Source organism: Vibrio phycocola (assembly GCF_054404255.1).
In genome coordinates, this window is the sequence record NZ_JBTAMQ010000009.1 from 115,344 (window position 1) to 173,014 (window position 57,671).

Annotated in this window: 53 protein-coding genes (2 of these 53 cut by a window edge); 22 read left to right on the forward strand and 31 right to left on the reverse strand. The window is 42.2% G+C overall.

The features are described 5' to 3' along the window. The 4 genes in view from pilQ to pilM are tightly spaced (each overlapping or abutting the next) and all read right to left on the reverse strand, a layout consistent with a single transcriptional unit that may run on beyond the window. On the reverse strand, nucleotides 1–123 hold the beginning of the coding sequence (gene pilQ / locus ACXJY6_RS13475) for a type IV pilus secretin PilQ (RefSeq protein ID WP_458768640.1). 1,074 nt of this gene lie to the left of the window's left edge; the window shows 123 of its 1,197 coding nt (coding positions 1–123); its start codon is at nucleotides 121–123; its stop codon lies beyond the left edge, outside the window. After that, complete coding sequence (gene pilO / locus ACXJY6_RS13480) at nucleotides 120–728, reverse strand: type 4a pilus biogenesis protein PilO (protein WP_458768641.1); 609 nt, start codon at nucleotides 726–728, stop codon at nucleotides 120–122. The genes pilQ and pilO overlap by 4 nt, the downstream gene beginning before the upstream one ends. After that, nucleotides 721–1,278: a PilN domain-containing protein gene (locus tag ACXJY6_RS13485; RefSeq protein WP_458768642.1), complete on the reverse strand. Its 558-nt coding sequence runs from the start codon at nucleotides 1,276–1,278 to the stop codon at nucleotides 721–723. The genes pilO and ACXJY6_RS13485 overlap by 8 nt, the downstream gene beginning before the upstream one ends. Then, nucleotides 1,268–2,179 carry a pilus assembly protein PilM gene (gene pilM / locus ACXJY6_RS13490; RefSeq protein WP_458768643.1) on the reverse strand — a complete coding sequence of 304 codons (912 nt, stop codon included), beginning with the start codon at nucleotides 2,177–2,179 and terminating at the stop codon, nucleotides 1,268–1,270. Before pilM ends, ACXJY6_RS13485 begins: the two co-directional genes overlap by 11 nt. A 133-nt stretch (nucleotides 2,180–2,312) precedes the next feature. On the opposite strand from pilM, the gene ACXJY6_RS13495 reads away from it, so the two are divergent. Continuing rightward, the gene (locus ACXJY6_RS13495) at nucleotides 2,313–4,763 is read left to right on the forward strand and encodes a penicillin-binding protein 1A (RefSeq protein ID WP_458768644.1); all 2,451 of its coding nucleotides are present in this window, start codon (nucleotides 2,313–2,315) and stop codon (nucleotides 4,761–4,763) included. Between the two features lie 132 nt (nucleotides 4,764–4,895). On the opposite strand, the gene oxyR is transcribed toward ACXJY6_RS13495, so the two are convergent. After that, the gene (gene oxyR / locus ACXJY6_RS13500) at nucleotides 4,896–5,792 is read right to left on the reverse strand and encodes a DNA-binding transcriptional regulator OxyR (protein WP_456051649.1); all 897 of its coding nucleotides are present in this window, start codon (nucleotides 5,790–5,792) and stop codon (nucleotides 4,896–4,898) included. A gap of 149 nt (nucleotides 5,793–5,941) precedes the next feature. Here oxyR and ACXJY6_RS13505 point away from each other — a divergent pair, with 149 nt between their 5' ends. Further along, nucleotides 5,942–6,670, forward strand: a complete 729-nt coding sequence (locus ACXJY6_RS13505; protein ID WP_458768645.1) for a glutathione peroxidase — start codon at nucleotides 5,942–5,944, stop codon at nucleotides 6,668–6,670. Nucleotides 6,671–6,810: 140 nt separating this feature from the next. After that, nucleotides 6,811–7,059, forward strand: a complete 249-nt coding sequence (locus ACXJY6_RS13510) for a DUF3624 domain-containing protein (protein ID WP_456051647.1) — start codon at nucleotides 6,811–6,813, stop codon at nucleotides 7,057–7,059. Nucleotides 7,060–7,281: 222 nt separating this feature from the next. Here ACXJY6_RS13510 and argH read toward each other — a convergent pair whose 3' ends face one another. The 3 genes from argH to argC form a co-directional block, all read right to left on the reverse strand. Then, complete coding sequence (gene argH, locus ACXJY6_RS13515) at nucleotides 7,282–9,156, reverse strand: argininosuccinate lyase (RefSeq protein WP_456051646.1); 1,875 nt, start codon at nucleotides 9,154–9,156, stop codon at nucleotides 7,282–7,284. A 174-nt stretch (nucleotides 9,157–9,330) separates the two neighbouring features. Continuing rightward, complete coding sequence (gene argB / locus ACXJY6_RS13520; RefSeq protein WP_456051645.1) at nucleotides 9,331–10,116, reverse strand: acetylglutamate kinase; 786 nt, start codon at nucleotides 10,114–10,116, stop codon at nucleotides 9,331–9,333. Between the two features lie 9 nt (nucleotides 10,117–10,125). Beyond that, nucleotides 10,126–11,130, reverse strand: a complete 1,005-nt coding sequence (gene argC, locus ACXJY6_RS13525; protein WP_458768646.1) for an N-acetyl-gamma-glutamyl-phosphate reductase — start codon at nucleotides 11,128–11,130, stop codon at nucleotides 10,126–10,128. Between the two features lie 156 nt (nucleotides 11,131–11,286). On the opposite strand from argC, the gene argE reads away from it, so the two are divergent. From argE to ACXJY6_RS13540, 3 genes are all read left to right on the forward strand, one after another. Beyond that, nucleotides 11,287–12,423 (forward strand): acetylornithine deacetylase, encoded by a 1,137-nt coding sequence (gene argE / locus ACXJY6_RS13530; RefSeq protein WP_456051643.1) that lies wholly within the window; start codon nucleotides 11,287–11,289, stop codon nucleotides 12,421–12,423. 197 nt (nucleotides 12,424–12,620) lie between these two features. Then, nucleotides 12,621–15,254: a phosphoenolpyruvate carboxylase gene (gene ppc, locus ACXJY6_RS13535; protein ID WP_458768647.1), complete on the forward strand. Its 2,634-nt coding sequence runs from the start codon at nucleotides 12,621–12,623 to the stop codon at nucleotides 15,252–15,254. Between the two features lie 351 nt (nucleotides 15,255–15,605). Beyond that, on the forward strand, nucleotides 15,606–16,145 hold the full coding sequence (locus tag ACXJY6_RS13540) for a PadR family transcriptional regulator (RefSeq protein ID WP_458768648.1): 540 nt from the start codon (nucleotides 15,606–15,608) through the stop codon (nucleotides 16,143–16,145). Nucleotides 16,146–16,248: 103 nt separating this feature from the next. On the opposite strand, the gene cysE is transcribed toward ACXJY6_RS13540, so the two are convergent. The 5 genes from cysE to epmA form a co-directional block, all read right to left on the reverse strand. Then, the gene (gene cysE, locus ACXJY6_RS13545; protein ID WP_456051640.1) at nucleotides 16,249–17,070 is read right to left on the reverse strand and encodes a serine O-acetyltransferase; all 822 of its coding nucleotides are present in this window, start codon (nucleotides 17,068–17,070) and stop codon (nucleotides 16,249–16,251) included. A gap of 35 nt (nucleotides 17,071–17,105) precedes the next feature. Beyond that, nucleotides 17,106–18,137: an NAD(P)H-dependent glycerol-3-phosphate dehydrogenase gene (gene gpsA, locus ACXJY6_RS13550; protein WP_458768649.1), complete on the reverse strand. Its 1,032-nt coding sequence runs from the start codon at nucleotides 18,135–18,137 to the stop codon at nucleotides 17,106–17,108. 105 nt (nucleotides 18,138–18,242) lie between these two features. Then, nucleotides 18,243–18,719: a protein-export chaperone SecB gene (gene secB, locus ACXJY6_RS13555; protein WP_458768650.1), complete on the reverse strand. Its 477-nt coding sequence runs from the start codon at nucleotides 18,717–18,719 to the stop codon at nucleotides 18,243–18,245. A 116-nt stretch (nucleotides 18,720–18,835) separates the two neighbouring features. Continuing rightward, nucleotides 18,836–19,270, reverse strand: coding sequence for a rhodanese-like domain-containing protein (locus ACXJY6_RS13560; RefSeq protein WP_456051637.1), 435 nt, complete (start codon nucleotides 19,268–19,270; stop codon nucleotides 18,836–18,838). A 149-nt stretch (nucleotides 19,271–19,419) separates the two neighbouring features. Beyond that, the gene (epmA, locus tag ACXJY6_RS13565) at nucleotides 19,420–20,394 is read right to left on the reverse strand and encodes an elongation factor P--(R)-beta-lysine ligase (protein ID WP_458768651.1); all 975 of its coding nucleotides are present in this window, start codon (nucleotides 20,392–20,394) and stop codon (nucleotides 19,420–19,422) included. Between the two features lie 273 nt (nucleotides 20,395–20,667). Here epmA and frdA point away from each other — a divergent pair, with 273 nt between their 5' ends. The 4 genes from frdA to frdD are packed head-to-tail and all read left to right on the forward strand — an operon-like array spanning nucleotide 20,668 to nucleotide 23,972. Beyond that, entirely contained in the window at nucleotides 20,668–22,473 is a 1,806-nt protein-coding gene (gene frdA, locus ACXJY6_RS13570; protein ID WP_458768652.1) for a fumarate reductase (quinol) flavoprotein subunit, read from the forward strand. Then, the gene (locus ACXJY6_RS13575) at nucleotides 22,473–23,219 is read left to right on the forward strand and encodes a succinate dehydrogenase/fumarate reductase iron-sulfur subunit (RefSeq protein WP_456051634.1); all 747 of its coding nucleotides are present in this window, start codon (nucleotides 22,473–22,475) and stop codon (nucleotides 23,217–23,219) included. The genes frdA and ACXJY6_RS13575 overlap by 1 nt, the downstream gene beginning before the upstream one ends. Then, nucleotides 23,216–23,599 (forward strand): fumarate reductase subunit FrdC, encoded by a 384-nt coding sequence (gene frdC, locus ACXJY6_RS13580; protein WP_458768653.1) that lies wholly within the window; start codon nucleotides 23,216–23,218, stop codon nucleotides 23,597–23,599. The genes ACXJY6_RS13575 and frdC overlap by 4 nt, the downstream gene beginning before the upstream one ends. A 10-nt stretch (nucleotides 23,600–23,609) precedes the next feature. Next, nucleotides 23,610–23,972 (forward strand): fumarate reductase subunit FrdD, encoded by a 363-nt coding sequence (gene frdD, locus ACXJY6_RS13585; protein ID WP_458768654.1) that lies wholly within the window; start codon nucleotides 23,610–23,612, stop codon nucleotides 23,970–23,972. A gap of 99 nt (nucleotides 23,973–24,071) precedes the next feature. Here frdD and ACXJY6_RS13590 read toward each other — a convergent pair whose 3' ends face one another. Both ACXJY6_RS13590 and efp read right to left on the reverse strand, forming a co-directional pair. Beyond that, nucleotides 24,072–25,955: a methyl-accepting chemotaxis protein gene (locus ACXJY6_RS13590; RefSeq protein ID WP_458768655.1), complete on the reverse strand. Its 1,884-nt coding sequence runs from the start codon at nucleotides 25,953–25,955 to the stop codon at nucleotides 24,072–24,074. Nucleotides 25,956–26,348: 393 nt separating this feature from the next. Further along, complete coding sequence (efp, locus tag ACXJY6_RS13595; RefSeq protein WP_456051630.1) at nucleotides 26,349–26,915, reverse strand: elongation factor P; 567 nt, start codon at nucleotides 26,913–26,915, stop codon at nucleotides 26,349–26,351. A gap of 33 nt (nucleotides 26,916–26,948) precedes the next feature. Here efp and epmB point away from each other — a divergent pair, with 33 nt between their 5' ends. Beyond that, nucleotides 26,949–27,971: an EF-P beta-lysylation protein EpmB gene (gene epmB, locus ACXJY6_RS13600; RefSeq protein WP_458768656.1), complete on the forward strand. Its 1,023-nt coding sequence runs from the start codon at nucleotides 26,949–26,951 to the stop codon at nucleotides 27,969–27,971. 3 nt (nucleotides 27,972–27,974) lie between these two features. On the opposite strand, the gene ACXJY6_RS13605 is transcribed toward epmB, so the two are convergent. From ACXJY6_RS13605 to ACXJY6_RS13620, 4 genes are all read right to left on the reverse strand, one after another. Next, on the reverse strand, nucleotides 27,975–29,420 hold the full coding sequence (locus ACXJY6_RS13605; RefSeq protein WP_456051628.1) for an ATP-binding cassette domain-containing protein: 1,446 nt from the start codon (nucleotides 29,418–29,420) through the stop codon (nucleotides 27,975–27,977). A 54-nt stretch (nucleotides 29,421–29,474) separates the two neighbouring features. Beyond that, entirely contained in the window at nucleotides 29,475–31,088 is a 1,614-nt protein-coding gene (locus ACXJY6_RS13610) for a sensor domain-containing diguanylate cyclase (protein WP_456051627.1), read from the reverse strand. Nucleotides 31,089–31,621: 533 nt separating this feature from the next. Then, nucleotides 31,622–33,271: a chaperonin GroEL gene (gene groL / locus ACXJY6_RS13615; protein WP_456051619.1), complete on the reverse strand. Its 1,650-nt coding sequence runs from the start codon at nucleotides 33,269–33,271 to the stop codon at nucleotides 31,622–31,624. Between the two features lie 60 nt (nucleotides 33,272–33,331). Further along, nucleotides 33,332–33,622: a co-chaperone GroES gene (locus tag ACXJY6_RS13620; protein WP_456051618.1), complete on the reverse strand. Its 291-nt coding sequence runs from the start codon at nucleotides 33,620–33,622 to the stop codon at nucleotides 33,332–33,334. 260 nt (nucleotides 33,623–33,882) lie between these two features. Between ACXJY6_RS13620 and ACXJY6_RS13625 the strand changes: the two genes are divergently transcribed. From ACXJY6_RS13625 to ACXJY6_RS13640, 4 genes are all read left to right on the forward strand, one after another. After that, a complete protein-coding gene (locus tag ACXJY6_RS13625; protein WP_458768657.1) occupies nucleotides 33,883–34,515 on the forward strand; it encodes a helix-turn-helix transcriptional regulator in 633 nt (210 codons plus the stop codon). A 106-nt stretch (nucleotides 34,516–34,621) separates the two neighbouring features. Continuing rightward, nucleotides 34,622–34,948, forward strand: a complete 327-nt coding sequence (locus tag ACXJY6_RS13630) for a DUF3135 domain-containing protein (RefSeq protein WP_456051616.1) — start codon at nucleotides 34,622–34,624, stop codon at nucleotides 34,946–34,948. Between the two features lie 296 nt (nucleotides 34,949–35,244). Continuing rightward, a complete protein-coding gene (gene tpiA, locus ACXJY6_RS13635) occupies nucleotides 35,245–36,015 on the forward strand; it encodes a triose-phosphate isomerase (RefSeq protein WP_456051615.1) in 771 nt (256 codons plus the stop codon). Between the two features lie 122 nt (nucleotides 36,016–36,137). Then, entirely contained in the window at nucleotides 36,138–37,478 is a 1,341-nt protein-coding gene (locus ACXJY6_RS13640; RefSeq protein ID WP_456051614.1) for an MATE family efflux transporter, read from the forward strand. Nucleotides 37,479–37,557: 79 nt separating this feature from the next. On the opposite strand, the gene rraA is transcribed toward ACXJY6_RS13640, so the two are convergent. The 7 genes from rraA to priA all read right to left on the reverse strand — a co-directional run bounded on the left by rraA (nucleotide 37,558) and on the right by priA (nucleotide 45,455). Further along, entirely contained in the window at nucleotides 37,558–38,088 is a 531-nt protein-coding gene (gene rraA, locus ACXJY6_RS13645) for a ribonuclease E activity regulator RraA (RefSeq protein WP_456051613.1), read from the reverse strand. Nucleotides 38,089–38,164: 76 nt separating this feature from the next. Beyond that, on the reverse strand, nucleotides 38,165–39,082 hold the full coding sequence (locus ACXJY6_RS13650) for a 1,4-dihydroxy-2-naphthoate polyprenyltransferase (RefSeq protein ID WP_458768658.1): 918 nt from the start codon (nucleotides 39,080–39,082) through the stop codon (nucleotides 38,165–38,167). A 156-nt stretch (nucleotides 39,083–39,238) separates the two neighbouring features. Then, nucleotides 39,239–40,561, reverse strand: coding sequence for an ATP-dependent protease ATPase subunit HslU (gene hslU / locus ACXJY6_RS13655; RefSeq protein WP_456051611.1), 1,323 nt, complete (start codon nucleotides 40,559–40,561; stop codon nucleotides 39,239–39,241). A 43-nt stretch (nucleotides 40,562–40,604) separates the two neighbouring features. Further along, a complete protein-coding gene (gene hslV, locus ACXJY6_RS13660) occupies nucleotides 40,605–41,141 on the reverse strand; it encodes an ATP-dependent protease subunit HslV (protein ID WP_456051610.1) in 537 nt (178 codons plus the stop codon). Between the two features lie 151 nt (nucleotides 41,142–41,292). Then, entirely contained in the window at nucleotides 41,293–41,853 is a 561-nt protein-coding gene (locus ACXJY6_RS13665) for an SPOR domain-containing protein (protein ID WP_456051609.1), read from the reverse strand. 101 nt (nucleotides 41,854–41,954) lie between these two features. Next, entirely contained in the window at nucleotides 41,955–42,962 is a 1,008-nt protein-coding gene (cytR, locus tag ACXJY6_RS13670; protein WP_458768659.1) for a DNA-binding transcriptional regulator CytR, read from the reverse strand. A gap of 291 nt (nucleotides 42,963–43,253) precedes the next feature. Continuing rightward, nucleotides 43,254–45,455, reverse strand: a complete 2,202-nt coding sequence (gene priA, locus ACXJY6_RS13675; RefSeq protein WP_458768660.1) for a primosomal protein N' — start codon at nucleotides 45,453–45,455, stop codon at nucleotides 43,254–43,256. Nucleotides 45,456–45,696: 241 nt separating this feature from the next. Here priA and rpmE point away from each other — a divergent pair, with 241 nt between their 5' ends. Next, entirely contained in the window at nucleotides 45,697–45,915 is a 219-nt protein-coding gene (gene rpmE / locus ACXJY6_RS13680; protein WP_456051606.1) for a 50S ribosomal protein L31, read from the forward strand. Between the two features lie 235 nt (nucleotides 45,916–46,150). Next, on the forward strand, nucleotides 46,151–47,428 hold the full coding sequence (locus tag ACXJY6_RS13685; protein WP_458768661.1) for a malic enzyme-like NAD(P)-binding protein: 1,278 nt from the start codon (nucleotides 46,151–46,153) through the stop codon (nucleotides 47,426–47,428). A gap of 58 nt (nucleotides 47,429–47,486) precedes the next feature. Here ACXJY6_RS13685 and rluF read toward each other — a convergent pair whose 3' ends face one another. Together rluF and ACXJY6_RS13695 are read right to left on the reverse strand one after the other, a co-directional pair. After that, on the reverse strand, nucleotides 47,487–48,446 hold the full coding sequence (gene rluF, locus ACXJY6_RS13690) for a 23S rRNA pseudouridine(2604) synthase RluF (RefSeq protein WP_458768662.1): 960 nt from the start codon (nucleotides 48,444–48,446) through the stop codon (nucleotides 47,487–47,489). A gap of 170 nt (nucleotides 48,447–48,616) precedes the next feature. Continuing rightward, on the reverse strand, nucleotides 48,617–49,066 hold the full coding sequence (locus ACXJY6_RS13695) for a DUF1499 domain-containing protein (RefSeq protein WP_458768663.1): 450 nt from the start codon (nucleotides 49,064–49,066) through the stop codon (nucleotides 48,617–48,619). A gap of 126 nt (nucleotides 49,067–49,192) precedes the next feature. On the opposite strand from ACXJY6_RS13695, the gene ACXJY6_RS13700 reads away from it, so the two are divergent. Beyond that, nucleotides 49,193–49,630, forward strand: a complete 438-nt coding sequence (locus ACXJY6_RS13700) for a MarR family winged helix-turn-helix transcriptional regulator (RefSeq protein WP_456051602.1) — start codon at nucleotides 49,193–49,195, stop codon at nucleotides 49,628–49,630. 84 nt (nucleotides 49,631–49,714) lie between these two features. On the opposite strand, the gene metJ is transcribed toward ACXJY6_RS13700, so the two are convergent. Then, on the reverse strand, nucleotides 49,715–50,038 hold the full coding sequence (metJ, locus tag ACXJY6_RS13705; protein WP_456051601.1) for a met regulon transcriptional regulator MetJ: 324 nt from the start codon (nucleotides 50,036–50,038) through the stop codon (nucleotides 49,715–49,717). A gap of 289 nt (nucleotides 50,039–50,327) precedes the next feature. Here metJ and ACXJY6_RS13710 point away from each other — a divergent pair, with 289 nt between their 5' ends. The 3 genes from ACXJY6_RS13710 (at nucleotide 50,328) to metF (ending at nucleotide 55,010) form a co-directional block, all read left to right on the forward strand. After that, a complete protein-coding gene (locus ACXJY6_RS13710) occupies nucleotides 50,328–51,494 on the forward strand; it encodes an O-succinylhomoserine (thiol)-lyase (RefSeq protein ID WP_456051600.1) in 1,167 nt (388 codons plus the stop codon). Further along, nucleotides 51,494–53,899, forward strand: coding sequence for a bifunctional aspartate kinase/homoserine dehydrogenase II (locus ACXJY6_RS13715; protein ID WP_458768664.1), 2,406 nt, complete (start codon nucleotides 51,494–51,496; stop codon nucleotides 53,897–53,899). Before ACXJY6_RS13710 ends, ACXJY6_RS13715 begins: the two co-directional genes overlap by 1 nt. 220 nt (nucleotides 53,900–54,119) lie before the next feature. Further along, nucleotides 54,120–55,010, forward strand: a complete 891-nt coding sequence (gene metF, locus ACXJY6_RS13720) for a methylenetetrahydrofolate reductase (RefSeq protein ID WP_456051598.1) — start codon at nucleotides 54,120–54,122, stop codon at nucleotides 55,008–55,010. Nucleotides 55,011–55,106: 96 nt separating this feature from the next. Here the strand turns inward: metF and zapB are convergent, their stop codons facing one another. Beyond that, nucleotides 55,107–55,349, reverse strand: a complete 243-nt coding sequence (gene zapB / locus ACXJY6_RS13725; RefSeq protein ID WP_456051597.1) for a cell division protein ZapB — start codon at nucleotides 55,347–55,349, stop codon at nucleotides 55,107–55,109. Between the two features lie 279 nt (nucleotides 55,350–55,628). On the opposite strand from zapB, the gene glpX reads away from it, so the two are divergent. Further along, entirely contained in the window at nucleotides 55,629–56,636 is a 1,008-nt protein-coding gene (glpX, locus tag ACXJY6_RS13730; RefSeq protein ID WP_458768665.1) for a class II fructose-bisphosphatase, read from the forward strand. Between the two features lie 90 nt (nucleotides 56,637–56,726). Here the strand turns inward: glpX and pfkA are convergent, their stop codons facing one another. Next, nucleotides 56,727–57,671, reverse strand: the 3' portion of a protein-coding gene (gene pfkA / locus ACXJY6_RS13735) for a 6-phosphofructokinase (RefSeq protein WP_458768666.1). 18 nt of this gene lie beyond the right edge of the window; only the last 945 of its 963 coding nucleotides appear in the window; the start codon falls outside the window, past its right edge; the stop codon is at nucleotides 56,727–56,729.

The window sequence follows — 57,671 nt, forward strand, 5'->3', positions numbered from 1 at the left end:
TTCCGATGCAAAAGACAGATTTGAAACCATAAGTAATATCGCAACACTCACCCAGAAGGTACTAGAAGTATATATTTGACGACGAGTTCGACCATTCACTTCCATTGAACTTTTTCCTATCATTTCATAGCCTCTATTTTGCGCTCAAGTTTGAAATAGCTCGCTTGAATATCAACATAAATATCGTCACTTTCTTCATTTATTCGTTGCCAATCTGCTCGCGAAATAACAATGATTGGTGGAGTAGAAAATGCCAAAAACAACTGTGTTAACGATGAGTATTGACCACGTACTTTTAATACAAATGGAAACTCTGAGTAACCAACAAATTGAACCTCTTCACGCCACTCTATTTGCTCAATATCGATACCTATTTTCTGGGCCAAATCAGAAATGATGCCCAACATATTTGTAGAATGGTCGACATCATCGAACTGGTTAAAATGAACCTCATATAAAATACGTTCTTGCTCCCATACTTCCATGAGCTCTTCTTGCTGTTTTACTTTCTGCTGGGCAGCACTACGCGTAAACTCAAGTTGTTGTCCTTTTTGAATAATGTGATCGATTTCGTTTTGTTTAGCGGGCCAAAGCATCAATTCAAGCAAAAAATAGAGTGCGAGAGTGATCAAAAAAGGCAGGGTAAGAGCAACAAGATATCGCATAGAAAACCCATAATGCCGATCACTAGAACGAACATTGTTGCGTGTTATCATCCAATTACTCATCGAGAATCCCATAAAACTCAACATTCATCTCAAAAGGATAAAAAGGGCGCTGCCAGCGCTGTAACACTGCGTCTACTTTCAAGCGATCAATACGAGCAGTTTCCATACGCCGTTCCAATGCTTTAGCAAATTGAGTAACGTTGCCGTCATGCTCAACCAAACCTGAAATAACTAATTTGTTCCCCGCCACCATTAATCGGTCGAGATAGGTATTGCTTGGCAATATTTCCTCAATCAATTTCATCACGTTATACGGATGCTTACTTTCTGATATCCAAGTATTTAATTTCTGATTCTCTTGACGAAGTTCTTCATACTCCAACTCTTGTTTTTGTAGTGCCTGATAGCGCTTACTCACCATATCCTGAGCAAAAACCCGCTGCTGATGCTGTTGTTGCGCGTGTGCTAATCCGACTTGATAGCCTTGGTATCGATGCCACTCAATGACTCCAAGGCCCAAAAAACACACGATACTCATTCCAATCCATAACTGATGAACTGCACGCCGCTTAGCTGTGCGCCAATCAAGAAAATTAATGTTATGAAGCATAACGTTGCTCCATTGAAGTAATTCCTCGAAGTGCAATACCACAGGCTTTTTCTGCAAACTCTAAGCTTTTGGATACCAGTGATCTTTTTTCTAAAAAATGTAAATCCAGTGGATAATACCCAAAATAACCATTTGATTTAGTGACTATATTAGTAATTAGATCATCATGTTCTTTTCCCTTAACAAACCATATTTCATTAAAAATCTTCGTCTCATTTTCAACACGTAACAGTTCCAGTTGTTGTTCTATTTGAGCACTTATTGAACAAGAACTGAGCTCTACTAAATCAAGAGGAATATGGCGATAGAAAATGGATTCGTTCGTTAATGCACCAAAAGTCAAAGATTGCTCTTTTAATTCAATGAGTACTGGACAGAGTTGAGGGTTGTTTGCTTTCGCAACCAGCAGAAGTTGCAAAAATACTTGTCGCTCGGTATCAATCAAAATTGGACGCATACCAATCTGCTTCGCAAGTTTTACTCTCTGCTGAACTGCGCGTTTTCTCGCAGCATAAACCTCTATTGCGTTAGGGTGTGGCACATAATCAAAGCAAAGTTCATCCCCTTTTATTGGTGAAGTGGATAAAAATTGATGCATAGCCGTTAACCTCTGTTGCTCCAAGGGTAATCGAGTATCTACTGTGATCATCTTATTCATCACCATGACATCTGGTATCGAAAACGCGACTCGATGTTGAAACAGAGGTTGCATATTTCGCACTTTCACTAGTTTCTTAACACTATCTTGATAAACTGAAGCCTTATTTTCAGCGAAAATATCACCACTAAGTTCAATGTGCTCTACTCCGAGTAATTTCGGTTTATGTAGACCCATTTCAACAATGGCTGCGGTTATATATTGGGTACCGATATCAATACCTGTCACGATTGTGTTTGCCATGTAAACTCCATTAAAAACGGATCTGTAAAAAGTTTCGTTTGGTAGTACAATAAACCACCTTTTAAGAGCTAGAGTTTTAGCGAAAAGCGGATGAGATTGCATCTGTGCAATCCGACGAAACAGGGATTATCCGGTGAAGTTCATAAAGTATTTGTTCATATTTACACTGATTTGCATTGTGCTGGGAGTCGCTACGATTTTTGGCTTTTATCGTCACGTAGAAGCGGATTTACCCGATGTAGCGGAATTGCAAGAAGTTCAATTACAAACACCAATGCAGGTACTTAGCCAAGATGGGAAGTTAATTGCACAATTTGGAGAGAAACGTCGTCTTCCGATGCGTCTCGATCAAATGCCCCCAATGTTGGTTAACGCGTTTATCGCCACCGAAGATTCTCGATTTTATAGTCACTTTGGGTTTGACCCTATAGGGATAACTCGAGCAGCTTATGCGGTATTCCAATCTGGGACCGCCAGTCAAGGGGCAAGTACGATAACCCAACAGTTAGCTCGAAATTTCTTCCTCTCTAATGAAAAGAAAATCATGCGCAAGATAAAAGAAATTTTTATCGCTGTTCATATTGAAATGCAATTAAGCAAAGAAGAAATTCTAGAACTTTATCTCAATAAAATTTATCTCGGTTATCGTTCGTATGGGGTTGGTGCTGCAGCTCGTTCGTATTTTGGTAAAGAGCTCGACCAACTCACGTTAAGTGAAATGGCAATGATCGCTGGCTTACCTAAGGCACCGTCCACACTTAACCCTATCTATTCGTTGGAAAGAGCTACACAACGCCGCAACATCGTATTAGCTCGTATGTTAGATGAAGGCTATATCTCTCAACAACAATACGATCAAGCTCGTAGTGAAACACTCATCGGGAAATACCATGGTGCAGAAATAGAGGTCAATGCACCTTATATTGCTGAAATTGCTCGCGCTTGGATGGTAGAACGCTACGGTGAGGAAGCTTATACATCTGGAATGCGAGTCATAACAACCATACGATCTGATCTACAAGAAGCCGCTGATAAAGCCGCTCTTAATAACTTGTTTAATTATGATGTTCGCCATGGTTACCGTGGAGCAGAACAAGTCGTTTGGCAATCAGGTGAAACTGCATTCTCATCCCAACAAATAGAAAAGCACCTTAAAAATCAACCGACTTATGGTGCTCTAATCCCCGCTATCGTTACCCAAGTAAATGCAAAAAGTGCTGATATTTGGTTAAAAGATATTGGCCAAAAAACCTTAGATTGGGATGGCATGAAGTGGGCTCGTCGTTATAACACCGATAGACATCAAGGTGCCGCTCCACGCAAAGCTGGAGATATTCTTGCCGCTGGTGAACAAGTCTGGGTACGATTAAAAGAATCAAATGACGCATCGAGTGACGCGAATAAAGAACATTGGATGTTGAGCCAAGTGCCTCTTGCTAACACTGCTTTTGTTGCAATGAACCCAGACCGTGGTGCCGTACTTTCTTTAATTGGCGGCTTTAACTTTACTCACAGTAAATTTAACCGTGCGACTCAATCGGTTCGCCAAGTTGGGTCTGGTATCAAACCATTTATTTACGCTGCGGCGCTAGATAAAGGACTGACTCTAGCCACTTTAGTGAATGATGCACCCATTAATCATTGGGACGAAAGTATCGGTACGGCTTGGAGACCGAAAAACTCCCCACCAACCTATTATGGTCCAACTCGACTTCGAATTGGATTGGCTCAATCGAAAAACGTTATGGCTGTTAGAGTATTGCGTGAGGTTGGAGTAGAAAATGCGAGAAACTACCTGTCTCGCTTTGGCTTTGATTTAAGCAAGCTACCAAGTTCTGAGACGTTAGCACTTGGAGCAGGAAGTTTAACTCCGGTGAAACTGGCTCAAGGTTATTCTGTTTTTGCTAACGGCGGTCATTACGTCGAACCTTACTATATTGAGCGAATTGAAGACCCATATGGAGAAGAAGTCTATAAAGCGACGCCAAAGATTGTTTGTCACTCACAATGTTCAGAAAGTGATAATGAATTAATCGCACCGCAAGTTATCACTCAACAAAATGCTTTTCTTGTACGAGAAATGCTTTATGCCAATGTTTGGGGCGGTCGTGGTTGGCGCGGAACCGGTTGGCGAGCTCAAAGCCTAAAACGCCACGATGTAGGAGGCAAAACAGGAACCACCAATGATTCTAAAGATGCATGGTACAACGGGTTTGGTCCAGGAATTGTTGCCACTTCTTGGGTAGGGTTTGATACTCACGATCGTGATTTAGGCCGTACGTCACGTAATGATAACTTAGGAAAAGATCAATCACCGGGTGGAGAATCTGGCGGTAAAACAGCACAACCAGCATGGGTTGAGTTTATGCATACCGCTCTAAAGAATACAAAAGAGCAGTCAATAAAAGCCCCGGCCGACATCGTTCAATTACGTATCGATCGGGAATCCGGCCTACTAACGGAAGAAAATGACTCTAGTACCATGCTTGAATATTTCCGCCAAGGCACAGAACCAACTACGTTCGTACCAACCGAAGCCGATAATATATACACCAGCACAGATGGCAGCGAAGAGCTTTTCTAGACTTATGACTTAATTTAATTCTAGTTAACTAAAAAGATACACAAATAAAAATGGGAAAGCTTCGTGCTTTCCCGTTTTCTATTCGGAGCTTATGATGTGAGTGACTCAAAAAACACGAGCAATAGTGAATAGTTATATGCTGTATTCTTTTAGTTTTTCAGCCATGGACGCTGCAAGTTTTTCAAAACGTTGTCGTAACGGCGAGCCTGGACGATAAGCTAATACCAACTGACGTGAAGGCACTGGATTAAATGCGGGCACGTAGCACACTCCATCTTTTTCGCGACAATCTGGTAATGAAAGCTGAGGTAACAAGGTAATCCCAGCACCCGCGGCAACCATGTTGCGTAATGTTTCTAAACTCGTCGCCTTAAAGCGTTCATCATCTTTTGCACCAGCGGCAAAACAATACCCTAAAGCTTGATCACGCAAACAATGTCCATCCCCCAAGGAAAGGACTGTTCGTCCATTCAATTGCTCTAAATCGACTTTATCCAGTTCACTCCATTCATGATCAATAGGAACGGCGATACTTAATGGTTCGTTGAATATCTCTATCTCTTTAAAAGGCTCTGTCTCTTCTACGGCCGCAAGCACTAAGCAATCAAGCTTGCCTTCTTCTAACTGATGAACCAATTGTGCCGTTTGAGCCTCATGCAAATAGAGCTCTAATTCCGGAAAATCTCGTTTCAGATTTGGTACGATTTTCGGCAGTAAATAAGGGCCAACTGTCGGAATAAAACCAATATGTATCGGCCCAGTCATCCCGCCACTTTGTCCACTCGCCATATCTTTAAAGGTCTTTACTTCTTTTAAGATTTTCTTCGCTTGGTCGACTAACTGTAACCCAGAATCCGTAAATAACACGCGCCGACTACTACGCTCTAGCAACACAGTTCCGAGTTCATCTTCAAGCTTACGAATCTGTCCACTTAACGTCGGCTGACTAACAAAACAGGCTTCCGCAGCTTTACGGAAATGGTTGTGCTCTGCCAATGCAATTAAATATTCAAAATCTCGGATATTCATTAAACCACCTAATAGATTAGAACTATCAAAACCATAGCATCAAACGATTAGATCTATCAAAATATTTTTTCAATAATAGTTACATCAAAGTGAGCCGATTAGCGGTAAGCTTTCCAAGCTTATATCTAATTAATTAAAGGAAAAAAGCTATGTTTACATCAAAAGAAGGACAAGCTGTACCTCAAGTCACATTCCCTACACGTCAAGGTGATCAGTGGGTTAACGTAACAACTGATGAGCTATTTAGTGGGAAGACTGTCATCGTATTTAGTTTACCAGGTGCATTCACTCCAACTTGTTCATCAAGTCACTTACCTCGCTATAACGAGCTCTACTCAGTATTTAAAGACAATGGCGTAGATTCTATCGTTTGTGTTTCTGTAAACGATACATTTGTAATGAATGCTTGGAAACAAGACCAAGAAGCAAACAACATCACATTTATCCCTGATGGCAATGGTGAGTTTACCGATGGCATGGGAATGCTGGTAGAGAAAAACGAAATTGGGTTTGGTAAACGCTCATGGCGCTACAGCATGCTAGTAAAAGATGGTGTAGTAGAAAAAATGTTTATAGAGCCAAACAAGCCTGGTGACCCGTTTGAAGTTTCTGATGCTGATACCATACTGAAATACCTAGCTCCAGGACATAAAGTACAAGAGTCAGTGACCGTTTTCTCTAAACCAGGGTGCCCTTTCTGCGTAAAAGCAAAACAGCTACTCATCGATAAAGGCTTGGATTATGAAGAAGTCGTACTAGGTAAAGATGCGACGACCGTCAGCTTACGTGCTATTACTGGTAGAACAACGGTTCCGCAAGTATTTATTGGCGGCAAACATATTGGCGGCAGCGAAGAATTAGAAACCTATTTAGGTTAAAGAGACTCCCCCGTCTCTGATTGATAATGTTCCATTGACCTGCCCAGTTCGAGTTTTTCGTTCTGGGTCTTTTTTTATTGATCCTCCCAATACACTAACGTAGGCTTGATGCACCCTTGTAATCAAAACTGCAGACGCTCATGGCATGTAACAGTTGCGACAAAAATTGGTTCTTCAAAAAAATAGGCCGCTGTAACCGCTGTATTAAACAACTTACTGTATTGTGCCTAATCACTTGGGTATTTTGGTTTGTGTGGGGAACTCACAATAGCCGACAGGTCGAAACCATCGCGGTGCTCATTTTTGGTCTAGGATTTCACCTATTACTCATTGCTCATCTAGGAATGAAGCTCTTGCTTCTAAATAGAAGTGATAAACATAGGCTGTAAGATTGGATAGTAAATCAAAAGAAATGGCGAAAACTTTAGTATAACTTTAATAAAGAAAAGCCCCGAGATCCAAATAGTGGTTTCGGGGCTTCTTAGAAGTATCTAAGAAAAAGCAGTGGTACAAATATAGACTCTGCCTTTTCTTTTTAGTTCCCAACAATTAATGATCTTTATGATCATTTGAATCAACATAGCTGGTAACTATTAATTTTCAATCAGTTGCTAAACCGCATCTGTCTTAAAAATTGCATCACCAGGAAGGTTAACCTCCAGAGCAACTTCATCACATGCATGGCGACGAGGGCATTGATCGCAATCTTTAAGTACTTTTTCAGGCAGCAAGGTTTTCGATGTTGGAATAAAGTCTAGCTTCATAAAGAACTCAGGCGTTCTCGTTAAAACAAACACTTTCTTAATCGCCATTTGACGCGCTTTTTTAACCAAATAGTTAACTATGGCTTTGCCTTGACCTTGGTTCTGCCAACCCGCTTCAACACCTAGAGAACGAATTTCAGCAAGCCCTGAGTCATACACATATAATGACGCACAACCGGTCACTTCACCATGATGTTCAACTACTGCAAACGAGCCGATATCACGGACTAACTCATTACGCGAACGAGGAAGGTTCTCCCCCATATTGGCCCAGTATGTCACCATACCTTCTAGCGCTTCGATATCCGTTAGACGAGCAGGGCGAACTTTAACTGCATTCAGATCGTGTTTACCCATACGAAGTTGTGCTTGCTCTACCGCATATGCGACTTGAACAGGTGAAACGCCTCCCAATGCGCTGCGCTTCTCTAAGCACGAATCAATGGTTAGAATTTTGTACACATCTTCTTCAATAATTTCTGAAAACTCTTTTAACTCCTCGATAGAGAGCTCTTCTAACGCGACACCTTTTGAGATAGCACCAACAACAGCAACCCCAACAATATGGTGAGCTTCACGGAAAGGAATACCTTTTGCAACCAAGTAGTCTGCAAGCTCAGTAGAGTTTGCATAACCCTGTTTTGCGGCTTCTAAAGTACGCTCACCGTTAACTTTTATTCCTTCGAAACAGAGTGCAGCCATTTCAAGACAATCGTTCCAAGTGTCATACGCATCAAACAAGCCTTCTTTGTCTTCTTGCATATCTTTGTTGTAAGCAAGAGGCAAAGCTTTTACCGTCATCATCATTGCTGTCAGGGAGCCATATACACGACCAGTCTTACCACGAATAAGCTCTAACGCATCTGGGTTTTTCTTTTGTGGCATCAAGGAGGAGCCCGACGTCACGGTATCAGCCAATTCGATAAAGTTCGATTCACCTGAGTTGTAGAAAATCATATCTTCAGCAAGACGAGAAAGGTGCAGCATAGATACTGTTGCCACTGACATAAGTTCCATCACATGATCGCGATCGGAAACAGAATCAAGAGAGTTACGAGTCGCACGACGGAAACCGAGATTATGTGCAAGCTTCTCTCGATCAATCGGGTACGCTGTTCCCGCTAGAGCACCAGATCCCAGTGGACAAGTATCCAAACGGGCAATTGCATCTTTCAAACGAGAATAGTCACGCTCAAACATTTCCACGTAAGCTAAACACCAATGGGCAAAGGTGACAGGTTGAGCACGTTGTAAGTGGGTATAACCAGGTAATACTGTTCCCTGATGTTCGCGAGCAACCGAGACCAATTGACGCTGGAGTAAATCAAGAGCAATAAGAAGTTGCTGACCTTGTTGGCGACACCACAATTTTAAATCCGTCGCAACTTGATCATTTCGAGAACGGCCAGTATGAAGCTTCTTACCCAAATCACCAACACGGTTGATCAACTGTTGCTCAACCCATGAGTGAATATCTTCAGCATCAGAACGTAAAATCTGCTCAGGATCTTCCATCACAGTTAGCTTTAATTCATTAAGTGCAAGCTCTAGTTTTTGCTGCTCTTCTTCACTCAATACATTGACTGATAGTAGTGCTTTCGACCAAGCGATTGAGCCCACAATATCTTGTTCAGCCAATCGGTAGTCAAAACGCAGAGAATCGTTAAAATCTTTAAAACGGGTATCTGCTGCTTGGGTAAATCTACCACCCCATAATGCCATTGCGTGTCTCCTGATACTGAAAAGGGACCTAGATTTCGCTTCTAGGTCCTCGCATTGCTTCTATGCTGGATTATATGTTAATTATTATTTATATGCAGCGTCTATCCACTGCTTACTGCCATGCTTTAACTCAAACACCTTAGTTCGACAGTTAAATGACTAAAGTAAGTTATCTTAAGCTTTGGGTAAAAAGCGCGTACCAATACTATTACCAGCAAAGACGTCTGACAATAGCTCAGGTTGACGCCAACCTGCAACTTCAATTGCTCGGCCCAAATCGTTTGCCGCTTCTAAAGCCGCTCTCACTTTTACAATCATACCATCGGTAATCACTTCATCTTTGATTAATTGCTCTGCACTCGCTTGATCTAATGAAGGAATCAGTTGTTTATCCGCATCAAGAACACCACTAACATCAGAAAGTAACACCAGCTCGGCATCCAAGGTTTTGGCAACCGCGACCGCTGCATCATCCGCATTTACATTCATCAATTGACCATTATTTGTCAGGCCAATAGAGCTGATGATTGGCACACCACCAGCAGTAAGAATCGCATTCACAACCGTTGCATCACCAGCACTAGCACGCCCTACAGCCCCAAGCTCAGGATCCAATTCCTCAACCTGACACAGCCCAGCATCACCCAAACATAACCCAATTGCATTTAAGCCGTTTTTTAGGGCTTCACCTTGAAGCAACTTATTCGCCGTTCCAGCTAATGCCCCTGTAATATAAGGAATTTGGTCATAAGGCGTCACTCGTAAGCCGTTCTTCTTAACTGTTTCAAATTGCAACTTGCTCATGAGTTCATCAACAAGAAAACCACCACCATGTACAATCACAATAGGGCGTTGGTTTTGATATTGTGCGACGGTCGCAAATAACGTAGACAAAACAGCTTCACTAGACAGAACTGCCCCACCCAGTTTAACGACAACAGGAGTTTGGTTGTTATTCATATTAATTCCTTACACCAACGCCGTTAATTCAGGGTAGCCATAATGGATGTTAAGGCATTGCATTGCTTGGCTTGATGCGCCTTTTAACAAGTTATCGATAGCGGATACCACGATGACATGCTGTCCCTTCACCTTCCAACCTATATCGCAAAACGGAGTAAACTCAACGTTTTGAATTCGAGGCAGTGTCGACTGATCCATTCGAACCGCAGGCTTATCTGTATACGCCTGTGCAAACGCTTGTGCTACTGCTTCTTCGGTAACACCTTCCGCTAATTTCATCGTAACGGTTGCTAATATTCCGCGCTTAAAATTACCTAGATGAGGAGTGAAAATAACATCACAGCCCAAGTGGTCTGCGATTTCAGGTTGGTGACGATGAGTAAAGACACCATACGGCTGCAAACTTACTTCACAAAAGCTATTGGTCATCGTCGCTTTACGACCCGCTCCGGTCACACCGCTTGTGGCATTAATAACAGGCCATTGGTTCAAATCAAGAAGTTTTGATTCAACTAAAGGTTTGATTGCCAATTGCGAAGCGGTCGGATAACAACCAGCAACCGCGACGAGCTGAGCTTGCTTAATTGCCTCGGCATTCCACTCTGCTAATCCATATGCGGCTTTTTCCAACCACTGAGAATGTTGATGCTCAAAACCATAGAACTCCGTATAGAAGTCACCATGATTAACACGATACGCTCCGGATAAATCGAAGACTTGGCAATCATTAGCCAGCAATGTTGGGGCTAAGTCATGACTGACTTCGTGAGCCGTACATAGAAACACGACATCACTCTCTTTAGCCACTAGCTCAAGATCGACCAAGGGCTGCACTAGCATATCAACCACACCAGAGAACTTACCGTGCAACTGCGCGAGTGGTTTTCCTGCGTCAACACTGTTGGCTGAAACATATAAACCTGATAGCGTTAACTCTGGATGTTTTTGCACCATAAGAGCTAACTCTGCGCCGGTATAACCTGTCGCGCCGATAATGGTTGTTTTTAACATGCTTTTGTACCCGAAATTCGTAATGAATGACAACGAATAAAACTAACTAATAATTTATTAAATTCGTTATAAATTGGTTTTTTATTCATTAAAAGTGATTTAATATGTGTTTTACCTTCTCTACATAACTCTGTCAATAGTAGGAACTAAGATTCTATGGATTTACCTAAATTCCGCGAGGTTTACAAAGACCTTATTTCTACCTCTTCAATCAGTTCCACCGATCTAAGTTGGGATCAAGGAAACGAGAAAGTTATCGCAAAGCTTTCTGATTGGTTTACGACTCTTGGCTTTGAGGTTGAAGTAGTACAGGTTGAACCAACTAAATATAACCTCATTGCGAAAAAAGGCAGTGGTGAAGGTGGTCTACTCTTATCTGGTCACAGCGACACGGTTCCTTTTGATGAGGGGCGCTGGAACTTTAACCCTCATGATTTAACGGAATCGAATAATCGTTTCTATGGTTTGGGCACTGCTGACATGAAGGGCTTTTTTGCCTTTATAATAGAAGCGATAAAAAAAGTAGATTGGTCGAAACAACAAAAGCCACTTTATGTTTTAGCAACGTGCGACGAAGAAACCACGATGTTAGGCGCTCGTCATTTCTCCGATAATACTCCGTTTAAACCTGATTACTGCATTATAGGTGAGCCCACAAGTTTAATTCCCGTTTACGCTCACAAAGGACACGTTGCAAATGCTATACGAGTTACCGGACAGTCAGGCCATTCTTCAAACCCAGCCTTAGGTGTCAACGCAATTGAAATTATGCACGAGATTTTGTTTGCGATGATGAAGCTCCGTGACAGGTTGATTAAACAATACCAACATCCAGGATTTGATTTACCGTCCCCAACTCTGAATCTCGGTCATATCCATGGCGGAGACAGCCCAAATAGAATCTGTGGATGTTGCGAATTGCATTACGATGTTCGTCCACTTCCGGGAATGAGTCTTGAAGGCTTAGACGATTTATTACGTGACACCTTAAAAGAAGTAGAGGCTAAATGGCCAGGTCGGATCGCGATCTCACCACTTCATGACGCCATTCCTGGTTATGAATGTTCGCATGAACATCATTTTGTTAAAGAAATGGCTGACCTTTGTGAGAAACCCGCAGAAACAGTGAGTTACTGTACCGAAGCGCCTTTTTTACAACAGGTATGCCCAACGTTAGTTATGGGGCCTGGTTCCATCGATCAGGCTCACCAGCCAGATGAATTTTTGGCATTCGAGTACATAGATCCAACCATCAATGTATTAACAAAAGCGATCCATCAATATTGTTTTTGATTGCTGCTTAGCCAAACCATCTGATTTTTGTAGGAAATTTTCAACATTACCGTTAAAAACCATTAATGTTAATACTATCAATACCAAATGGTAAAATTGAATATTGTTAAGCTTTAATTGACTTGACGGGATGTTCTTCGCTATTTTGTGTCCTCGATAAGGACATTGAATGTAATTTTATTTCAAGGCAGGAAACAATGAACGAAACATACGCTGCACTAAAAAGTAACGTGAGAATGCTAGGCAAAATGCTAGGTGATACTATCGAAAATGCCGATGGTAGCGTTATTTTAGAAAAAGTGGAGACGATACGACAACTCTCTAAATCGGCCCGTGACGGTAATCATGACGATCACCTCGCCTTAGTTGAAGAGATTAAAAACCTTCCTGATGATCAGTTAAAACCCGTCGCTCGTGCATTTAACCAGTTTTTAAACTTAACCAATATTGCCGAACAGCACCATACAATTTCTCGTCACTGTGATGAATACGTCTGTGAACCAGATGCAATCAATACGTTATTTACCAAGCTATCTCAAAATAAGATCAGTAAGCTTGAGACGGCGAAGGCGATTAACGAACTTAACATCGAATTGGTTCTTACGGCTCACCCGACGGAAATTACTCGTCGTACCATGATCAACAAATTGGTAGAAATCAACAAATCGTTATCTCAACTTGAGCAAACTGAACTTCCTGTTAAAGACCATCGAAAAGCAAGACGCCGTCTTGAACAATTGATTGCTCAGTTCTGGCATTCCGATGTAATGCGCAAACAGCGTCCTACACCAATGGATGAAGCAAAATGGGGCTTCGCCGTTGTTGAGAATTCTCTGTGGGAAGCCGTTCCAGAATTCATGCGCGATCTAAACGATAAAGTACAGGATTACATTGGCGAACCTCTGCCTATAGATGCAACACCAGTCAATATCTCTTCATGGATGGGTGGTGACCGCGACGGTAACCCGTTCGTTACCCATAAAATTACTCGAGAGGTATTACTCTTATCTCGCTGGAAAGCTTCGGATCTCTACCTGAATGACATTAACGAGCTGATCAGTGAACTGTCGATGACCAAGTGCAGCGACGAAGTAAGAGAACTAGCAGGTGAAGGTCAACACGAACCTTACCGTGCTATTTTAAAACAAATTCGTGCTCTTCTTACCGACAACATTGAAATTCTCGATGCTAAAATTCAAGGCCAAGAGATATCGGTTAAAGCGCCACTGCGCGATGTTAGTCAACTATGGGAACCGCTACACGCGTGTTATCGCTCGCTCCACGAATGTGGAATGGGCTCGATTGCTGAAGGCTCACTCCTAGATACATTGCGTCGGGTAAAAACGTTTGGTGTCCACCTTGTTCGTCTGGATATTCGTCAAGAGAGTACTCGTCATGCCGACGTACTTTCAGAACTGACTCGCTACTTAGGAATGGGTGATTATAACCAATGGACAGAGCAAGATAAGATTACGTTCTTAACCACTGAGTTAAACTCGAAACGACCGCTTTTCCCGAGAGATTGGCAACCTTCTGAGCAAGTCGATGAAGTAATCAAAACATGTCAAACCATCGCAAATCATCCAAAAGATGCATTTGGTGCCTATGTTATCTCAATGGCTCGAACGGCATCAGATGTCTTGGCCGTCCACCTGATCCTTCAAGAATCAGGTTGCCCATATCGTATGGATGTTTGTCCATTATTTGAAACCCTAGATGACTTGAATAATGCTGAGAGCGTTATCCGACAGTTAATGGATATCGATCTGTACCGCGGCTTTATTCAAAATCACCAAATGGTAATGATTGGTTACTCAGATTCGGCTAAAGATGCTGGTGTACTTTCTGCTGGTTGGGCGCAGTATCGTGCAATGGAAGCTCTCGTCAACGTAAGTGAAGAGACGGGTGTCGTGTTAACACTGTTTCATGGTCGTGGCGGCACGGTTGGACGTGGTGGTGCACCTGCGCATGCCGCACTACTATCTCAACCACCGAAAAGTTTAAAAGGTGGCCTGCGCGTTACCGAACAAGGTGAGATGATTCGATTTAAATTAGGATTATCTGAAGTGGCCGTAAACAGCTTCAATATGTATGCGAGTGCGATCTTAGAAGCGAACCTACTTCCACCTCCAGAACCGAAAAAGGAGTGGAGTGAGCTTATGGATGTGCTGTCTGAGGTTTCCTGTGAAGCTTATCGCGGCATTGTACGTGGAGAGCCTGACTTTGTACCGTACTTCCGTCAAGCAACGCCTGAGCTAGAGCTAGGGAAGCTTCCTCTAGGCTCACGCCCTTCTAAGCGCAACCCGAACGGTGGTGTAGAAAGCTTACGTGCCATCCCATGGATCTTCTCGTGGAGCCAAAATAGATTGGTTCTACCTGCATGGTTAGGTGCTGGTGAAGCGATTCAGTATTCAGTCGATAAAGGTCATCAAGCCTTATTGGAAGAGATGTGTCGTGAATGGCCTTTCTTCTCGACTCGTCTGGGTATGCTTGAAATGGTGTACAGCAAAACCAATATCGAAATAGCACGCTTGTATGATGAACGCTTGGTAGATGAACCCTTACGCCCATTAGGTGAACGCTTAAGATCTCAGCTACAAAAAGATATCAAATCTGTTTTAAACGTTGAAAATAATGAAAACTTAATGCAAAGCGATCCTTGGGGGCAAGAGTCCATCAAACTTCGCAATATCTATGTTGAGCCGTTAAATATGCTTCAAGCTGAGCTACTATACCGAACTCGTCAACATGAAAATGTATCTAGTGAATTGGAAGAAGCTCTGATGGTAACAATCGCGGGCATTGCAGCAGGTATGCGCAATACGGGCTAGAAAACCCAGAATAATATACTACTATAAAGACAAAAGGCCGCACTATGCGGCCTTTTTATTTTGATATTTTTGTTAATAAAGCATTTCATTAGATTTTTGACCCATTTTGTCCGGCTATTCTACTTTATGCTTATAATTTCGATATACTACCGCTCGTAACAGGCTTCCAATATTATTAATATCTGTTACTTAGGCTAAATGAAACGCAGTTATTTTAGGTGATAAAGGCTTTTGGGTGACGAACGTTCTCGATTTTGAGACGTATAGTTTAAGTTGAGCTAAGAGTTGAACCAAAGAAGTTCTCCGAAACTTAAACAGATTATAATTTTACTAACCATTTGGATGTTCAACATGTCATTACCACACGTTATCCTCACAGTTTTAAGTACACGTGACGCCACGGGTTACGATATAACTAAAGAGTTTTCCTCTAGCATTGGCTATTTTTGGAAAGCAAGTCATCAACAGGTTTACCGTGAGTTAAACAAAATGGGCCAAAACGCTCTAGTAACTTGCGTATTAGAACCTCAAGAAGGCAAACCAGACCGTAAAGTTTACTCTATTACAGACTCAGGTAGAGCAACATTAGCCGCTTGGTTTGACCAACCTACTCCTCATCCAACTGTAAGAGATGAGTTTAGTGCTAAGTTAATGGCATGTTCTGTACAAGATGCTACCGCTTACCGAGACCAACTTGTTGATTTAATTGCTGATTCGAAAAAGTTCATCGAATTATACAAAGAAATCGAAGCAAGTCACTATGCCGTTACCTCGACTTTAGATAAACATAAGCGTCTAGAGCGATTAACATTGCGCCGAAATATTCTAATTCGTTCAGCTTGGGTTGAATGGGCAGAAGAAGTATTAAGTGAGCTCAATGAAATAGCGTAATACGCTAAACTAGAGAGCCTGAACAATTAAAAAGGGATGACATGGTCATCCCTTTTTATCACTTATTAATTTGTCTCTCATGTATCAAGCATACATGAATAGCTTAAATACCATCACCACCAATAAACGTTTGTGAACGAGTATTAAATTGCTGATCCATATCCAGTGACGGTTGGTCACTTTGAGGTCGACCAACTATTTTGGCAGGAACCCCCGCAACAGTCGTATGAGCAGGCACATTCTGTAATACCACAGAACCTGAACCTATTTTTGCTCCTAACCCCACTTCAATGTTGCCAAGTATTTTTGCTCCGGCACCAATCATAACACCCGTTCTAATTTTCGGGTGACGATCGCCACACTCCTTCCCCGTACCGCCTAATGTTACATCCTGCAAAATAGACACATCATTTTCTACGACCGCTGTTTCACCAATCACGATACCTGTAGCATGATCCAGCATAATACCGTAGCCCACTTTTGCGGCAGGATGAATATCAACTTGGCAGGTTACTGATATCTGATTTTGTAAATAAGATGCTAGTGCCTCACGACCTTGCTTCCAGAGCCAGTTGGACACTCGATAACCTTGTAGTGCGTGATAACCTTTTAAATAAAGCAAGGGAATTGAATATTGTGCAACAGCGGGATCTCGAGTCACTGTTGCACATATATCCTTGGCGGCAGCGTCAATGATGGAATGATCTGAAGCAAATGCTTCTTCCACCACTTCACGAACAGCCATAGCTGGCATTGATGCAGTCATTAAATTATTAGCTAAAATATAGCTTAATGCTGCACCTAAGCTCTCGTGCTTAATTATTGTGGCATGATAGAAACTCGCAAGCATCGGTTCTTGTTCAGCCAGAACACGAGCCTCTTTAATGACGGCCTCCCAGACCAGTTGGTTGTTACAGCGCTTCATGGTATTCGATTTCTCCCTCTATCACGGCGACGTTATTATTCTGACTTTTTATCTCGAGCAAGAAGATCTTGAGCCGCTAACCTTGCATCTTTATCTTGATACAGTACTTGGTAAAGTTGGTCAACTATTGGCATTTCTACACCCATTCGCTTGGCGAGCAACCACACTTCTTTAGTATTACGATACCCTTCCACTACTTGACCAATCTCATCTTGTGCAACATCGACGTTTTTACCTTGGCCCAACGCCAACCCAAAGCGACGGTTTCTCGATTGATTATCGGTACAAGTTAAAACTAAATCACCTAAGCCTGCCATGCCCATAAAGGTTTCTGCTTGAGCACCCAGAGCTGCTCCTAAACGACACATTTCAGCTAGGCCTCGGGTAATTAGAGCGGTTCTTGCATTGGCACCATAGCCAATACCGTCGGACATACCTGCGCCAATTGCGATAACGTTCTTTACCGCACCACCAAGCTGAATGCCGACAAAATCATCGTTGGCATACACTCGAAACGTTCGGCTGCAGTGAATCTTTTCTTGCAGTTGAGCAACAAACTCTGAATGCGGAGAGGCCACAGCTATCGCCGTTGGCATCCCCATCGCTAATTCCTTCGCGAAGGTAGGGCCAGAAATGACGGCCAATGGATAACGATCTCCAATCACTTCATGAGCCACATCTTGCAGTAATCGACCGGTCTCGGGTTCAAGCCCTTTCGTTGCCCAACACACACGACTGTCGGCACGCAAATGAGGCTGAATCGTTTTTAATACCTCACCGAAAACATGACTCGGGACCACAATCAATAAATCTCGACTACCTTGAACGGCTCGTCGAATATCGCTCTCAATGATCAATGACTCAGGGAATGCTATGTCAGGTAAAAAAGCACGGTTCTCACGTTCAGCTTCAAGTCGCGCCATATGTTCAGGATCATGGCCCCAAAGCACCACATTCATACCATTGCGAGCAAGAGAAATGGCTAACGACGTCCCATAAGAACCAGCCCCGATAACCGTCATCCCGATGGAATTCGAATAAATAGAATCCGTTTGTGTCTCAGACATAGCTACACCTATTAAATAACCCGTAATTCAAAAAAAATGCACGTAGCATGAGTAGAAACCTCCAATGCTCGTGCATCTTTATTGTTTGCAAGAATGCTTAAAGAATTAAGCGTCTGCTGGTTGTTCGCCTTTTTCTTGAGCTTGCTGTTGTAGGTAATTCATAAATAATGCATCGAAGTTTACAGGTGCAAGATTCAATTGAGGGAAAGTACCTTTTACAACCAAGCTTGAGATAGTTTCACGAGCATATGGGAATAAAACATTCGGACAGAATGCGCCAAGACAATGAGCTAATTGACCTGCATCCATATTTTCAGCAGTAAAAATACCACCCTGTTGTACTTCACATAAGAATGCGGTCTCTTCTGCATTCGTCACGGTCACTGTAAGACGCAATACAACTTCATAAACCCCTTCACCCAGCTCGCGGCTTTGCGTATCAAGATCAAGGTTTACATTAGGCTGCCAATCTTTCTGGAACATAGTTGGTGAATTAGGCGCTTCAAACGATACATCTTTTAGAAAGATACGTTGAATAGTAAAGTTTTGTTGTGCTTCTTGCGCTGCTGCAGCTTCTGACATTCTTAATTCCTTAATAATCGTTCAAATTATATAACAGACCAAATTCTGTCGACCAAAGATAGATGAGAGTTCGTATTCATCGAACTAAGCCAGCTTCTATCTTTAGTATAAAGTGGTTACTTCTTGCCACGAATCAGAGGTAATTTGCCATCTTTCCATGCGCCAATACCAAGGTTAAGGACACTAACCTGTTCAAAGCCAGCACTCGCTAGCTGATTCGCACTTGCTGGTGAAATGTGACCATTTTGACATACGACAATAATTGGGTCTGCTTTATGATTTTCAAGGGTTCCCAAGTTGCCAGATGTGATCTCAGAAGGCAAAACGTTAATTGAATCGGTAATATGGCCTTTGGAAAATTCATCCTTGTTACGAATATCAACAACAATGCCATTTTCTTTATTCACTTTTTGAGTTAGCTCGTTCACATCAACATATTTAAACTTCGCTGTTGATGACTTGTAAACAGTAAAAATAACAGCGCCAAATATCGCGATCCACGCTACACATAGGATGGTATTTTGCTGAAAAAATTCGGTATATTCTTGCATGTCTTTGCTCTTATCTTTGCTATTGCAATGGGTGATCGTAAATAGAGGAAGAAGTATAGCGAGGTTAATTCCGTTACGCGAGTACTAACGTATCTCTTCCCTTCATTATCAATGGCAATCAATGACAATTCACATTTTAAATCTCAATTTTAAGCTCGAGAAAACGGAAATGAAATCACCTCATTAATGGATTCCTTACCTAGTGCCAACATAATCAAACGATCAATGCCAACCGCGACACCAGCACAAGGCGGCAATCCTGATGCTAACGCTTCAAGAAAATTCTCATCAATAGGTTGAATCGATAATCCCATAGCTTGACGTTTAAGGTTATCTTGTTCAAAACGACGGCGTTGTTCAGCAGAATCCTCTAATTCATGGAAACCATTGGCCAGTTCGATACCTTTAAAATAAACTTCAAACCGATCGGCAACGCGATTATCGTGTTGATTAATTTTTGCGAGCGCGGCTTGGGAAGCTGGGAAGTGATAAACAAAAGCAGGAACGTCACGACCAATACAAGGCTCTATCACCATGCTAAATAGAAGTTGTAATATCGTATCACGATCATCTTCATCTTTAGCAATCTCATCAAATCCGTGCAGAACAGCACACTGACGCAGCTCTTCGAGTGATGCCTCAAGCGGACACACACCTAAAACCTGTTGAAAGATTTGTTGGTACGTTAGACGTTCAGCTTTCTTACAATGTAAGATTTGCTGTAATAACTCATCCATTTCATTCATAAGATCATGATGATCGAACCCAATACGATACCATTCAAGCATGGAGAATTCGGGATTATGAAAACGCCCACTCTCTTCATTACGAAATGACTTAGTGATCTGAAATATCGAACCACTATCAGCAGCCAATAAACGTTTCATATGAAACTCAGGACTGGTCATCAAATAGACCTCTTGCCCAGAAGCATAATTCGGCCCAATAAAATCACTTTTAAATGTTTGCAAGTGAATGTCGGTAACCGCTGCTTGGCTCATTATTGGCGTTTCGACTTCTAAAACCTGCCTTTCTAGAAAGAAAAATCGAATTAAATCGATTAGCTCCGCGCGCTGTTTTAGAGAATCGATACTCGCACTAGGTTGCCACTTTAAAAGAGTCATTATTTTATCTTCGCTATAATCCAGTCGTTATCATTTTACCCGTCAAAATAGCAAAACCAAGCGCTTATAGTGATATCGCTCACAAGCAAGTGATTATTATGACGAACAACTCTGACTCCGAAGAAAAAGCCTGATCAAATCAATTTTTTAATATAGGAGCTACCTTACACTAAAATTTGCCCATTTATTTATGGGCAACCCTACAAAAAATGCTCATCAAGAAGCTAACGAATCTAACGCGGATAGAATCCGTTCATAAACTGGAGGGTAACTGTGAAAATACTAACCACAGATATCGCAATCATTGGTGCTGGCGGCGCCGGGCTTAGAACAGCCATCGCTGCAGCAGAAGATAACCCAAATATAAAAGTCGCACTTATATCAAAAGTATACCCTATGCGTTCTCACTCAGTCGCTGCCGAAGGAGGCTCAGCTGCAGTGATCAAAGAAGAAGATTCATTGGATAATCACTTTAACGATACAGTTGGCGGTGGAGACTGGCTTTGCGAGCAAAACGTTGTTGAATATTTCGTTAAAAATTCGACACGCGAAATGATCCAAATGGAACAATGGGGCTGCCCTTGGAGCCGCAAAGAAAATGGCGAAGTCAATGTTCGTCGGTTTGGTGGAATGAAAGTCGAGCGCACATGGTTTGCGGCGGATAAGACTGGCTTCCACATGCTTCACACTCTTTTTCAAACCTCTATGAAGTATCCACAAATCGAACGTTTTGATGAGTATTTTGTTGTCGACTTAATCGTTCATGAAGGTCAAGTTCAGGGATTAATCGCAATCCATATGGCTGAAGGTGAATTAGTCGCAATCAAAGCCAAATCCGTCGTATTAGCAACTGGCGGCGCTGGTCGCGTTTATCACTGTAATACTAACGGTGGAATCGTAACCGGTGATGGAATGGCAATGGCTTACCGTCATGGAGTTCCGCTACGTGATATGGAATTTGTTCAATATCACCCAACCGGTCTACCTGGTACCGGTATTTTAATGACTGAAGGTTGTCGTGGAGAAGGTGGAATCATTACCAATAAAGATGGTTATCGTTACCTTCAAGACTATGGCATGGGGCCAGAAACTCCTGTTGGCCAGCCAAAGAACAAATATATGGAGCTAGGTCCAAGAGACAAAGTATCTCAAGCGTTCTGGCATGAGCAGCAAAAAGGCAACACCATCAAACATGCTCTAGGCGATGTTGTTTTGCTCGATTTACGCCATCTTGGCGAAGAATATATTAACGAGCGTTTACCGTTTATCTGCGAGTTATCCAAAGCCTACGTCAATGTCGATCCGGTCAAAGAACCGATTCCAATTCGTCCTACCGTTCACTACACCATGGGTGGAATCGAAACCGATGCTAAATGTGAAACTCGAATTAAAGGGTTATTTGCAGTGGGTGAATGTGCGTCTGTCGGTCTTCATGGAGCAAACCGTTTAGGGTCTAACTCTTTGGCGGAATTTGTCGTATTTGGTCGAGTTGCCGGTGAAACAGCAGTACAAAGAGCTGAAGAATTTGCTGGTTGGGATCAACAAGCAATTGAAGCTCAAATGGCTCAAGTAGAAACGCGTATCAATAACCTACTTGCTCAAGAAGGTGATGAAAACTGGGCAGAGATTCGTACTGAAATGGGGCATTCCATGGAAGCGGGTTGTGGGATCTATCGTCAAGAAGATCTGATGCAACAGACCATCGACAAGATAACGGAATTAAAACAACGTTATAAAAACATCAGTATCAAAGATAAAGGCAAAGTGTTTAATACCGACCTATTTTATGCCATTGAAGTCGGTTACGGACTAGAGGTCGCTGAAGCGATGGCTCGTTCGGCAATATTGCGAAAAGAATCCCGAGGTGCTCACCAACGACTCGATGAAGGGTGTACAGAACGTGATGATGTTAATTTCTTAAAACACTCTCTGGCTTTCTATCAAGAAGATAGCGCTCCGATCATCGACTACAGCGATGTCACTATCACTAAGTCGCAACCCAAAGCTCGTCTTTACGGTGAAGCCGCTGATAAAGCTGCTGCCGCAGAAAATACAAGCCAAGCAGAGGAGAATAAATAATGTCATCACAACGTATGCAAAAAGTTGATATTCTCCGCTATGACCCAGAAAAGGATTCACAGCCTTATCTGCAATCTTTTGAAGTTCCGTTTGACGATACCATGTCGCTTCTTGATGCGATTAGCTACATCAAAGATTATCTCGATAAAGACCTCTCTTATCGTTGGTCTTGTCGTATGGCGATTTGTGGCTCCTGCGGCATGATGGTCAATGGTGTCCCTAAACTCGCGTGTAAGACTTTTCTCCGAGATTACCCTGATGGCGTAAAAGTAGAGCCACTAGCAAATTTCCCGATAGAAAAGGATCTTATCGTCGATATGACACCTTTTATCGAGCGTCTTGAAGCGATCAAACCCTATATTTTAGGAAATGATAGAACTCCAGAAGACGGTCCCAATAATCAAACTCCAGCTCAGCTAGAAAAATACAAACAGTTTGCTGGATGTATTAATTGTGGACTCTGTTATGCCGCCTGCCCTCAATTTGGTTTAAACCCTGAATTTATTGGACCAGCGGCACTAACCCTAGCTCGTCGCTACAACCTCGATAGCCGTGATAACGGCAAAGCCGAACGTATGGCTCTAATCAATGGTGAAAATGGCGTTTGGGGTTGTACTTTTGTTGGATACTGCTCTGAAGTATGCCCGAAAAACGTGGATCCAGCAGGCGCGGTGAACCAAGGAAAAATAGAGTCATCGACCGACTTTATTATTGCGATGTTTAAACAAGGGGAGGCAGAACAATGAGTAATCGCAAACCCTATGTAAGAGAAATGAAACGAACCTGGTGGCAAGCCCATCCCTTTTATCGTTTTTATATGTTACGCGAAGCCACAGTTTTGCCGTTGATCCTATTTACGATATTCCTAACCTTTGGTTTAGGTTGCTTAGTCAAGGGGCCAGAAGCTTGGCAAAGTTGGTTGGGCTTTATGGCAAATCCAATTGTGATTGCGATTAACATCGTTGCCCTATTGGGAAGTTTGCTTCATGCCCATACATTTTTTGGAATGATGCCACAAGTCGTCCCAATGAAATTAAAAGGCAAGTTACTCGATAAGAAAGTGATCGTCGCAGCTCAATGGGCTGCTGTCGCCTTTATTTCTCTCATCATCCTAATCATTGTATAAGGAGCCTATTGTGATTAATACCAATCCTAAAAGATCCGATGAACCAGTATGGTGGGGACTCTTTGGCGCTGGTGGTACTTGGTTCGCCATGATCTCACCCATCACTATTCTAATTATTGGCGTTTTAGTTCCTCTCGGCATGATTGATGCTGAGGCGCTCAGCTATGAACGTGTTGCTAACTTTGCAACCAGCTTTATTGGTGCATTATTTGTCATTGCTACACTGGCTTTACCAATGTGGCATGCAATGCACCGTGTTCATCATGCCATGCACGATCTAAAATTCCACACTGGTGTTGTCGGTAAAATAGCCTGCTACGCAATCGCGGGGTTTATTAGTGCACTTTCCGTTGTGTTTGTTTTTATGGTGTAAATCAACACTGATTTAAAGCATAAAAAAATCCCCCAGACTTTGGGGGATTTTTATTGCGTGCCATATTTAGTATTCAGAACTCAATACTAGTTCGACATACTATGCTGTTTTAAACACATCCAACTCGCGTTTTTGTGTTTCAGCTAATTCAGATAACTCCGAAGATGCTTGTAAGGTATCATCGATTCCCGATACATTTTGATGCACTAAATCGTATGTTTCAGTTGTGACTTGAGAAATCTCTTCTGTCACATGAAATTGCTCTTGAGAAGAAGTCGCTACCAAACTGTTGATTTCTGAAATAGATTCAACCGCAGATTGAATATCTTCAAAAGACGCCTTCACGTTGTCAACTAATTGAACAGACTGATCAATTAAGTCAACATTATGCATCATATTGTCCTGAGCTTTTTTCGATTGCGTCTGCAGCTTTTCAATGATGTCTTGAATATCCACTGTCGATTTTTGAGTTTTTGAAGCCAAGTTTCGCACTTCGTCTGCTACAACCGCAAAACCTCGCCCTTGTTCACCGGCTCGTGCTGCTTCAATTGCTGCGTTGAGCGCCAACAGGTTTGTTTGCTCTGAAATCGTCTGAATAACTTCGGTAACGGAGCCAATCTCAAGAGCAAATTCACGAAGTTCGTTAACAATATCTGCACTCTCACTTACAGAGACATTAATATTGTCAGTTAAGCAGATGTTTTTCTCCAACGTTTGCTTACCTTCATCCACACTTTTCGTCGCAGATTTTGCTTCTTGCTCGGCTCTTATTGCCTTATCACTCACTTCCTGAGAAGTCGATGATAGTTCATTAATCGCGGTCGAAATTTGCTCCATATGAGCGAGCTCTTGTTGCGCATTTCCTTTCGTCGTGTTCATCACAACATTAAGTTCAGTTGATGCTGCTGCCACACTTGAAGAAATGCCGTGAGAGTTTTTAATCAATTGCGTTAGCTCACCCGACAACTTAACTAAAGAGCGATATATACCCGAATCTTTATCAGTAGACTCAAGTGCTTGCGTAAAGTCTCCTGATGCCATTTTCTCCATTAACTCTGCGATATCATCCGGTGTACCACCAACGGGTTTTAGTACCATTTTTTCTAAAGTAATAAACAAAATACCAATTGCAAGGAGCAAACAAAATGCACCAACTAATGCAGACGTTACAAGCTGATTATGCGCTGCCTCTCCAATCTCATCATCGTTGACAAAGGAAACAAATTGCCATCCTGCAACGTCTAGATGTGTCCAAAATGCAGTAAAGTCTGTCGCAGTTCCTCTCACATCAGCGGTATAATGCAGCTCTGGATTAGAATCACTAAAGCCTTTGTATAGTGGTCGCTCAGCATTAATGTCTTTCCCAACCAATTCAGCATAAGGCGCGACAATAATTGTTCCGTTTTCGGTATACATAAAGATATCTTTACGCTCGCCTAAACTTTCAAGTAATGAATCGAGATACACAGACGTGATAACAGCAACAGAGCTATCTAATTTATAAGCCATCACCACAATTTCTTTTTTTGTTACCGCAGACACAAAGGGATCTGAAAAGAAGAACGTTTTACCGTCTCTGAAAACCGCATTGTAATAATTACGGCTCAACTCTTTCACATTAAAGCCCAGTTTTTCGCCTTTTACGTTGTAAATGCCACCCGCGACATCAATCAGGTAGGCACCTTCAATAAATTGCGACTGTGTACGGTAAACCATCTCCAACTGAATCTTGGCTTTATCAGATAAGCCACTCTCACTAATATCACTCGAATTCGCTTCTACCGCAGCAAGTACGCTTTTATAACCATTCACTTTTTGCGTTAGCTCGGACTCTATTGTTGCATTTTTTTCTACGAGAACGGTCTTATTAAGATGAACACTCTCATTTTGAAAAGAAATATAGCCAATCGTCATTAAAACTACGACGATAGCGGCAATTATCGATCCTATCGTTGTCGCAATTTTTACTTTAAATGTATTCATGTTCCTAACAGCTCCACGGAAGAAATAGGCAAATCATAGATGAATGAGATCCATTACATTGGATAACTACTCACTTAGCCAAGGTAACTAAACGATGATATAAGCGTAGTCTAATTTAATAAATTTTGTCCTCGTTATCTTAAGAAATGAGGAAATTCTTTAGCTGTTATTTGACTTAAAACAATAAAAATCAGAAGCAGATCGCAAAAACACCAAAGATAAATACCCAACATACCGTGACCAGCCTCACGTATAAGAAGACAATAATAATTCATTGGCTTCTATGATTGATATTTATATTAAATTTTGATAATGCGAATGATGTGTATTAAATACAAAAAAGACGAGCACTTAAGGCTCGTCTGATCATATAGAAATCGGATAAATGTTTATTTATTTTACTCGGCTGACATATTCTCCTGAGCGAGTATCTACTTTAACCACTTCACCAATCTGAATAAATAGAGGAACTCGAACCACTGCACCAGTAGTTAAAGTTGCAGGTTTTCCACCCGTACCTTGAGTATCACCCTTCAAACCTGGATCAGTTTCAGTCACTTCAAGTTCTACAAAATTTGGTGGCGTTACTGTAATTGGACTGCCATTCCATAAAGTAATCGTACAAGTGTTATTCTCTACCAACCATTTTACATTATCACCAACCGCATTGACTTCTGCGGCAATCTGTTCAAATGTTTCGTTGTTCATAAAGTGATAAAACTCACCATCGTTGTAAAGATAATCGAGATCGATATCAACAACATCCGCCACTTCAAAAGATTCGCCCGATTTAAATGTTTTTTCCAACACTTTGCCTGAGAGAAGCTTACGGATCTTCACGCGGTTAAACGCCTGACCTTTACCTGGTTTCACATACTCGTTTTCGAGAATGACACAAGGCTCATTATCAAGCATAATCTTAAGACCGCCTTTGAATTCATTCGTGCTAACAGTAGCCATTTTTTCCTCTTACCATTCTTCGAGTTCACATTAATGTCGACTATAATACCCCGAAAAACCGATTCTGTTGAGCAAAACTGGCTCAAACAACTAACGAATGCGATCTCAGATCCGCAAAAGTTGCTCAATTACTTGAATATCGATTCAACCTCCTTCGAAAAAGGGAATGCAGCACGTTCATTATTTGCTCAGCGAGTCCCGATGAGTTTTGTTGATCGTATGGAAAAAGGGAACCCAAATGACCCATTGCTGCGTCAAGTATTACCATTAGAAGAGGAATTTGAACAACACCCAGGTTATACCCATGATCCATTAGAAGAGCAAAATAATGCTCAACCTGGGCTATTACACAAATATAAAAATCGAGTACTGCTAATAGTAAAAGGGGGCTGTGCCATTAACTGTCGCTATTGCTTCCGCAGACATTTTCCTTATCAAGACAACCAAGGCGGTAAAGTCGTTTGGCAAGAAAACCTCGATTACATTGCACTGCATCCTGAAATCAATGAAGTCATCTTGTCTGGTGGCGATCCATTAATGGCCAAAGATCATGAATTGGAGTGGCTCATTAATGAAATAGAAAAATTATCACACATTAAAACGCTTCGAGTTCATACCCGTTTACCGGTTGTTATACCTGACCGTATAACAAGCCACTTGTGTGACATACTTGCTCACACAACCTTAAATGTCGTACTTATCACTCACATAAATCACCCGAATGAGATCGATACTACATTAGCACAAGCAATGGCAAAACTCAGGCAAGTGAATGTGACCTTACTGAACCAAGGAGTACTGCTAAAAGGGATAAATGATTCGGCTGATGTGCTAGTAAAGCTCAGTGAGCGACTTTTTAGTATCGGGGTTTTGCCCTATTACCTACACCTATTAGATAAAGTACAAGGCGCAGCACACTTTTATGTACCCGACGACGTGGCACGCGATCTCATGCGACAAATCATCCCACAGTTGTCAGGTTACTTGGTTCCAAGGCTCACGAGAGAAGTAAGTGGGCGCTCCAGTAAAACGCCCATCGATTTACACTTAGAGTAAATCTTATCCGTTGTGGGAAGCGACAGCTTGGAAGCCTCCTTCTTCCAACGGATAAAAATCGACATAATTATTAATCGCCTCAATGGCATCTTCTTGATAATGAGTGACATAAAGCAACTGTGTAATATTAAGTTCAGCGATACGTTCAAGGGTGTGAAAAACCAGTTTACGATTTAAATAATCTAAGCCTTGATATGGCTCATCTAGAATCAGTAATGCGGGTTGTTTAATCAGTGCTCTAGCAATAAGTAACAAGCGCTGCTGACCATAATCCAAGGACTTAAAACTGACCTTAGCATACTGGCTCATTTCAAACGCTTGTAGCCACATCTGAGCCAATTGAATTTCTTTAGTTGACGGTTGAGAGTAAAGACCAATTGAGTCATAAAAGCCGGAAAGCAGAACATCAAGCGCTTGGCAATTGACGCGATATTGTAAATGAAGCGATGAAGAAACAATGCCAATATGTTTTTTTATATCCCAAATGGTTTCACCGGAACCACGTTTCATACCAAGAACGCTAATATCATTGCAATAGCATTGAGGATGATCGCCCAAAATTAAACCAAGTAATGTACTTTTTCCACAGCCATTTGGACCTCGTACTTGCCAGTGCTGCCCAGCTTCAATACGCCAATCTAAATCTTTAAAAATGAGTCCATCTGTATATTCAACTTTAACCTGATTCATCTCAACCCTAGGGTCAGGGTAATTATTGGCATGTTGGTGTTGTTGAATCAAATCAACGAGCTGATCACTTTTACTCTCAGATAATGCTGCCAATTGTTGAATCACCGGATGCTGATTCCACTCTGAGATCGTCATAGTATTGGTCAATTTATTCTCGTCAAATAAAGCCACGTGAGTAATGAAACTTGGTAACTCATCTTCACGAGAAGTAATCACTATCAGTTGAAGTGTACGAGATAGTTCTTCTAACAAGTCAGTTAGCCATAATCGATGCTCAGTATCCATACCCACATATGGATCATCCAAAATTAACATTTCAGGGTTCATTGCCAGTGCTCTGGCTAACATTAACCGTCGGGTTTCTCCCGTGGATAATTGGCGAAACCCTCGTTGAGCAAGCGAAAACAGGTCCATCTTCAACATAAGGTCTTCAGACTGCTGCTTCGAGGCACACAACGCTTCGAGCAATTCAGAAACGGTTGACCCGTAGTCAATTCGATCTAAAAAATCAGTATCATCGTTTGCAAGTTCATCTTCCAATAGTGCTTGCTGTAGATGCAATGATACCACCGCTACTGATGGAGGTAATTCAAGCTTATCACCGGGATTTTTAATGCTATCAACAAAGAGCTGAGAGAGAGATTGAGCAGTTTCTGAGCGAGTAACAAAAACACCCCAATGCTGGGTAGGTTCAAGGTTCCATTCAGATATTTGTAACCCAGATCCTTGATATGAGAAATTCCATTGCAGAGCAGACACTAGATTTCCTTTTAGTGTAATAAACCAAAATTGATATAAGAAACAGACGAAAGTTTAAGGAAGATGAACAACATTATCTAACTTGTCAGCTTCGTGGATTTGATAGTTCACGTTACCGTTACGCTTCACTTCATACATAATATCATCAGCGGATTCAAGTAACGCTCTAAGATCATACCCTTTAGTAACTGACGTGCTCACCCCAATACTTGCTCCGACACGAGCAGTAATCGTTGAACTGATTTCGATCTCTAATGCAAACGACGCATGAATTTCTTCAAGAATAAAATTCACGCGCTCTAAATTATCTAAAATCATAGAGATAACGAATTCATCTCCGCCCCAACGAACCACGAGATCATCAGCTCGTAGAACACTCCGTAATCGAGAAGCAATTTCTTTGAGTACGATATCCCCAGCTTCATGACCATGTTTATCATTGACCAGCTTGAAGTCATTGAGATCCAGAAGAAGCATGACAAAGGCGCTATTACTCTCCTTGGCATATTCCAACTGTTTCGCAAATTTAAGCTCTCCGCCACGGCGATTAAGTAAGCCAGTAAGAGAATCATGCGTCGCGTTATACTCGAAATGACGTTCGATTTTGGCACGATCGGATATATCGTACACCACCATTTCCACAAATTTACCAGACTCGCTACTTTTATCTTCAATCAAAGAAAAAATCGCACGAACCCACACATCTTCATGCCCTTTTACTCTAAAGTCTCTGAATATATTCGTTTCTTGATCTCGAACACTTTGAATAACTTCTTCCATCTCAGCCTTTTCATCAATGAGATCAGAAGCGTAATAGTAACTTTGAGATAACTTTTCCGAGTTATGTTTAAAAACAGCTTCAAAAGCGGGATTGGAAAGGAGAACTTTGTTCTGCGCATTAATTAGCGCAATCCCTGCGTGGGAGTACTCAAAAATCATCCTAAATTGTTTTTCTAAATGAGCAATTTTGGCATTTTTTTCTGAATCTAAAGAAAATGAATCCTGAACTTTTTTCAGCATCACATTCATATTTTCAGCGAGAAAACCGATTTCATCATTCGACGTCACCTCGACGGGTTTTACTTCTCCCGACTCAATCTCAACTTCTGCAAGTTGCGCAACCAAACGATGGATGGGCCGTGAAACCACCATTCTAAATAACACCATAAAGCAAATTGAGACCGTAACAATTAGAATAATTTGCCATTGAACCAAAAACAGCCCTTTCTCTTTTGCTTGGCTGTTGATGAATTCTTGGTTAATGAAAATATCTAAAGAACCCACCTCTTTAGGCGTTTCAAAGGTCGTCCGAAGCTTAACGTGTATATCCGATCCGCTGTTATATCGAACATCCCCGTTAGTTAACTTTACGCCAGACGAAAGCGTAAAAATGACGCCATTAATTTCTGAAATCGTTCCAAGTCCATTTACGATTTCCGTCGCTAAAGAAAAATCACTCATATAGGCTGCTACCGAAGCATTACTTTCGATAACAGATAAAAATTGTGTCACCCGAAAATGCGCATCTTCTTGAGCTGTTTGAAAGGCGTGACGATAAGCAATAGTACTTGCTACTGGGATAAAGATAACTGAAACAATGATGATCGACACCAGTATTTTTAATTCAAGATGTCTCGCTATCCACGAAAATGGTCCTGATTTTCGCATTTTTATCTCCCTCACTGAAAAAACCTAATTCATTGAGATTTAGAGTTACAATTAAGCTTGTTTAGGTACAACTGTCATTATGATCATGTGATTAAATTGCCAATTACTATCAATTCAAACTAGAGGTAACCATAAGATTTTATTATATATTTATATACAGCCATTTCTAGCCACACTCTAGCTGAGTAATCTCACAATAATAGATAACAAACATAGGTTGCTTGATTATAGGTCATAATCGGCAAGCGTAGTCGCTAACATATTCTTATTAATAATTTACTAAATTGACTTACTGCTGTCACAAAAAGGTACCATATTGAGCCACTTGGAGCTTACCTTGACCACTTATATCGCCGAAATTTAGGGAAACTTAAATAAAATCTTTTAAAAATCAGATATGTGCCACAAATTTACATTAGATGAGTCTAATCTAGAGTAAGAATTGGGTTTAACGGTGGGAATAAAAAACGAGGCTAAATATAAGCCTCGTTTTTATTAAGATAGGTTTGGTAAAAAGGAAAGTAATTCCGGAATTACATCATTCCGCCCATACCACCCATTCCACCCATTCCGCCCATATCAGGCATTGCTGGAGCGTTATCAGATTGAGGAATATCAGTGATCATTGCTTCAGTAGTAATCATAAGACCAGCAACAGATGCTGCAAACTGAAGCGCACTACGTGTTACTTTAGTTGGATCCAAGATTCCCATATCAATCATATTGCCGTATTCGCCAGTCGCAGCGTTATAGCCGTAGCTACCTTCACCCGCTTTAACGTTATTTGCAACAACAGACTCTTCATCACCTGAGTTAGACACGATTTGACGTAAAGGTGCTTCCATAGCACGAAGGGCAACGCGAATACCAACATTCTGCTCTTCATTTGCGCCTTTAAGACCAGCAACTTTAGAGGCAGCTCGAACTAGAGCAACACCACCACCGGCAACCACACCTTCTTCTACCGCAGCGCGAGTCGCGTGTAGCGCATCTTCTACGCGATCTTTCTTCTCTTTCATTTCAACTTCAGTCGCCGCGCCAACTTTAATTACCGCTACACCGCCAGCAAGTTTAGCTACGCGCTCTTGAAGTTTCTCTTTATCGTAATCAGATGTCGCTTCTTCTATTTGTTGACGAATTTGTACAACACGCCCTTGAATAGAAGCCTCTTCACCTGAACCATCGATAATGGTTGTATTTTCTTTGGTGATTGACACGCGTTTAGCTTGACCAAGATCTTCTAGAGCAGCTTTTTCAAGTTCTAGCCCGATCTCTTCAGAAATAACAGTACCGCCAGTCAGGATAGCGATATCTTGTAGCATCGCTTTACGACGGTCACCGAAACCAGGCGCTTTAACAGCAGCAACTTTCACAATACCCCGCATGTTGTTTACAACAAGTGTCGCGAGTGCTTCACCTTCAACATCTTCAGCAATAATCAATAGAGGACGAGAAGCTTTTGCAACGGCTTCTAGACAGCCAAGAAGTTCACGAATGTTTGATACTTTCTTATCAACCAACAAGATAAATGGATTATCTAAATCTACAGAACCCGCTTCTTGGTTATTAATGAAATATGGTGACAAATAACCACGGTCGAACTGCATACCTTCAACAACAGCTAACTCGTCTTGTAATGCTTGACCTTCTTCAACGGTAATAACACCATCACGGCCAACTTTTTCCATTGCTTCAGCAATGATGTTACCAACACTGCTATCTGAGTTCGCAGAAATAGTACCAACTTGAGCAATAGCTTTGGTATCAGCACAAGGGACAGATAGTGTTTTCAATTCTTCAACAGCAGCAATAATTGCTTGATCGATACCGCGCTTAAGATCCATTGGGTTCATGCCAGCTGCAACCGCTTTAAGACCTTCAGTAATAATAGATTGAGCTAAAACAGTCGCTGTTGTCGTACCATCACCTGCCGCATCATTTGCTTGAGACGCAACTTCTTTAACCATTTGAGCGCCCATGTTTTGGAATTTATCTTCCAATTCAATTTCACGGGCAACAGAAACACCATCTTTAGTAATAGAAGGTGAGCCAAATGATTTATCAAGAACAACATTACGTCCTTTTGGTCCCAAAGTAACTTTTACAGCGTTCGCTAATACGTTCACGCCTTCTAGCATTTTCACACGTGCATCGTTGCCAAATTTTACATCTTTAGCTGCCATCGTTATTTCCTTTTCTCAATTCGGTTATCATGTTTTAGTTGTTGAAGTAAGAGCAAAAAATTAATCGACAATTGCCAATATATCGCTCTCAGAAAGAATCAGGACTTCTTTGCCATCGATTTTTTCTGATTTAGTACCATAGCCTTCGGCAAAGATCACCGAATCGCCAATTTTAACGTCTAGAGGTAGAATACTACCGTTTTCTAAAATACGTCCTTTACCAACTGCGATAATCTTACCGCGAGTCGATTTTTCTGCCGCTGAACCTGTTAAAACAATACCACCAGCCGACTTAGACTCAGCTTCTTGGCGCTCAACAATAACTCTGTCATGTAATGGACGAATATTCATCGGTCGTCTCTCCTGATTAATTTTCAGTTTTAGTTAGATAAAAAACTACAAAGTAGCTCGTGCTTCATATGTTGGGGAGAAAAGTGAATATACCAAGGGGGAAAACTCAAAAAATGTGATCATTTTGATGAAATTTTTCTTTTTGGGATAAATTGCTTACCTGAATAAAATTGGAAGAATTAAAAGCACACGAAAATAGTCAACTATTTACTTTATTAATCAGAGTTACGATAATGAAAACTCAGTTAATAAGGGATGACATGAAAACTGCTGAAAAAATTCTACATACCATCAAGCGCGACGGTGCTGTCTCTGCAAAACAGATTGCTGAGCAATTTGGGATGACAACCATGGGTGCTCGTCAGCATCTCCAAAGCTTAGAGAAAGATGGGATTCTAGAAACGTTCGATATAAAGGTAAAAGTAGGTCGTCCATCACGTAACTGGGCACTTACCGACAAAGGTAACGAACAATTTAGTGATCGTCATGGTGAGCTATCGATTCAAATGATTGAAGCTGTTGGTAACCTATTTGGTCAAGATGGGTTACAAAAAGTCGTCCAACAACGTGAAACTCAAACATTAAAAAACTACCAGAAAGCGCTCGTCAATACAGATTCTCTTGAAGAAAAACTATCTGTCCTTGCAAAACTGCGAGAAAACGAAGGTTACATGGTTGAAATAGAAACGACAGAGTTTGGTTATCGATTTATTGAAAATCACTGCCCTATTTGTCGTGCTGCAACGCATTGTCAATCTTTTTGCCAATCAGAATTGAGTGTTTTCAAACTGTTACTTAAAGACGATGCCAGCATCGAACGAGAAGAGCATATTATTTCGGGTCAACGTCGGTGTAGCTACATTGTTACACCCCATGAGAAACCGTCTCAATAACAAGAATGCAATTAATCCCTCTTCGATTTGCTTTTTTTTTCACCGCCTCTAGTTTAGTGTTCTAGGTAACAGCTTAGATGTAACTGATGTGATGATGAGGTGAACAATGAGTAATACTGCACATGTACAACCACTTCCCCCTTTCGATGAATTGGTCGAATTGGCGCAAGGAAATCCACAAGCATTTACAATCTTAAAACAAGAAATCTGTGAAGAAACGATTCTTGCCTCTTCTGAGGATATGCAAGATCGCTTATGGGCACTGCAAAGCCATATCGATAGAATCATTGAGACAAGTAGCAATCCAAACCATGCTAATGTTCGCTTAATGAAAGAACTCACTAAACAAGTTGTTCGTTTCCAAGATTCACTTGAATGCTCAATTAATCAAGAAGAGCTACCAACAGCAAAAATTCTTCAATTCTCTCGCTAATTTCATAGTACGTCCCTCTCTCACTCATCCGTATTATTAATATTTAATACGGATGAATTCAAATTCCCTTCTATATTTCCACTGCTCTTTTATATCGACAAATATAAAACGATGGTTTAATAATTCATAACCAAAGTATCAATTATTTTATGTGATTCGATTTATTTTTACCTTTGAAAAAATTTGTAAGATTCCAGTAAACACGTGTCCAGAATCATGAATTACGCCTTTTTATCTGCTATATTCTGTCACAGATTTAATTCTTTTTTATAAACTTAAATTTTGGAGATTTTCCTATGCGTCGTCCTGTAGTTATGGGTAACTGGAAACTAAATGGTAGCAAATCAATGGTAACCGACCTTCTAAACGGCTTAAACACTGAGCTTGAAGGTGTTTCTGGTGTTGATGTTGCTGTTGCGCCCCCAGCTCTTTATGTTGACCTAGCTGAACGTTTAATCAGCGAAGGCGGAAACAAAATCATTCTTGGCGCACAAAATACTGACCTTAAAAACAGTGGCGCATTCACTGGTGACGTATCTCCAGAAATGCTAAAAGACTTCGGTGCGACTCACATCATTATCGGTCATTCGGAGCGCCGTGAATATCACGCAGAGTCAGACCAGTTTGTCGCGAAGAAATTCGCATTCTTAAAAGAAAATGGTTTGGTGCCTGTTTTCTGTATCGGTGAATCTGATGCTCAAAATGAAGCAGGTGAAACTGAAGCTGTATGTGCTCGTCAAATTAATGCTGTTATCGACGAGTGTGGTGTTGAAGCTTTTAATGGCGCTATCATTGCTTACGAACCAATTTGGGCAATTGGTACAGGTAAAGCGGCAACAGCAGAAGACGCACAGCGCATTCATGCTTCTATCCGTGCTCTTATCGCGGCAAAAGATCCAGCGGTTGCTGAGCAACTAATCATTCAATACGGTGGTTCTGTTAAGCCAGAAAACGCTGATTCTTACTTCGCACAACCAGACATCGATGGTGCTCTAGTTGGCGGTGCAGCTCTGGATGCAAAAGGGTTTGCAGCCATTGCTAAAGCAGCAGCTAAAGCGAAAGCTTAAGTTACTACATACAATGTTAAAGGTCAGCTTCGGCTGGCCTTTTTTATATCTGGCGTTTAAGCCTCTAGGAGATTACTCAACTATCCAGTATTCTATTTACAAATTCTTAACTCATGCCTTCTATGCAAGATAAACACGGACTGCTATCCAGTCCTATCCATCTCGTACTTCGACAAATGACCATTCCGATGGTGTTTGGCCTTGTAGCGATACTATTATTTAATCTTGTTGATACCTTCTTCATTTCTCTGCTGGGCACTGAAGCGCTTGCAGCAATGAGTTATACCTTTCCGGTAACCTTTGCTGTCAACTGCATCACCATGGGAATCGGAACCGGTTTGTCTGCATTGATTGGAAGATTACTAGGACAAGGGGAAACAAGCAGTGCCACCATGTTAACATCGCACGGACTTCTCCTTGCCGTGACTCTCGTTGTTTTAACCTCTTTCCTCGGCTTATCAACTATCGAACCTTTATTTCGTTTGCTGGGTGCAAATGATGAGTTACTTCCTCTTATTCATCAATATATGTCGATATGGTATTGTGCGATTCCACTTCTGGTTATTCCGATGGCAGGAAATAGCGCTATTCGAGCCACTGGCGATACCAAAACGCCGGCGATCATAATGATCATATCTGGCGTCATCAATGGCATTCTCGATCCATTATTGATTTTTGGTTATGGCCCTTTTCCTGAACTTGGAATGCAAGGTGCTGCAATTGCCAGTGGCGTGAGTTGGTGTGGTGCGCTTATCAGCTCTTTTTATATTTTAATTATTAGAGACAAACTGATCAGTAAACCCAAATGGAGATATTTACTGCAAGATTGGAAAAACATCTTAGCTATTGGAACGCCAGCGGCATTTTCAATTGCAATGAATCCTCTGTGTGGCGCAATTCTCATGGTGCTACTATCGAAACATGGCACAGCAGCTGTAGCAGCCTATGGTGCAGCACAGAGAGTTGAATCTCTACTTATGATTGTCTTAATGTCACTCACCTCTGCTTTAACCCCTTTTATGGCTCAAAACTTAGGGGCGCAACAGACTCAGCGTAGCTTTGATGCTCTATTTCTCAGCATACGATTTTCAGTGTTATTTCAATTGCTAATATTTATCATGATGGTGCCACTCAGCGTGCCATTGTCTCATTTATTTTCTCAAGACCCACAGGTACGCGAATTACTTTGGTACTACTTACTCATCGTGCCAATAAGCTACGGTTTTCAAGGTATTGTCATGATGCTGGTGTCAGCACTAAACGCAATGCGCCAGCCAGTTAAAGCCTTTGGGTGGAACTTTATTCGTTTGTTTTTCTTTACTCTTCCTGGGGCTTGGATTGGGTCTTGGTTATATGGCATTAAAGGGGTATTCATAGGAATGGCGATAAGCACAACATTAAGTGGTGCTATGAGTTACTTCTATGCGCGAAAGCTACACAGAAGTGTTATGGCTTCAAGTTAAACAATCCCGAGTAAGCTGAAACATAAAAGCCGATAAACTGATTTATCGGCTTTTTCGAATACGCATATTGATAAGAGAATTATTCTTCTGATTCAACTATCTCGTCATCAAAGTCATCTTCATATCCATCTGGACTTAATGCTTCTGGAGAAATAATAATTCCGGTGCTATCTGCATAGAGATAATCATCAGGTAAAAATGTCACTCCACCGAAGTTAACTGGGATATCACCTTCACCAATACCTTGGCTCGATGCACCCACTGGAATTGGAGCCATGGCTTGAATGCCGAGTCCTACTTCTTCTAAATCATCAATTTCGCGTACACTTCCATATACGACGATACCTTCCCATTCATTATCTTCAGCAAGCGTTGCAATCTCAGCGTCAATCAAGGCACGGCGTAATGAACCACCACCATCGATTAATAATACTCGGCCTTCACCATCTTGTTCTAGAACCTCTCGAATCAAGCCATTATCTTCAAAACACTTAATCGTCGTGATTTGGCCTGCGAACGAAGTGCGTCCACCAAAATTACTGAACATGGGTTCAACCACATCAACTTGATCAATGTACATGTCACAAAGTGCAGACGTATTATATTCCATAGCAACGGTTCCCATAACGAAGGTAATCTCATTTGAGTATAAAGACTGAATAAGTCATTGCAATCACAAAATTCAATTAACTGATAAGAGTTTGAGCTACTACCACCACAACGAACAAAAGATTTGTTACCACAGAGCATCTAACAATTACAGGTAACATAGGAGCAATCTGAATTGGGTGGCTTGCTCGTTTGATCGCAATGACGTGTTTGGTGACAATAACAAGGCTCAACGCAAACGGAAAGCTAATCCACAAAGAAGCGTTTTGCAGCAACAGATAACTACTAAATGCGATTAACGCACTAACCAGCAAGACTACATGGTATTGCTTCGCAAGTTTAGACCCTAATCGTACCGCCACAGTACGTTTGCCACATTGCTGATCATTCTCTATATCGCGCATGTTATTCACATTAAGTACCGCAACCGCAAATAATCCACATCCAATAGAAGGAAGCAATAAGCGCATATCGACCGACCCAGTATGGAGGAAATAGGTACCATAGACACCCAATAACCCAAAGAAAATGAAAACTGAAAGGTCGCCTAATCCAACATAGCCATAAGGTTTGCTGCCCATGGTATAAGCAACCGCCGCTACCATAGCTAATACACCAAAGCTCATGAAGATGAAAATACTCTCCCAAGAATCAAGAGCGTAAAGAATAAGGACTAATCCAGATAGCATCGTCAGCAACACATTGATGACAATGGCTTTACGCATTGCCTCAAGACTGACAGCTCCTGACTGTAATGCACGCATTGGCCCTAGCCGTTCATCATTATCTGTTCCCTTAACACAATCACCGTAGTCATTGGCCAAGTTGGACAGTATTTGCAATAGGATGGCGGTCACTAATGCAAGTAATGTTACCCAAATAGAAAATTGGCCGAATGAGAATGCCAGTGTGCTTCCCGTTAAAATCGAGACTAACGCCAAAGGTAAGGTTTTTGGCCGAGCGGCATCTAACCAGATCGAAATTGATTGATTCATGGTACAAACAGTGAGTGCGACAAAGAGAGTTATTATACGCTGAAATGGTGACCATGATAAAGCCCGTCGATGACGGGCTTGATTTTATATATCAAACGGTAGCGTTTATAAGAAACAAAGTATCAATGGTCAACAATACTGTTCGTTTAGAAAACACTATAAAATAAAGCGAGTTAGGTCTTCATCCTCTACCAATTCACCTAAACACGTTTTGACATAAGCTTCATCGATAGTAAAAGTTGACCCTGACTTTTCAGTCGCATCAAATGAAATCTCATCCATTAAGCGCTCTAACACTGTATGCAGACGACGAGCACCGATATTTTCGGTGGTTTCATTTACACGCCAAGCCGCGTTTGCAATCTGGCTAATTCCGTCATCAGTGAAATCTAACGTCACTTCTTCTGTATTCATCAGCGCAATGTACTGCTCGGTTAATGATGCTTTTGGCTCGGTAAGTATGCGCTTGAAGTCATCACTGGTTAAAGCTTCAAGTTCAACTCGAATCGGTAGACGACCTTGCAGTTCAGGAATCAAATCTGATGGCTTTGCTACTTGGAATGCACCTGATGCAATAAACAAGATATGATCCGTTTTAACCATCCCATGCTTAGTCGACACACTACTTCCTTCAATCAAGGGAAGTAGATCTCGCTGAACTCCTTCACGAGAAACGTCTGGGCCTGATGATTCACCACGTTTACAAATCTTATCAAATTCATCGATAAAAACGATGCCATTATTCTCAACATTAAAAATGGCTTGCTCTTTAAGCTCTTCTTGATTAACTAATTTAGCGGCTTCTTCCTCAACCATCGCTTTCTGCGCGTCTTTCACTTTCATTTTGCGCTTTTTCTTGGTGTCACCGGCGAGGTTTTGGAACATACCCTGAAGCTGATTCGTCATCTCTTCCATGCCGGGAGGAGCCATAATTTCAACGCCCATTTGTGGCGCAGCAATATCGATTTCGATTTCTTTATCATCGAGATCTCCTTCACGTAATTTTTTACGGAAGATTTGGCGTGTTTTTGAGTTATCTTCGCCGTCTTCCCAGCCATCACGTGGAGGAGGAAGTAAGGCATCTAAAATTCGCTCTTCCGCCATCTCTTCGGCACGGAATGTAACTTTCTCCATCGCTTGCTGATGCGTCATTTTTACAGCAACTTCTGTAAGATCGCGAATAATCGATTCAACTTCCTTACCAACATAGCCTACTTCAGTAAACTTAGTCGCTTCTACTTTGATAAATGGAGCATTAGCTAATTTTGCAAGGCGACGAGCAATCTCGGTTTTACCAACACCTGTTGGGCCGATCATCAGAATATTCTTTGGTGACACTTCTGCTCGTAAAGCATCATCAAGTTGCATTCGACGCCAGCGATTACGTAGTGCGATGGCAACCGAGCGTTTTGCTTTGTCTTGACCAATAATGTGGCGATTGAGTTCGTGAACAATTTCACGTGGGGTCATTTCAGACATACTTAATATCCTTAATCTTGATGTAACACACTATCGGCATGAGTTATTTTTCTTCGGGAATGTCGAGTTCTTCAATAGTATGGTTATGATTGGTAAACACACAAATATCACCAGCAATCAGTAGCGCTTTCTCTGCAATCGTTCGTGCATCTAATTCTGTATTTTCCAGCAATGCGGTGGCCGCTGCTTGTGCGAAATTACCACCAGAGCCTATCGCTATCAGATCATTTTCTGGCTCAACCACATCACCATTGCCCGTAATGATTAACGAGGCCGTTTCATCGGCAACGGCTAAAATGGCTTCTAACCGTCGAAGCGCGCGATCACTACGCCAATCTTTGGCAAGTTCAACGGCTGCTTTGGTTAAGTGACCTTGGTGCATTTGCAATTTGCTTTCAAATCGCTCAAACAAAGTAAAGGCATCGGCAGTACCGCCAGCAAAACCAGCCAGCACTTGATTATTGTAGAGACGACGTACTTTACGTGCGTTGCCTTTCATCACCGTATTGCCAAGGGAAACTTGCCCATCACCAGCAATCACGACTTTGTTATTTCGTCGTACAGATACAATGGTAGTCACGAGATGCCTCTTATTTCATTTAAAAGTTAATTAAAATGTATATGAGGATCGTTCGAGGGAAATTCAAGTATTCAGTGGGATTTGCTAAGGGAGTTAGACGTTGTTTGGTGATAAACAACGTCTAATATGATTAGGAGCATCGGCAAGTTGATTAATTCTGTGCTTCTTTCCAAATAGCACAAGGTTCAATTTTAGCTCGTTGCAGCTTATGTTTGTCACGCTCAGCATCTCGTTTAAACTTGTAAGGACCAAGCACTACTCGAAACCAACTGCTGCCTTCTTTCTGGCGCACTGTACTTTGAATACCTTGAAAGGCGATATTCGCTTTTCGCTCCTGAGCGTGGGCAGCAGTTTTATACGCACCACACTGCATGATGTAGGGTATTTCAGACACCTGTAACTCTCTTGCTGTCACCTCAATTTCATTACTTGGCAATAATTGCTCATATTCCCAAGTTTGAGTCGGTGGCGGAGGTAGGTTCTCTTCTTTTGGTTTCGGCTTTGGTTTCACCACAGGAGCTGGTGCTATTTTCACTGTAGGTTGAGGGTCAGGAGACTGGCTAAGGAAAGTTAAACCATAACCAAACAAACAGACAACCACAATAGCCGTTAAACCACTTCGGATAGGTAGGCCTTTGGATTTAGGCTTCTTTTTAGTCGCAGACTGCTTTGAGCGTCCACCACCTCGTTTTACATAATCTTTATTGGCCACGATCGATTGATTTTTAACTAAATAATAATGAAGTATCTTTACAGGGTAGCCTAACTTCTTCGTTATATCTATGCGTGATCAACAATCTTGACGCAATGTGATTAGGGAACTCTCGGCGGCGCGACACTTTCACGAATGATCAATTCTGTTTCCAATAATCGAGACCCAGCTCTTACATCATTTCCACGTAATACTTCCAACATCATCAGCATGGCCTGGCGTCCAATTTCGTATTTAGGCTGCGCGACCGTGGTTAACGGAGGATCACAATACTGTGCAAACTTAATATCATCGAAACCCACGACAGATAGATCCTGAGGGATTTTCAACCCCATACGCTTGGCTTCTTGTATGACGCCAATAGCCATCATATCGTTGTGGCAAAAAATCGCAGTTGGAGGCACAGGTAGGTTTAGCAATTGCTTTGCTGCTACCACTCCACCTTCAAATGAAAAATCACTGAATAAATGATAGGAAGGGTTCATAGTGACATTGGCACGACGTAAGGCTTGGAGGTAGCCCTGATGCCTAAACTGACACAATGCGGCGGTTTCTGGCCCTGATAACTCAGCTATTTTCTTGTGTCCCATTTGTCCTAGGTAATTAACCACTTCAAAGGCTGAGGTTAAATTATCAATATGCACAGTAGGAAGCTCGAGCTCTGGAGCATATTCACAGGCCATCACCATCGGCGGCAGGTTTTTTTGTTCAGATTTACTCACATCAAAAGGAAGATCGGTCCCTAGCAACAACATGCCATCCGCTTGTTTGGTAAAAACTAAATTGACAAAAGAGCTCTCTCGTCGTTTTTGCTGACAGCTATCTCCCAACAATACCAAATACCCATTCTCGATAGCAGCGTCCTCTATCCCTCGAATAATTTCAGAGAAATAAGGGTCACAAATGTCCGGGACAATAGCCACAATGGTTTTGGATTCATTTCGACGTAGGCTTCTCGCTAAAGAGTTTGGCGAGTAACCCGACTCTAATACCGCCTCTTCCACTCTCTGCCGAGTGGTCGGTGATACTTTCTCTGGATTCATTAGCGCACGAGATACCGTAGCAGTCGATACTCCAGCTAATTGAGCAACATCTTTCATTGTCGCCATACTAATTTACCCTCTCAGTTCACCGAGATGCCTTAACAACTCTCTGTAAAGAATACAAAACTATTGTACTTCCTTTAGTGTAAGCATTTCTCCAAAGAAAATTTCGGTCTAATTAACAAAACTTGCATTATAAACGTGAACTCGCTCACGACAAGTAGCATTAGTTTTATCAATAAGCGTATTACCAGTCGAAAAAGAGTAAATAGTGAACATCAAAACCCTATAAAATGTGATGTTAATCACCTTTAACTGACGATATTGACCTTAAATGCTCGTTCTAATCTCACGACCTTACGACATATCTAGTGGTTCTATATCTAAAGACCATTTAACTTTTGGCGCAAGTGGTAACAATTGAATAGCAGGTTTTGCACTGGCTAATAGACGCTGCATTTTCGATCTTGCGTGAGTTTGTAGTAAAAGATGCCAACGATACTTCCCCGCTCTTTTTGCGAGAGGAGCTGGAATTGGTCCTAATACCATGCATGAGTCATCAAACAGCGGATGAACTTCTAAGGTTTGCCGAACTTGACGCAAAAAATCTTCAACATTAGTCGAATTATTCGACTCAGCGCGAATTAACGTCAAAAACGTAAACGGTGGTTGCCATGCCATTTTTCGATCATTTAACGCTGATTGTGCAAAATGTTGATAGTCTTGATCAACGAGAGAGCGCAACAAAGGGTTATCTGGGTGGTGAGTTTGTAAGATAACCTCGCCTGGTTTACTGGCTCGTCCAGCGCGTCCCGCGACTTGAATAAATAGTTGAGCTAAACGCTCTGGAGAACGAAAATCGCTACTAAAGAGTGCACTATCGACATCAAGTAAAGCCACAAGTGTCACATCTGGAAAGTGATGCCCTTTCGCCAACATTTGCGTGCCGATCAGAATATTATACTCGCCACTGTGAATTGAAGATAATGCGCTTTCTAAGCTCCCTTTTCTCCGAGTACTATCGCGGTCGATGCGCAGGGTTTTATATTCAGGAAACAAGCTTTCAAGTTGTTTTTCTAATTGCTCTGTCCCTACGCCAACCGTCACCATATTGGTGGAACCACAATCTTGACACTGCCGAGAAACTGGGCGCTGTGACCCACAATGATGACACCTAAGCTCATTACTAAACTGATGATAAGTGTAATAAGCATCACATCGTTTACATTCAGAGATCCATCCACATTCGTGACACATTAATGCAGGGGAAAAGCCTCGACGATTGAGAAACAGGAGCACTTGGTTTCCTGCACTTAAGTGACGTCTCATCTCTGCCATTAATGGTGCCGACAACCCACCTTCTAAATAAAGCCCCTTAATATCTAGGACTCGATTCGTGGTTGGAACCGCCAGCCCTGCTCTTTGAGTCAACTTCAGGTGGTGATACTTTCCGTTATTTGCGTTATGTAAGGTCTCTAACGCGGGCGTTGCAGATCCAAGCACAATCGGAATATCTTCAAGGTGTGCACGCATCACTGCCACATCACGAGCATGATAACGCAATGAATCCTGCTGTTTATATGACGTGTCATGCTCTTCATCCACAATAATAATGCCGAGCTGGCGAAATGGTGCAAATAGAGCCGAGCGAGTACCTATAACAATGCCAGCATGGCCATCTCGCGCCGCTAACCATGCATTTAATCGTTCGGTATCATTCAATCCAGAGTGAATGACTTCTATCGGTACATTAAAGCGGCGCTTAAAACGGTTAATGGTCTGTGGCGTTAACCCAATTTCTGGCACTAATACTAAAGCTTGCTCCCCACGTTCGAGTACCGGCGTAATCAGATTTAAATATACTTCGGTCTTTCCTGATCCGGTCACCCCATCGATCAGCGCACAAGCAAAAGATGAAAAACTGTTTACTGTCGCAATCGCGACAACTTGCTCTTGATTGAGATCGGGTTTATCGGTTTGGTTCTCAAACTCTGTTGCCCATTGACCACGCAACGGCATCTTGCTGTGCTGTTCAATCCAACCTTTATCTTCTAATGAAGTCAAGAACGTGCGGTTTATCTCTTCCTCAATGAAAAGATCCTGCACAACTGGACCCGATTGCAACATAGAAAGCACTCTGGCTTGCTTCACTGCTCGACCAAGCCCCTGCATCAGTTTGTTGCGCCCCGACTCGGTTAACGACCATTCAATCATTGGGGCGACAGAAGCGGATTTTCCTTTTCTTAACGCCGCTGGCATCGCGATCGCAAAGGTATCACCGAGCGGATAATGGTAGAACTGGCTACACCAATTAATTAAGGAGTAGAGTTGATCACGCCACAAGGGTTCGTTGTCGATCACGGTTTTAATCGGCTTGAGTTGCTCTAACGCTAATTCCGATTCAGCAACAAACTCGACAACAATACCAACCAATGTTTGCCGCCCAAAAGGAACGGAAACACGCCCTCCAACCACGGGAAAGCAATGGCTTGGAACGATATAATCAAATTGCTTATCAAGTGGAACAGGTAACGCAACACGTGCAATATTCGGGCGCATAAAGAAAGATTTCGGAATAATAAATGAATAGATAGTCTAAACGATGAGTTTCCTAATTTCGAGCCGTTAATATGGTGAAAATAACAGCAAAAGAAGTTGATCCATCCGACACTTTTCATTAGTATAGCGCGCCTCAAGGTCTGTTTACCAAAATGACAACCTTGGGTTACGCAATTTAACTCTACGTGTGGTGTCCGGCAAAGACTCGGATGGCGACACGGCCTAATATTGAGGTTATCCTATGAAAGCTGGAATCCACCCAGAATACAAAGAAGTAAGCGCAACTTGCTCTTGCGGCAACGCGTTCACTTTTAAATCATCTATGGCGAAAGATTCTCTTCACCTAGACGTATGTGACAAATGTCACCCATTCTACACTGGTAAGCAACGTATCGTTGATACAGGCGGCCGTGTTGATCGCTTCACTAAACGCTTTGGTAACTTATCAAGCAAGAAGTAATAACTTCTAAAATGTGAATGCAAAGGACGCTATATTGGCGTCCTTTTTAGTTTCTGCTTGCAGCCTTAGCTCTATAGAACTCTTTGTTTTCCTTTTTGTTTACAGTTTATTCAGTTTTTGGACTATTTTTATTGCTGCAGCTCTTTTCCTTGCTATGAAGATGGATCAACATCCATTAAAATAGCTGCTGGAAAAAACACCATAACCTCATACCGAATAATTAGGACCCACACACATGTCCGAAGACCAAAACCAAGAACTATCAGCGGAAGAAGCCTTTCGCCAACAAGCCCTCGATTATCATGCCCAGCCAACACCGGGCAAAATTGAAATAGCGCTGACAACGCCAGCCGATTCGGCAAGCGATTTGTCACTAGCATACAGCCCAGGTGTCGCGGAACCCGTGCGTGAAATAGCACAGAACCCAGATAACGTCTTTAAATATACAGCAAAGGGCAACACTGTCGCGGTCATTTCAAACGGGACAGCAATACTTGGTTTAGGTAATTTAGGGCCAATGGCATCGAAGCCAGTAATGGAAGGTAAAGCTCTATTATTTAAACGCTTTGCCAACATTGACTCTATTGATATTGAAGTTAAGCACCGTACGATTGATGAATTTATCGATACGGTTGCCAACATCGCAGATACTTTCGGTGGTATCAACCTAGAAGACATCAAAGCCCCTGAATGTTTTGAAATTGAACGTCAATTAATTAATCGTTGTGATGTACCAGTCTTCCATGACGACCAACACGGTACTGCAATTATTACAGCAGCAGGAATGCTTAACGCGATCGAACTACAAGGTAAAGACCTAAAAGACTGTATCATTGTCTGCCTTGGTGCTGGTGCCGCTGCAACCGCATGTATGGAGCTACTGATTAAATGTGGCGCAATGCGTGAAAAAATCTACATGCTCGATCGCAAAGGTGTGATTCATACTCGCCGTGAAGAACTCAATGAATATAAGGCACAGTTTGCCAATAATACCGACAAACGCACGTTGGAAGATGCGATTACCAATGCTGACTTATTCCTCGGCGTATCGGGACCAAACCTGATTTCTGTAGAAGAATTAAAGTTGATGGCACCAAACCCTGTGGTCTTTGCCTGTTCCAACCCTGATCCAGAAATCAAGCCAGAGCTGGCGCACACCGCCCGCAAAGATTTGATTATGGGCACAGGTCGCTCCGACTATCCGAACCAAGTAAACAACGTCCTTTGCTTCCCATTCATTTTCCGCGGTGCGCTTGATGTTCGTGCCAAAGAGATCAATACAGAAATGAAGCTTGCGGCAGTTGAAGCAATTCGTAGTATTGCCAAAGAACCGGTACCAGCAGAAGTGCTTGCCGCAGCAGGTGTCGATAAGTTGGAATTTGGACCTGACTACATTATTCCAAAACCAATGGACCCTCGCTTGCTTTCACGAGTATCGAAAGCGGTTGCTCAAGCGGCGGTTGATTCTGGTGTTGCTCGTATTGGGATGCCTGAAAACTATATGGAAGACTAAACAAACCTCTTTGTTTAATCTTATGCGTAATAAAATGCCGACATTGTGTCGGCATTTTTTATTTCTTCAACTTTAGCGTGCCTTTTACACTTGGCTTGCTGGTGTTTGGTTTTCGTCCGCGCCCTGAAGTGGTGTCATCGCGCTTCGAATGAGATGTTTTTTTACCACTAGCGCCACGGCCTTGTGATTTCCCACTTCGTCCAAATGGCGCCTCTGAATTTACGCGGCGATTAGGCTTTGGTTTTGCTTTAGCAACAGGGCGAGTCGTGGTTTGACTTTCAACTTGAGAGGCTTCTTCAGTACCACTTGAGTTTTCGCACATCGCCAGAATTTGCGTCACTTCCTGTTCACTAAGGTAACGCCATTTTCCATTGGGAATACCGTCTAAGGTAATGTTCATAATTCGCACTCGGCGAAGCTTAAACACATCATACCCTAACGTTTCACACATCCGGCGAATCTGGCGGTTTAAACCCTGTGTTAACACAATACGAAACGAAAATTTACCTTCCTGAGTGACCTTACATGGCAAGGTCACAGTATCAAGAATCGCAACGCCTTCACTCATTTTTCGAATAAAGTCCTGAGTAATCGGCTTGTCTACTCGTACTACATACTCTTTCTCATGCTGATTCCCCGCGCGAAGGATTTTATTAACGATATCACCGTCATTAGTCAGAAAAATCAAACCATCGGAAGGTTTATCTAAACGGCCAATAGGAAAAATACGCTCGCGGTGCCGAACAAAATCGACGATATTTCCTTGAACATCACGCTCAGTGGTACAGGTAATGCCAACAGGTTTATTCAAGGCAATGTAAATTGGTTTGCGTTTGGCTCTTAATGGTTTGCCATTGACGACAACATCATCCGCATCGGTTACTTTTAGTCCCATTTCTGCCACCAAACCATTCACCTTCACTTTACCATCGGCAATCAGACGGTCGGCCTCACGACGAGAACAAATTCCGGTTTCGCTGATGTATTTATTGAGACGTTTTTCGGTGGTGTCGGACATGAATTCCTCGAATTTCGAGCTAAGTGGTAAGCAACCCGAGAGGAAGTGTGTAAAAAACCAAACGAGCAAGGCAACTCGCGCAGTTTACTTGATTATGAATAGGGACAAAAGCCATTGGTTTAATTTGTTTCGATTAAATTAAACCAATGAAATTCAGTCGTGCCTTTCGCTTATTTTTCTGCGTACAGTGCGGCGAGCGCTTCATAACGTTTACGGTTTAAGCCCATATCTGAATACCCTGCTCGGCTTGCAGAACGAAAATGCACAACACCGTTTGCTTCATCAATCCAAAACTCAACATCGTCACGATACTTCATCAGATCGGTAGTAAAAATAACATACAGGTAAGTGTCACTTTCTTCTTCAATCTCCGCTTTACCATATTCGCTTACCGCCTGTTTTAAGGCTTCCATCGTCGCACTTGTCGACGCTTTTACCGGGAGTGGTGCCACTTTTTTGTCTTCGGTTTCAGCTTGAGTTGAGACATTATTCGGCTTGCTACTTAGCGGTGTAAATTGACCATTTTTGACACCTAATTCAGGAGTTTGATTATTTTGATAGTAAATTCGACCAAAATTTATGGCAATAAATGCGGCAATGACGATCAGAATAGTAGTCATGATTTTGTTCCCTTTCATCGGTATCTCTAATAAATAATTACTTTGTGCACAAAATAATGCGCTTTGTAGTTTGACATGTCAATGCTTTGCGCACAAAATAGTTTCAGCTAAACAATAGGACACTTCATGAACACGCCAAAAGAGTTAAAACTCGATAACCAAATTTGCCATTCGCTTTACTCTGCGAACAATGCATTGATCCGAGCATATCGCCCTTTGTTAGACAAATTGGATCTCACCTACCCGCAGTATCTCGTTATGCTGGCATTGTGGGAGGAGGATGGTGTCATCATTAAACGCCTAGTGGAACGTACTCGCCTAGATGCTGGAACTCTCACGCCAATCATAAAACGATTAGAAACCAAACTTTTGATTGAAAAAGTAAAGTCCGAGCAAGACTCGAGACAAACGATATTGAAAGTATCAAAAAATGGTAGGAGCTTACAGCAACAGGCCGCAAGTGTTCCCAAAGAATTGGCTTGCCAGATTAATATGCCAATAGAAGAGGCATTGGAATTAAAAGCACTTACTGAGCGGTTGTATCAAAAATTAAGTTCACAATAATTAAATACACAATAAAAAACACCCATAACATCGATAGCTTGGGTGTTTTAAAAAATGTGGTTTTAAATTTCAGGCTTTATTGAATCAGAACTCTTCGTCGTACGCTTCAAACGAAATGCCCATTTCAGTCATTAAAGCTTTTGCTTCAACAGGTATATCATCGGGGCGATCTTTACGCAAATCCTCGTCGGTTGGTAGAGGTTGCCCGGTATAAGCATGAAGGAAAGCTTCGCACAATAGTTCACTGTTGGTCGCATGACGCAAGTTATTTACTTGGCGGCGAGTACGTTCATCGGTCAATACTTTGAGTACTTTCAAAGGGATAGAAACCGTAATCTTCTTTACTTGCTCATTCTTTTTACCATGTTCAGCGTATGGACTAATATAGTCTCCATTCCACTCGGCCATACCACACCCTCTTTGCCAATAATTCTGATTCAAAAATTGAGGTTAATTCTAGCGTTTCTTACTGCTATAAGCAAAGACATACAGACGTCTAGAAGTGTTGACGTCCGAATTGATTGTTATTAAAATAGCCATAAGTACCGTTTTGATAAACAGTCGATCCAAGCAATCGTTAAACGGTATAAAAATTTATCTTTAATGCCACTGCAACTTGTGATCAGAAAAGGTAAAATATTGCCCTCAACCCGCCACCTCGGCGGTGACGTTCTCATGTCAAAAGGAAGGAATTATTATGGCACCTCGTAAGCCCGCGACAATTGCGGTTCGCACTGGCATCGAATCCGATTCGCAATATCATGCGGTTGTCCCACCGATTTATCTCACAACCAATTATGGTTTTCCTGCATTCGGTGAAGTGCCTAAATATGATTATACTCGTTCGGGCAACCCTAATCGTGGCTTATTGGAAACAGCTTTAGCCGATCTAGAAGGTGGAGAAGGCGCGATTGTCACCAATTGTGGAACCTCGGCAATCAACTTATGGGCCTCAGCATTTCTAAGTCCTGGCGATCTTATTGTCGCACCTCATGATTGTTATGGTGGCACCTACCGCTTATTCAATTCTCGTGCGAACAAAGGGGATTTCAAGGTTGAATTTGTCGACCAATGTGATGATCAAGCCGTAGCAGACGCCATGGCGAAACAGCCAAAACTCGTCCTATTAGAAACACCATCGAATCCACTGCTTCGTGTCGTTGATATAGAGAAAATTTGCAAGCAAGCAAAAGCCGTTGGTGCATTAGTTGCGGTTGATAACACGTTTTTATCACCGATTTTTCAACAACCACTTTCACTCGGTGCCGATTTTGTTATTCATTCCACGTCCAAATTCATTAATGGTCACTCTGATGTCATTGGTGGGGTTGTCATTTGTAAATCGAAGCAAGATGCCGAAGATCTTGCATGGTGGGGAAATTGCTTAGGTTCAACCGGAACACCATTTGACAGCTACATGACACTACGTGGCGTGCGCACCCTTGGTTCAAGAATGCGCAGCCATGAAGAAGGCGCGGCTAAAGTACTCAGCTATTTACTCGAGCAGCCACAAATTAGCGAAATTTATCACCCGAGCTTACCCGATCATCCAGGTCACGAGATCGCAAAAAAACAGCAAGCAGGATTTGGCTCAATGTTGAGCTTTGAATTTGGTGGAAGTTATGAAGAGTTACAACAATTCGTTGGCGAACTTAAGCTTTTCTCTCTCGCTGAATCACTTGGCGGTGTTGAAAGCTTGATTTGTCATCCAGCAACAATGACACACCGAGCAATGGGCGAAGAAGCGCTTGCAACGGCGGGGGTATCTCTTCAACTGTTGCGTTTGTCCATTGGTTTAGAAGACGCTGACGATTTGATTGCCGATCTCGATCGAGCCTTTGCCGTGGTCGAGGAGAACCGTTAATGCTTTCTGCACGTCATTTGCACAAATTTGGCGGCAGCAGTTTGGCCGATCCAGACTGTTATCGCCGAGTGGCAACCTTGCTAAAAGAACACTCAAAAAGTCACGATTTAATCGTCGTATCTGCTGCAGGAAAAACCACCAATCAATTGATTAAATTTGTAGAGCTTGTTTCCTCAGACAATGAAGAAGCGCACCAACAACTGAACGGTGTAAAAAAGTTCCAATTAGATCTGATCAACGACTTGCTTGACCAAGAGCATGCGCCGAAATTAACGGCGCAATTGCTTGATGAAATCGATGCACTATACAGCCTTATAGACGCGTCTACGCCATTTGAGCGCGCGACCGTCCTTGCTCATGGTGAAGTTTGGTCATCTCGTTTATTGGCAGCACTACTGAATCAACAAGAGATGCCAGCGTGCGCCCAAGATTCACGCAACTTCTTACGCGCACCTAATGTCGCTCAACCAGAAGTGGATCGCGCCAAGTCATATCCATTGCTCAAAGAGATTCTGGTTCAACACGCACATCAGCGCATCATTTTTACCGGTTTCATTGCCCAAGACGAACTCGGCACTACGGTATTATTAGGACGTAATGGTTCTGACTATTCAGCTACTATTATTGGAGCCCTTGCTGAGGTTGACCGAGTCACGATCTGGAGTGATGTCGCGGGTGTCTATAGTGCAGACCCTCGCATTGTCGATGACGCATGCTTACTACCTTTGTTGCGCCTTGACGAAGCAAGTGAATTAGCACGACTCGCGGCTCCAGTTCTTCACAGCCGTACATTGCAGCCAGTCTCCCAAAGCGCAATTGACCTCCATTTACGTTGCAGCTACTCACCTGAATCCGGATCGACTCATATCGAACGCGTATTGGCCTCCGGACGTGGCGCAAAAATCATTACTTCACTAAAAGAGGTGATGATCATCGATCTAGCATTTCCACACGGTCACGACTTTGAACGCTTAAAACACAATGTTATCGAGCAACTGAAACGTGCCCAGCTAATGCCTTTAGCTATGGAGTGTCAAGTCGACCAATCTCGCTTACGTTTGGCTTATACTGCCGAGATTGCAGCTGAAGCTCTTCATTATTTACAAGATATCGCGATCGAAGCTGAAACAATTCTGCGTGAAGGCTATACCATGATCGCAGCAGTAGGCGCTGGGGTAACCAAAAATCCAAATCATTGTTTTGGCTTCTATCAGCAACTCAACACTGCCCCGATAGAGTTCTTTGCAGAATCTGGGTTTAGTTTAGTCGCGATCATGCGTCGAACTGACCTTGCACCACTGGTCAAATCAATTCACGCTCAATTATTTCAAGCGCAAAAGCGAGTCGCTCTCGCACTGTGTGGAAAAGGGAACATTGGCTCAAATTGGTTGGCGTTGTTCTCACAACAAAAACAAGAGCTTGAAAAACGTCACGGTATGAATTTCGAACTGGTCGCCGTATCTGCAAGCAAAGGCTATTGGTTCGATCACACAGGAATTGATGCTGCAAAAGCCATTGCCAGTTTTGCCGAACATTCTATCGCACATAATGGCTTAGAATGGCTTCAGCGTTTGGGGAGTATCAAAGGTTACGACGAAGTCATTGTTCTCGATGTCACGGCAAGCAAAGAGTTGTCCGCGCACTATGCTCAGATAGCAGAACAAGGAATCCATCTGATTTCAGCCAATAAAATCGCAGGTTCAGCATCGAGTGAAAACTACTACCACGTAAAAGAGGCATTTGAAAAAATTGGCCGTCACTGGTTCTACAACGCAACAGTTGGTGCAGGGCTTCCAATTAATCATACGTTACGTGATTTGCGCGAAAGTGGAGATAGCATCGTTGCGCTTTCTGGTATTTTCTCTGGAACATTATCTTGGTTATTCCAGCAATACGATGGTTCTATTCCATTTAGCCAATTGGTTGAACTGGCGTGGCAACAGGGATTAACCGAACCAGACCCTCGTAATGACCTCGATGGTTCCGATGTGATGCGTAAATTAGTAATCCTTACTCGTGAGTCTGGACTCAATATTGAGCCTGAATCGGTAAGCGTTGAGTCTTTAGTACCGGACGAGTTGCGCTCTTTATCCTTAGATGACTTCTTAGATAATGCTGAGATACTTGATCAGCAGCTATCATCACGATTAGAAGAAGCACAGCAAGAAGGTCAAGTATTGCGCTATGTTGCTCGGCTAGAGAAAACAGGAGAAGCAACTGTAGGGATCGAAGCCTTGCCGCAAGAGCATGCTCTCGCCAACCTTTTGCCTTGTGATAATATCTTTGCGATTGAAAGTAAATGGTATAAAGACAATCCATTAATTATCCAAGGTCCAGGAGCAGGAAGAGACGTAACAGCAGGCGCAATTCAATCAGATATCAATCGCTTAGCAAGTCTATTATAATCCTTTCAACTTCCAATACAGTGCTAGTTTAGCGCTGTATTGGAGAAGCTGTCGCTCATGTGAAAAATGCTCATTTCTATCATGAATATAATTCATGTTTTGATTATTGACATTAAATTCATTTCAAGACATTCTTTGGACATATAGACGTCTAAATATATGCATGAGTTAGACAATACACGTATAACGCAGGGTGAGTGCACCCAACCGGAGAATCGACATGGTATATTCACACGCAAGTCACATTGATGCTTTAAACCGAAATATCACCGAAGTATCAGACATTAATGTGTCATTTGAGTTTTTTCCACCAAGCTCTGAGCAAATGGAAGAGACATTGTGGAACTCTGTCCACCGTCTAAAAACACTGAAGCCAGAATTCGTTTCTGTGACTTATGGTGCCAACTCTGGTGAGCGTAATCGTACTCACTCCATCATCAAAGAAATTAAAGATCAAACCGGCTTAGTCGCTGCACCTCATTTAACCTGCATCGATGCCTCACGTGATGAATTAATTCAAATTGCAGATGATTACTGGAATAACGGTATTGAAAGTATTGTTGCTCTGCGTGGTGATATTCCACCGGGTGGCGGCAAACCTGATATGTATGCTTCAGATTTAGTTGAACTGCTTAAAGCGAAACATGATTTCGATATTTCGGTTGCTGCATTCCCTGAAGTTCACCCAGAAGCGAAAAGTGCTCAAGCGGATCTATTTAACTTAAAGCGCAAGGTTGATGCAGGAGCAAACCGTGCGATTACTCAGTTTTTCTTTGACGTAGAAAGCTATCTACGTTTTAGAGATCGTTGTGTCACTGCAGGCATTGATGTTGAGATCGTGCCAGGCATCTTACCGGTGACTAACTTTAAACAAGCCTCAAGTTTTGCAGCACAGAACCAAGTAAAAGTACCAAGCTGGATGGCAAAACAGTTTGAAGGCTTGGATGACGATCCATTAACTCGTCAATTAGTTGGTGCGAGTCAAGCGATTGATATGATTCGTGTCCTATCACGTGAAGGGGTTAAAGATTTCCACTTCTACACATTAAACCGTGCAGAGATGACCTATGCCCTATGTCATACTCTAGGTGTTCGCCCACAAGGCGCATAAACGCTCAGACAACAGCACTTATATAAAAACAAAGGCCGATGAATCTATTCATCGGCCTTTGTTTTACAGTCACAGCTGTTCAAAATAGTACGACGATTATTCTACGTCATCCATTTTGCCAAGTAGTGTGCGAATGCGCTCTTGCCACTGAGCATGCTCTTGCTCAACTTGTTGAACTTTCTGCTCTAGCGCTGCACGGCCAGAATTTAACTCTGCCGCTTCAGTTTGCAATGTTTGCTTTGCTTCTTTTAGTTCTTCAACTTCCATCTGAAGCAATGCAATCGTATCTACAGCAGTTTGAATTTTTGCTTCTAGTTTTTCTAACACTTCAAAAGACATGCTTATTCCCTTTTTCTAATTCATCAATGTGAACGCATTTTCACTCAATCGCCTCATTCTACTCAGCCAACGCACGAGACACACGCGCTATATTGAAAAAATGATACCATTCGCTTAAAAATTCAACGTATTTTACACGATGTTGACCTACCTACTGTTTGCTCTCCCTTTTATTCCATAGATCTTTGATTAAATACAATTGTACGCGGACAAATTCACCGACGATTAACTCGTGTTATGCTAAAATTTGCCACAACGTTTAGGTTTATTGGAGTCAACATGAAGCGCGATTTAGCGATGTCCTTTTCACGCGTCACCGAAGGCGCAGCATTAGCTGGATACAAATGGTTAGGCCGTGGTGATAAAAACGCCGCCGATGGTGCCGCAGTCGAAGTAATGCGTAGTCTACTTAACAAGACCGAAATCGAAGGCGAAATCGTCATCGGCGAAGGTGAAATTGACGATGCACCAATGCTCTTTATCGGCGAAAAAGTCGGACTAGGTGGTGATGCTGTCGATATTGCGGTTGACCCAATTGAAGGAACTCGTATGACCGCGATGGGACAGTCAAATGCCTTAGCTGTTCTTGCCGCTGCGGAAAAAGGCAGTTTTCTAAAAGCACCCGATATGTACATGGAAAAGTTGGTGGTTGGTCCTGGAGCAAAAGGCTGTATCGACCTAGAGAAACCACTTACCGAGAACCTAACAACGGTAGCTCAAGCTCTCGGGAAATCACTCCAAGAACTGGTTGTCATTACATTAGCCAAACCGCGTCACGATGAAACCATTGCTGCAATGCAAGAGATGGGTGTAAGAGTCTTCGCAGTGCCAGACGGTGATGTTGCCGCGTCGATTTTAACCTGTATGCCCGACAGTGAAGTCGACATGATGTATTGCATTGGTGGCGCACCTGAAGGAGTTATTTCAGCCGCAGTTATCCGTGCACTGGATGGCGATATGCAAGGTCGCTTACTTCCTCGCCATGAAGTTAAAGAAGATAATGCCGAAAACCGTAAGCACGGTGAACTTGAACTTCAGCGCTGTGCCGAAATGGGAGTTGAAGCAAGAAAAGTACTGCATATGGAAGATATGGTAAGCAGTGACAATGTTATCTTTTCTGCCACCGGTATTACCAAAGGTGATTTACTGGAAGGAATAACACGTAAAGGCAATATCGCGACAACAGAAACACTGCTGATTCGAGGACGCTGCCGTACCATTCGCCGTGTTAAATCGATTCATTATCTAGATCGTAAAGACAGTGAAGAGCGCGAAATCATTCTCTGAGTAATGGCCGATTTAAACTCTAATTAAAAAAGACCGCTAAAAAGCGGTCTTTTTAATATCAGATTCTTTCTTCTATATAGAACAAGAAGATTAAAACAAGTCTTCCGCGACTTTGAATAGGTCGTGACGTATAGGGCGTCTCATATGCTCGATCGCATCAATAATATCGTGGTGAACCAATTCATCTTTTTGAATTCCCACGCAACGACCACCTTCACCAGCAAGCAAAAGGTCGACAGCGTAATTACCCATACGGGAAGCAAGTACACGGTCAAATGCCGTTGGGCGACCACCACGTTGAATATGCCCTAGAACCGTAGCACGAGTCTCTCGGCCAGTTGCTTTTTCAATCGCATCCGCCAATTCAGTCGAATCCATCATTAGTTCGGTTAACGCAATGATGGCGTGCTTCTTACCTTTTGCGATACCGTCTTGGATATTTGAAATTAACTCATCCATATCAAGGCCGGTTTCTGGGGTAATCACATACTCACACCCACCCGCAATAGCTGCCATCAAAGTCAGGTCACCACAATGACGCCCCATGATCTCAACAATTGAAATACGCTGGTGAGAAGATGATGTATCGCGTAGACGATCAATAGCATCAATAACTGTATTTAATGCTGTTAAGTAACCAATTGTATAATCAGTTCCGGCAATGTCGTTATCAATCGTGCCCGGTAATCCGATACATGGATAGCCCATTTCTGTTAGCTTTTTAGCTCCCATGTAAGACCCATCACCACCTACAACAACAAGCGCTTCGATGCCATGTTTTTGTAAGTTTTCGATTGCGACTTGGCGAATGGATTCTTCTTTAAATTCAGGAAAACGCGCTGAACCAAGGAACGTACCGCCACGGTTAATGATGTCAGATACACTAGAACGATCGAGCTTCTCAATGCGATCTTCGTAAAGTCCCAAATAACCATCGTAAACGCCATAGACTTCCAGGTCCTGACTTAGTGCGGTACGTACGACACCACGTACCGCAGCATTCATTCCAGGAGCATCGCCGCCGCTGGTTAATAT

Bases quoted from the DNA above. Each gene is read 5' to 3' on its own strand.
- ACXJY6_RS13620 (WP_456051618.1), bottom strand. From the start codon at position 33,622: ATGAATATTCGTCCATTACATGACAGAGTTATTGTTGAGCGCCAAGAA.
- cytR (WP_458768659.1), bottom strand. From the start codon at position 42,962: ATGGCGACAATGAAAGATGTTGCTCAATTAGCTGGAGTATCGACTGCT.
- ACXJY6_RS13510 (WP_456051647.1), top strand. From the start codon at position 6,811: ATGGCATGTAACAGTTGCGACAAAAATTGGTTCTTCAAAAAAATAGGC.
- ACXJY6_RS13640 (WP_456051614.1), top strand. From the start codon at position 36,138: ATGCAAGATAAACACGGACTGCTATCCAGTCCTATCCATCTCGTACTT.
- groL (WP_456051619.1), bottom strand. From the start codon at position 33,271: ATGGCAGCTAAAGATGTAAAATTTGGCAACGATGCACGTGTGAAAATG.
- metF (WP_456051598.1), top strand. From the start codon at position 54,120: ATGGTATATTCACACGCAAGTCACATTGATGCTTTAAACCGAAATATC.
- ACXJY6_RS13630 (WP_456051616.1), top strand. From the start codon at position 34,622: ATGAGTAATACTGCACATGTACAACCACTTCCCCCTTTCGATGAATTG.
- rraA (WP_456051613.1), bottom strand. From the start codon at position 38,088: ATGGAATATAATACGTCTGCACTTTGTGACATGTACATTGATCAAGTT.
- cysE (WP_456051640.1), bottom strand. From the start codon at position 17,070: ATGAAGCGCTGTAACAACCAACTGGTCTGGGAGGCCGTCATTAAAGAG.
- ACXJY6_RS13625 (WP_458768657.1), top strand. From the start codon at position 33,883: ATGAAAACTGCTGAAAAAATTCTACATACCATCAAGCGCGACGGTGCT.
- ACXJY6_RS13505 (WP_458768645.1), top strand. From the start codon at position 5,942: ATGTTTACATCAAAAGAAGGACAAGCTGTACCTCAAGTCACATTCCCT.
- ppc (WP_458768647.1), top strand. From the start codon at position 12,621: ATGAACGAAACATACGCTGCACTAAAAAGTAACGTGAGAATGCTAGGC.
- ACXJY6_RS13485 (WP_458768642.1), bottom strand. From the start codon at position 1,278: ATGCTTCATAACATTAATTTTCTTGATTGGCGCACAGCTAAGCGGCGT.
- tpiA (WP_456051615.1), top strand. From the start codon at position 35,245: ATGCGTCGTCCTGTAGTTATGGGTAACTGGAAACTAAATGGTAGCAAA.
- oxyR (WP_456051649.1), bottom strand. From the start codon at position 5,792: ATGAATATCCGAGATTTTGAATATTTAATTGCATTGGCAGAGCACAAC.
- hslU (WP_456051611.1), bottom strand. From the start codon at position 40,561: ATGTCTGAAATGACCCCACGTGAAATTGTTCACGAACTCAATCGCCAC.
- argC (WP_458768646.1), bottom strand. From the start codon at position 11,130: ATGTTAAAAACAACCATTATCGGCGCGACAGGTTATACCGGCGCAGAG.
- ACXJY6_RS13700 (WP_456051602.1), top strand. From the start codon at position 49,193: ATGAACACGCCAAAAGAGTTAAAACTCGATAACCAAATTTGCCATTCG.
- ACXJY6_RS13695 (WP_458768663.1), bottom strand. From the start codon at position 49,066: ATGACTACTATTCTGATCGTCATTGCCGCATTTATTGCCATAAATTTT.
- ACXJY6_RS13710 (WP_456051600.1), top strand. From the start codon at position 50,328: ATGGCACCTCGTAAGCCCGCGACAATTGCGGTTCGCACTGGCATCGAA.
- efp (WP_456051630.1), bottom strand. From the start codon at position 26,915: ATGGCTACTGTTAGCACGAATGAATTCAAAGGCGGTCTTAAGATTATG.
- argB (WP_456051645.1), bottom strand. From the start codon at position 10,116: ATGAATAACAACCAAACTCCTGTTGTCGTTAAACTGGGTGGGGCAGTT.
- secB (WP_458768650.1), bottom strand. From the start codon at position 18,719: ATGTCAGAAGCTGCAGCAGCGCAAGAAGCACAACAAAACTTTACTATT.
- pilO (WP_458768641.1), bottom strand. From the start codon at position 728: ATGAGTAATTGGATGATAACACGCAACAATGTTCGTTCTAGTGATCGG.
- rluF (WP_458768662.1), bottom strand. From the start codon at position 48,446: ATGTCCGACACCACCGAAAAACGTCTCAATAAATACATCAGCGAAACC.
- ACXJY6_RS13560 (WP_456051637.1), bottom strand. From the start codon at position 19,270: ATGCAAGAATATACCGAATTTTTTCAGCAAAATACCATCCTATGTGTA.
- epmA (WP_458768651.1), bottom strand. From the start codon at position 20,394: ATGACTCTTTTAAAGTGGCAACCTAGTGCGAGTATCGATTCTCTAAAA.
- ACXJY6_RS13685 (WP_458768661.1), top strand. From the start codon at position 46,151: ATGTCCGAAGACCAAAACCAAGAACTATCAGCGGAAGAAGCCTTTCGC.
- argE (WP_456051643.1), top strand. From the start codon at position 11,287: ATGGATTTACCTAAATTCCGCGAGGTTTACAAAGACCTTATTTCTACC.
- ACXJY6_RS13590 (WP_458768655.1), bottom strand. From the start codon at position 25,955: ATGAATACATTTAAAGTAAAAATTGCGACAACGATAGGATCGATAATT.
- gpsA (WP_458768649.1), bottom strand. From the start codon at position 18,137: ATGTCTGAGACACAAACGGATTCTATTTATTCGAATTCCATCGGGATG.
- ACXJY6_RS13610 (WP_456051627.1), bottom strand. From the start codon at position 31,088: ATGCGAAAATCAGGACCATTTTCGTGGATAGCGAGACATCTTGAATTA.
- glpX (WP_458768665.1), top strand. From the start codon at position 55,629: ATGAAGCGCGATTTAGCGATGTCCTTTTCACGCGTCACCGAAGGCGCA.
- epmB (WP_458768656.1), top strand. From the start codon at position 26,949: ATGTCGACTATAATACCCCGAAAAACCGATTCTGTTGAGCAAAACTGG.
- pilM (WP_458768643.1), bottom strand. From the start codon at position 2,179: ATGGCAAACACAATCGTGACAGGTATTGATATCGGTACCCAATATATA.
- frdC (WP_458768653.1), top strand. From the start codon at position 23,216: ATGAGTAATCGCAAACCCTATGTAAGAGAAATGAAACGAACCTGGTGG.
- ACXJY6_RS13540 (WP_458768648.1), top strand. From the start codon at position 15,606: ATGTCATTACCACACGTTATCCTCACAGTTTTAAGTACACGTGACGCC.
- metJ (WP_456051601.1), bottom strand. From the start codon at position 50,038: ATGGCCGAGTGGAATGGAGACTATATTAGTCCATACGCTGAACATGGT.
- priA (WP_458768660.1), bottom strand. From the start codon at position 45,455: ATGCGCCCGAATATTGCACGTGTTGCGTTACCTGTTCCACTTGATAAG.
- ACXJY6_RS13650 (WP_458768658.1), bottom strand. From the start codon at position 39,082: ATGAATCAATCAATTTCGATCTGGTTAGATGCCGCTCGGCCAAAAACC.
- rpmE (WP_456051606.1), top strand. From the start codon at position 45,697: ATGAAAGCTGGAATCCACCCAGAATACAAAGAAGTAAGCGCAACTTGC.
- ACXJY6_RS13715 (WP_458768664.1), top strand. From the start codon at position 51,494: ATGCTTTCTGCACGTCATTTGCACAAATTTGGCGGCAGCAGTTTGGCC.
- zapB (WP_456051597.1), bottom strand. From the start codon at position 55,349: ATGTCTTTTGAAGTGTTAGAAAAACTAGAAGCAAAAATTCAAACTGCT.
- argH (WP_456051646.1), bottom strand. From the start codon at position 9,156: ATGGCATTATGGGGTGGTAGATTTACCCAAGCAGCAGATACCCGTTTT.
- ACXJY6_RS13575 (WP_456051634.1), top strand. From the start codon at position 22,473: ATGTCATCACAACGTATGCAAAAAGTTGATATTCTCCGCTATGACCCA.